At 44.9% G+C, this 57,494-nt stretch carries 56 protein-coding genes and 4 pseudogenes (1 of these 60 cut by a window edge); 33 read left to right on the plus strand and 27 right to left on the minus strand.

The window, feature by feature from the left end; all coding sequences use genetic code 11:
- Window positions 1-169: 169 nt before the first annotated feature.
- A complete protein-coding gene (locus QZ918_RS06105) occupies window positions 170-808 on the minus strand; it encodes a peroxiredoxin (protein ID WP_293152832.1) in 639 nt (212 codons plus the stop codon).
- 165 nt (window positions 809-973) lie between these two features.
- Between QZ918_RS06105 and QZ918_RS06110 the strand changes: the two genes are divergently transcribed.
- The 4 genes from QZ918_RS06110 to QZ918_RS06125 all read left to right on the plus strand — a co-directional run bounded on the left by QZ918_RS06110 (window position 974) and on the right by QZ918_RS06125 (window position 3,898).
- Window positions 974-1,249, plus strand: coding sequence for a hypothetical protein (locus tag QZ918_RS06110; protein WP_293152835.1), 276 nt, complete (start codon window positions 974-976; stop codon window positions 1,247-1,249).
- 101 nt (window positions 1,250-1,350) lie between these two features.
- Window positions 1,351-1,713: a cupin domain-containing protein gene (locus QZ918_RS06115; protein WP_293332406.1), complete on the plus strand. Its 363-nt coding sequence runs from the start codon at window positions 1,351-1,353 to the stop codon at window positions 1,711-1,713.
- Between the two features lie 684 nt (window positions 1,714-2,397).
- Window positions 2,398-3,279, plus strand: coding sequence for a ChaN family lipoprotein (locus QZ918_RS06120; RefSeq protein ID WP_293332409.1), 882 nt, complete (start codon window positions 2,398-2,400; stop codon window positions 3,277-3,279).
- 37 nt (window positions 3,280-3,316) lie between these two features.
- Window positions 3,317-3,898 (plus strand): NADPH-dependent FMN reductase, encoded by a 582-nt coding sequence (locus tag QZ918_RS06125; RefSeq protein ID WP_293332413.1) that lies wholly within the window; start codon window positions 3,317-3,319, stop codon window positions 3,896-3,898.
- Between the two features lie 297 nt (window positions 3,899-4,195).
- Here the strand turns inward: QZ918_RS06125 and QZ918_RS06130 are convergent, their stop codons facing one another.
- Window positions 4,196-4,819: a hypothetical protein gene (locus tag QZ918_RS06130; RefSeq protein ID WP_293332416.1), complete on the minus strand. Its 624-nt coding sequence runs from the start codon at window positions 4,817-4,819 to the stop codon at window positions 4,196-4,198.
- Window positions 4,820-4,909: 90 nt separating this feature from the next.
- On the opposite strand from QZ918_RS06130, the gene QZ918_RS06135 reads away from it, so the two are divergent.
- Entirely contained in the window at window positions 4,910-5,380 is a 471-nt protein-coding gene (locus QZ918_RS06135; protein WP_293332419.1) for a helix-turn-helix domain-containing protein, read from the plus strand.
- 132 nt (window positions 5,381-5,512) lie between these two features.
- The gene (locus tag QZ918_RS06140; protein WP_293332422.1) at window positions 5,513-5,953 is read left to right on the plus strand and encodes a VapC50 family PIN domain-containing toxin; all 441 of its coding nucleotides are present in this window, start codon (window positions 5,513-5,515) and stop codon (window positions 5,951-5,953) included.
- A 663-nt stretch (window positions 5,954-6,616) separates the two neighbouring features.
- On the opposite strand, the gene QZ918_RS06145 is transcribed toward QZ918_RS06140, so the two are convergent.
- Window positions 6,617-6,748: a hypothetical protein gene (locus QZ918_RS06145; RefSeq protein ID WP_293332425.1), complete on the minus strand. Its 132-nt coding sequence runs from the start codon at window positions 6,746-6,748 to the stop codon at window positions 6,617-6,619.
- Window positions 6,749-7,187: 439 nt separating this feature from the next.
- On the opposite strand from QZ918_RS06145, the gene QZ918_RS06150 reads away from it, so the two are divergent.
- Window positions 7,188-8,582, plus strand: a complete 1,395-nt coding sequence (locus QZ918_RS06150; RefSeq protein ID WP_293332428.1) for a hypothetical protein — start codon at window positions 7,188-7,190, stop codon at window positions 8,580-8,582.
- A 346-nt stretch (window positions 8,583-8,928) separates the two neighbouring features.
- On the opposite strand, the gene rimI is transcribed toward QZ918_RS06150, so the two are convergent.
- Window positions 8,929-9,582 (minus strand): ribosomal protein S18-alanine N-acetyltransferase, encoded by a 654-nt coding sequence (gene rimI / locus QZ918_RS06155; protein ID WP_293332431.1) that lies wholly within the window; start codon window positions 9,580-9,582, stop codon window positions 8,929-8,931.
- 111 nt (window positions 9,583-9,693) lie between these two features.
- Here rimI and lysA point away from each other — a divergent pair, with 111 nt between their 5' ends.
- From lysA to uppS, 3 genes are all read left to right on the plus strand, one after another.
- Window positions 9,694-11,118 (plus strand): diaminopimelate decarboxylase, encoded by a 1,425-nt coding sequence (gene lysA, locus QZ918_RS06160; protein ID WP_293332434.1) that lies wholly within the window; start codon window positions 9,694-9,696, stop codon window positions 11,116-11,118.
- Between the two features lie 176 nt (window positions 11,119-11,294).
- On the plus strand, window positions 11,295-12,188 hold the full coding sequence (cdaA, locus tag QZ918_RS06165) for a diadenylate cyclase CdaA (RefSeq protein ID WP_293123166.1): 894 nt from the start codon (window positions 11,295-11,297) through the stop codon (window positions 12,186-12,188).
- A 20-nt stretch (window positions 12,189-12,208) separates the two neighbouring features.
- Window positions 12,209-12,955, plus strand: coding sequence for an undecaprenyl pyrophosphate synthase (gene uppS / locus QZ918_RS06170; RefSeq protein ID WP_293332437.1), 747 nt, complete (start codon window positions 12,209-12,211; stop codon window positions 12,953-12,955).
- A 204-nt stretch (window positions 12,956-13,159) separates the two neighbouring features.
- On the opposite strand, the gene QZ918_RS06175 is transcribed toward uppS, so the two are convergent.
- The 6 genes from QZ918_RS06175 to QZ918_RS06200 form a co-directional block, all read right to left on the minus strand.
- The gene (locus QZ918_RS06175) at window positions 13,160-13,432 is read right to left on the minus strand and encodes a DUF3143 domain-containing protein (RefSeq protein WP_293332440.1); all 273 of its coding nucleotides are present in this window, start codon (window positions 13,430-13,432) and stop codon (window positions 13,160-13,162) included.
- A gap of 64 nt (window positions 13,433-13,496) precedes the next feature.
- On the minus strand, window positions 13,497-13,976 hold the full coding sequence (locus tag QZ918_RS06180) for a J domain-containing protein (RefSeq protein WP_293229821.1): 480 nt from the start codon (window positions 13,974-13,976) through the stop codon (window positions 13,497-13,499).
- A gap of 142 nt (window positions 13,977-14,118) precedes the next feature.
- Window positions 14,119-14,982 (minus strand): Rpn family recombination-promoting nuclease/putative transposase, encoded by an 864-nt coding sequence (locus QZ918_RS06185; protein WP_293332443.1) that lies wholly within the window; start codon window positions 14,980-14,982, stop codon window positions 14,119-14,121.
- 52 nt (window positions 14,983-15,034) lie between these two features.
- Complete coding sequence (locus tag QZ918_RS06190) at window positions 15,035-15,934, minus strand: Rpn family recombination-promoting nuclease/putative transposase (protein ID WP_293332446.1); 900 nt, start codon at window positions 15,932-15,934, stop codon at window positions 15,035-15,037.
- Window positions 15,935-15,996: 62 nt separating this feature from the next.
- The gene (locus tag QZ918_RS06195; RefSeq protein WP_293332449.1) at window positions 15,997-17,580 is read right to left on the minus strand and encodes a chloride channel protein; all 1,584 of its coding nucleotides are present in this window, start codon (window positions 17,578-17,580) and stop codon (window positions 15,997-15,999) included.
- A gap of 628 nt (window positions 17,581-18,208) precedes the next feature.
- A complete protein-coding gene (locus QZ918_RS06200) occupies window positions 18,209-19,645 on the minus strand; it encodes a hypothetical protein (RefSeq protein ID WP_293332452.1) in 1,437 nt (478 codons plus the stop codon).
- 86 nt (window positions 19,646-19,731) lie between these two features.
- Here QZ918_RS06200 and QZ918_RS06205 point away from each other — a divergent pair, with 86 nt between their 5' ends.
- Entirely contained in the window at window positions 19,732-20,334 is a 603-nt protein-coding gene (locus QZ918_RS06205) for a pentapeptide repeat-containing protein (RefSeq protein WP_293152873.1), read from the plus strand.
- On the opposite strand, the gene QZ918_RS06210 is transcribed toward QZ918_RS06205, so the two are convergent.
- Both QZ918_RS06210 and QZ918_RS06215 read right to left on the minus strand, forming a co-directional pair.
- Window positions 20,293-20,526: a hypothetical protein gene (locus tag QZ918_RS06210; protein ID WP_293332455.1), complete on the minus strand. Its 234-nt coding sequence runs from the start codon at window positions 20,524-20,526 to the stop codon at window positions 20,293-20,295. The genes QZ918_RS06205 and QZ918_RS06210 overlap by 42 nt on opposite strands.
- 53 nt (window positions 20,527-20,579) lie before the next feature.
- A complete protein-coding gene (locus QZ918_RS06215; RefSeq protein WP_293152876.1) occupies window positions 20,580-21,368 on the minus strand; it encodes a thermonuclease family protein in 789 nt (262 codons plus the stop codon).
- Here QZ918_RS06215 and QZ918_RS06220 point away from each other — a divergent pair.
- Both QZ918_RS06220 and QZ918_RS06225 read left to right on the plus strand, forming a co-directional pair.
- Window positions 21,355-21,528 (plus strand): hypothetical protein, encoded by a 174-nt coding sequence (locus tag QZ918_RS06220; protein ID WP_293332458.1) that lies wholly within the window; start codon window positions 21,355-21,357, stop codon window positions 21,526-21,528. The two genes, QZ918_RS06215 and QZ918_RS06220, sit on opposite strands and share 14 nt — an antisense overlap.
- 143 nt (window positions 21,529-21,671) lie before the next feature.
- Window positions 21,672-21,794 (plus strand): hypothetical protein, encoded by a 123-nt coding sequence (locus QZ918_RS06225; protein WP_293152879.1) that lies wholly within the window; start codon window positions 21,672-21,674, stop codon window positions 21,792-21,794.
- A 10-nt stretch (window positions 21,795-21,804) separates the two neighbouring features.
- Here QZ918_RS06225 and QZ918_RS06230 read toward each other — a convergent pair whose 3' ends face one another.
- From QZ918_RS06230 to QZ918_RS06240, 3 genes are all read right to left on the minus strand, one after another.
- A complete protein-coding gene (locus tag QZ918_RS06230) occupies window positions 21,805-23,337 on the minus strand; it encodes a Dyp-type peroxidase (protein WP_293152882.1) in 1,533 nt (510 codons plus the stop codon).
- Window positions 23,337-24,551 (minus strand): DUF8225 domain-containing protein, encoded by a 1,215-nt coding sequence (locus tag QZ918_RS06235; RefSeq protein ID WP_293152885.1) that lies wholly within the window; start codon window positions 24,549-24,551, stop codon window positions 23,337-23,339. Before QZ918_RS06235 ends, QZ918_RS06230 begins: the two co-directional genes overlap by 1 nt.
- A 381-nt stretch (window positions 24,552-24,932) precedes the next feature.
- On the minus strand, window positions 24,933-26,225 hold the full coding sequence (locus QZ918_RS06240) for a glycoside hydrolase family protein (protein ID WP_293332461.1): 1,293 nt from the start codon (window positions 26,223-26,225) through the stop codon (window positions 24,933-24,935).
- Window positions 26,226-26,521: 296 nt separating this feature from the next.
- On the opposite strand from QZ918_RS06240, the gene QZ918_RS06245 reads away from it, so the two are divergent.
- A complete protein-coding gene (locus QZ918_RS06245) occupies window positions 26,522-27,844 on the plus strand; it encodes a helix-turn-helix domain-containing protein (RefSeq protein ID WP_293332464.1) in 1,323 nt (440 codons plus the stop codon).
- Here QZ918_RS06245 and QZ918_RS06250 read toward each other — a convergent pair.
- Together QZ918_RS06250 and QZ918_RS06255 are read right to left on the minus strand one after the other, a co-directional pair.
- Entirely contained in the window at window positions 27,824-28,342 is a 519-nt protein-coding gene (locus QZ918_RS06250) for a methyltransferase family protein (RefSeq protein WP_293332467.1), read from the minus strand. The two genes, QZ918_RS06245 and QZ918_RS06250, sit on opposite strands and share 21 nt — an antisense overlap.
- Before the next feature lie 252 nt (window positions 28,343-28,594).
- Entirely contained in the window at window positions 28,595-29,539 is a 945-nt protein-coding gene (locus QZ918_RS06255; protein WP_293332677.1) for an aldo/keto reductase, read from the minus strand.
- Window positions 29,540-29,810: 271 nt separating this feature from the next.
- Here QZ918_RS06255 and QZ918_RS06260 point away from each other — a divergent pair, with 271 nt between their 5' ends.
- The 7 genes and pseudogenes from QZ918_RS06260 (at window position 29,811) to QZ918_RS06290 (ending at window position 36,422) form a co-directional block, all read left to right on the plus strand.
- The gene (locus QZ918_RS06260) at window positions 29,811-31,244 is read left to right on the plus strand and encodes a BCD family MFS transporter (RefSeq protein ID WP_293332470.1); all 1,434 of its coding nucleotides are present in this window, start codon (window positions 29,811-29,813) and stop codon (window positions 31,242-31,244) included.
- A 268-nt stretch (window positions 31,245-31,512) separates the two neighbouring features.
- Complete coding sequence (locus tag QZ918_RS06265) at window positions 31,513-32,346, plus strand: inositol monophosphatase family protein (RefSeq protein WP_293332473.1); 834 nt, start codon at window positions 31,513-31,515, stop codon at window positions 32,344-32,346.
- Between the two features lie 281 nt (window positions 32,347-32,627).
- Window positions 32,628-33,247, plus strand: a pseudogene (locus QZ918_RS06270) (transposase family protein); the annotation flags it as partial.
- A gap of 82 nt (window positions 33,248-33,329) precedes the next feature.
- Window positions 33,330-34,350 (plus strand): annotated as a pseudogene (locus QZ918_RS06275) (IS4 family transposase).
- A gap of 410 nt (window positions 34,351-34,760) precedes the next feature.
- Window positions 34,761-35,288: a hypothetical protein gene (locus QZ918_RS06280; protein WP_293332476.1), complete on the plus strand. Its 528-nt coding sequence runs from the start codon at window positions 34,761-34,763 to the stop codon at window positions 35,286-35,288.
- Between the two features lie 49 nt (window positions 35,289-35,337).
- Window positions 35,338-35,532, plus strand: a complete 195-nt coding sequence (locus tag QZ918_RS06285) for a hypothetical protein (RefSeq protein ID WP_293332479.1) — start codon at window positions 35,338-35,340, stop codon at window positions 35,530-35,532.
- Window positions 35,484-36,422, plus strand: a complete 939-nt coding sequence (locus QZ918_RS06290; protein WP_293332482.1) for a calcium-binding protein — start codon at window positions 35,484-35,486, stop codon at window positions 36,420-36,422. The genes QZ918_RS06285 and QZ918_RS06290 overlap by 49 nt, the downstream gene beginning before the upstream one ends.
- A 169-nt stretch (window positions 36,423-36,591) precedes the next feature.
- On the opposite strand, the gene QZ918_RS06295 is transcribed toward QZ918_RS06290, so the two are convergent.
- The 3 genes and pseudogenes from QZ918_RS06295 to QZ918_RS33235 all read right to left on the minus strand — a co-directional run.
- Window positions 36,592-38,070 (minus strand): mechanosensitive ion channel family protein, encoded by a 1,479-nt coding sequence (locus tag QZ918_RS06295; protein ID WP_293332485.1) that lies wholly within the window; start codon window positions 38,068-38,070, stop codon window positions 36,592-36,594.
- On the minus strand, window positions 38,063-40,210 hold the full coding sequence (locus QZ918_RS06300) for an adenylate/guanylate cyclase domain-containing protein (RefSeq protein ID WP_293152915.1): 2,148 nt from the start codon (window positions 40,208-40,210) through the stop codon (window positions 38,063-38,065). The genes QZ918_RS06295 and QZ918_RS06300 overlap by 8 nt, the downstream gene beginning before the upstream one ends.
- A 444-nt stretch (window positions 40,211-40,654) precedes the next feature.
- Window positions 40,655-40,897, minus strand: a pseudogene (locus tag QZ918_RS33235) (IS4 family transposase); the annotation flags it as partial.
- Between the two features lie 718 nt (window positions 40,898-41,615).
- Between QZ918_RS33235 and QZ918_RS06305 the strand changes: the two are divergent.
- From QZ918_RS06305 to QZ918_RS06315, 3 genes are all read left to right on the plus strand, one after another.
- Complete coding sequence (locus tag QZ918_RS06305) at window positions 41,616-44,093, plus strand: ATP-dependent Clp protease ATP-binding subunit (protein WP_293332489.1); 2,478 nt, start codon at window positions 41,616-41,618, stop codon at window positions 44,091-44,093.
- Between the two features lie 504 nt (window positions 44,094-44,597).
- Window positions 44,598-45,191, plus strand: coding sequence for a signal peptidase I (gene lepB, locus QZ918_RS06310; protein WP_293332492.1), 594 nt, complete (start codon window positions 44,598-44,600; stop codon window positions 45,189-45,191).
- Window positions 45,192-45,453: 262 nt separating this feature from the next.
- The gene (locus tag QZ918_RS06315; protein WP_293152924.1) at window positions 45,454-45,777 is read left to right on the plus strand and encodes a DUF1825 family protein; all 324 of its coding nucleotides are present in this window, start codon (window positions 45,454-45,456) and stop codon (window positions 45,775-45,777) included.
- 191 nt (window positions 45,778-45,968) lie between these two features.
- Here QZ918_RS06315 and QZ918_RS06320 read toward each other — a convergent pair.
- Window positions 45,969-46,112, minus strand: a pseudogene (locus QZ918_RS06320) (transposase); the annotation flags it as partial.
- 16 nt (window positions 46,113-46,128) lie between these two features.
- On the opposite strand from QZ918_RS06320, the gene QZ918_RS06325 reads away from it, so the two are divergent.
- On the plus strand, window positions 46,129-47,562 hold the full coding sequence (locus QZ918_RS06325) for an RNA-guided endonuclease InsQ/TnpB family protein (protein ID WP_293332495.1): 1,434 nt from the start codon (window positions 46,129-46,131) through the stop codon (window positions 47,560-47,562).
- Between the two features lie 13 nt (window positions 47,563-47,575).
- Here QZ918_RS06325 and QZ918_RS06330 read toward each other — a convergent pair whose 3' ends face one another.
- The gene (locus tag QZ918_RS06330) at window positions 47,576-49,495 is read right to left on the minus strand and encodes a transglycosylase domain-containing protein (RefSeq protein ID WP_293332498.1); all 1,920 of its coding nucleotides are present in this window, start codon (window positions 49,493-49,495) and stop codon (window positions 47,576-47,578) included.
- 320 nt (window positions 49,496-49,815) lie between these two features.
- On the opposite strand from QZ918_RS06330, the gene tyrS reads away from it, so the two are divergent.
- Together tyrS and pyrF are read left to right on the plus strand one after the other, a co-directional pair.
- Window positions 49,816-51,048 (plus strand): tyrosine--tRNA ligase, encoded by a 1,233-nt coding sequence (gene tyrS, locus QZ918_RS06335; RefSeq protein ID WP_293332680.1) that lies wholly within the window; start codon window positions 49,816-49,818, stop codon window positions 51,046-51,048.
- Between the two features lie 230 nt (window positions 51,049-51,278).
- On the plus strand, window positions 51,279-51,992 hold the full coding sequence (gene pyrF, locus QZ918_RS06340) for an orotidine-5'-phosphate decarboxylase (protein WP_293332500.1): 714 nt from the start codon (window positions 51,279-51,281) through the stop codon (window positions 51,990-51,992).
- 84 nt (window positions 51,993-52,076) lie between these two features.
- On the opposite strand, the gene QZ918_RS06345 is transcribed toward pyrF, so the two are convergent.
- Window positions 52,077-52,472 (minus strand): ACP S-malonyltransferase, encoded by a 396-nt coding sequence (locus QZ918_RS06345; RefSeq protein WP_293332503.1) that lies wholly within the window; start codon window positions 52,470-52,472, stop codon window positions 52,077-52,079.
- Entirely contained in the window at window positions 52,469-52,849 is a 381-nt protein-coding gene (locus QZ918_RS06350; protein WP_367275265.1) for a DUF433 domain-containing protein, read from the minus strand. Before QZ918_RS06350 ends, QZ918_RS06345 begins: the two co-directional genes overlap by 4 nt.
- 56 nt (window positions 52,850-52,905) lie before the next feature.
- Here QZ918_RS06350 and QZ918_RS06355 point away from each other — a divergent pair, with 56 nt between their 5' ends.
- Entirely contained in the window at window positions 52,906-53,463 is a 558-nt protein-coding gene (locus QZ918_RS06355) for a hypothetical protein (RefSeq protein ID WP_293332506.1), read from the plus strand.
- A 204-nt stretch (window positions 53,464-53,667) separates the two neighbouring features.
- Here QZ918_RS06355 and QZ918_RS06360 read toward each other — a convergent pair whose 3' ends face one another.
- Window positions 53,668-54,354 (minus strand): uracil-DNA glycosylase, encoded by a 687-nt coding sequence (locus tag QZ918_RS06360; RefSeq protein ID WP_293332509.1) that lies wholly within the window; start codon window positions 54,352-54,354, stop codon window positions 53,668-53,670.
- Window positions 54,355-54,539: 185 nt separating this feature from the next.
- Between QZ918_RS06360 and QZ918_RS06365 the strand changes: the two genes are divergently transcribed.
- Window positions 54,540-55,211 carry a phosphoribosyltransferase gene (locus QZ918_RS06365; protein WP_293332512.1) on the plus strand — a complete coding sequence of 224 codons (672 nt, stop codon included), beginning with the start codon at window positions 54,540-54,542 and terminating at the stop codon, window positions 55,209-55,211.
- A 72-nt stretch (window positions 55,212-55,283) separates the two neighbouring features.
- Entirely contained in the window at window positions 55,284-55,544 is a 261-nt protein-coding gene (locus QZ918_RS06370) for a hypothetical protein (RefSeq protein WP_367275267.1), read from the plus strand.
- Window positions 55,545-55,737: 193 nt separating this feature from the next.
- Here QZ918_RS06370 and QZ918_RS06375 read toward each other — a convergent pair whose 3' ends face one another.
- Entirely contained in the window at window positions 55,738-56,112 is a 375-nt protein-coding gene (locus tag QZ918_RS06375; RefSeq protein WP_293149520.1) for a VOC family protein, read from the minus strand.
- A 115-nt stretch (window positions 56,113-56,227) separates the two neighbouring features.
- Here QZ918_RS06375 and QZ918_RS06380 point away from each other — a divergent pair, with 115 nt between their 5' ends.
- Window positions 56,228-56,683 (plus strand): tetratricopeptide repeat protein, encoded by a 456-nt coding sequence (locus tag QZ918_RS06380; protein ID WP_293332518.1) that lies wholly within the window; start codon window positions 56,228-56,230, stop codon window positions 56,681-56,683.
- A 109-nt stretch (window positions 56,684-56,792) separates the two neighbouring features.
- On the opposite strand, the gene QZ918_RS06385 is transcribed toward QZ918_RS06380, so the two are convergent.
- Complete coding sequence (locus QZ918_RS06385) at window positions 56,793-57,137, minus strand: hypothetical protein (RefSeq protein ID WP_293332521.1); 345 nt, start codon at window positions 57,135-57,137, stop codon at window positions 56,793-56,795.
- 63 nt (window positions 57,138-57,200) lie between these two features.
- Between QZ918_RS06385 and QZ918_RS06390 the strand changes: the two genes are divergently transcribed.
- Both QZ918_RS06390 and QZ918_RS06395 read left to right on the plus strand, forming a co-directional pair.
- Entirely contained in the window at window positions 57,201-57,371 is a 171-nt protein-coding gene (locus QZ918_RS06390; RefSeq protein WP_293149526.1) for a hypothetical protein, read from the plus strand.
- A gap of 83 nt (window positions 57,372-57,454) precedes the next feature.
- On the plus strand, window positions 57,455-57,494 hold the 5' portion of the coding sequence (locus QZ918_RS06395; protein ID WP_293332524.1) for a PHP domain-containing protein. It continues 797 nt past the right edge of the window; only the first 40 of its 837 coding nucleotides appear in the window; its start codon is at window positions 57,455-57,457; the stop codon falls past the right edge of the window.

Here is a 57,494-nt window from a genome sequence, read left to right on the forward strand (position 1 = left end):
CTCACTACGAACCTGAAGGACTAAAGTCCTCACTACGAACCTGAAGGACTAAAGTCCTCACTACGAACCTGAAGGACTAAAGTCCTCACTACGAACCTGAAGGACTAAAGTCCTCACTACGAACCTGAAGGACTAAAGTCCTCACTACGAACCTGTCGGTAAATTTAACTTATTTATTCGGTTGAGGAGTCATCCGCAAATAAGGCTTAACTGGCGTGTAGCCTTTAGGAAATTTCTCGGCCAACTCTTTCGGGTCGGTAATCGAAGGTACGATGACGCAATCGTCGCCGTCTTTCCAGTCAACTGGAGTCGCAACGCTGTATTTGTCAGTAAGTTGCAGAGAATCAATTACCCGCAAAATTTCGCCAAAATTCCGACCGGTGCTCGCTGGATAAGTAATGCTCAAACGCAATTTCTTCTCCGGGTCAATCACGAATACTGTGCGAATTGTTAAGTTGTTCAGCGAGTTAGGATGAATCATGTCGTAAATGTCGGAGACTTTACGATCGCCATCTGCTAAAATTGGATAGTTGAGAGTAACTTTTTGAGTTTCCTCAATATCTTTAATCCAGCCCATGTGAGAATCCACATCATCCACACTCAGGGCGATGGTTTTCACGCCCCGCTTGTCAAATTCAGATTTGAGACGGGCGACTGCGCCGAGTTCGGTGGTACAGACTGGAGTATAGTCCTTCGGGTGGGAAAACAACACGACCCAGCTATCGCCGGCCCAGTCGTAGAAATTGATTTCGCCTTCAGACGAGGCTTGGGTAAAGTTGGGAACTGTATCGCCTAATCGCAGTGACATAACTGGTTTCCTCTAATTTTATTTAACGACGGTTCTCTATCATCCCATAATTGCCCGGTTTCTCGATCGCACTGTAAATGATTTTAAACTTTTTGGTCGATCGCCGAGCAATTCCACTACTGTAATCTATATGCGACTTTGTTCCTACCGCTAAATTTTGTTGCTATGCTTTACTTTTTGCTGAAGACAATACAGCCTGTTTTAGTTCCCGTGTGTTTTGTCTGTGCCTGGGGTTTAGTTTTGTTGCTGTGCTCTAGTATCGCGCGTGCTGTCGGCGACTCAATGCACAGAGCTCAGCGGATGCACCAAATTCCTTGTGCTAACTGCGTGTTTTTCACTGGCGACTACCACCTCAAGTGTCCCGTTCAACCTAGAATAGCTCTATCTGAAGATGCGATCGACTGTTGTGATTATCGATCGCATTCGGGAATTTACGGTTAAAAAATCCGGCCGAGGCTTGACATATTTCTTAACATTTCTCGCTGTTTCGATTAAACTTAAACTTAAGTTGCGATCGAGAAAATTTCAGGAGTGTACAAAGAATGCTAGTTCAAAAGCTAAACGGCTGCGAAGAGTTTATAGCGGGTGACGGTACTCAACTGCGAGAATTGCTGCATCCAGACAAACAAGCTGTCGAGTTGCGTTACAGTTTAGCCCACGCCACCTTGCCACCGGGAGAAACTTCCGCGCTGCACTCCCTGACCACTTCTGAAGTTTACTACATCATTAGTGGGGTTGGGGAGATGCACATCGACGATGAGGTTCAATTAGTGCAAGTCTCAGATGCAGTTTACATTCCGCCAAATGCCAAGCAGTTTATTTACAACTGCGGAACAGAACCGCTAATATTTATTTGTATCGTCGATCCGGCGTGGCGAAAGGAAGACGAGACAATTTTTCAGTAATTTTTTTTTCAGTGATTTTACTGTTTATAGTTACCAGGCTGTGCCTGGTAATGACTGTCTAGAAGCTTTGTCTCCACCTCCCAAAACACCGTCAACAGCCATAAATTACTGTTAACAACAACAGCACCCAGCCATATGTACCGAGTGATTTCCTCTTTTTTCAACTTCGATGCGGAGTTGCAATAAATCTTCAGATTCACTTGCATTGCTCCCCTCTTATTAGTTGGGGAAGTATCAGTTTTGTTGGTGGGTGCTGCTATTGTTTTTTGATGGGACAGATGTGAGATTAAACAGCGTTTTTACTCCTTAAATTGTATTTTGAATTTCGCTGCGATATCTAGAATTGGTATCTGTCAGAGAAGCTGTTTGTTTGCTTCATATTATTAATGTACCACCTTCTTTTGGAAGCGCAAGTACCTGCAACTAAACTTTACAAAGGTGGGAAGTTCGGCAACGGATTTTGTAACGGATGTAACGGATAGAATTCCCGATTACCCATGATTGACTACCGATTACCCATTAATTTTGCCGTCATTAGGAAGACGGAAGACAATCCTCTATGGGTAGAGATATTGGCGATGAATTATGAAGTTAAATTAAGGAGCGAGCTTTCTGGATGCTCAGTAAAAATAGTAGAGTTCGGCTGTGGCTGCTACTGCTGCGAGAAACAGGGATAATATCGGTATGAAAAAAACCAAACTCATCAAACTGTGCGCCTTATCGCTGAGCATTTTCCTGCTGTGTAGCAGTATCGTAACAGCGGAACCGATTGCGAAGCCTCAACCGCAGCAGACTTATACTAATCAAGAGATTCTGCAAGAATTGCTAAAGGCGAAAGTCGTGTATCTGGGAGAAACCCACGATAGCGTGGCAGACCACCAAGCTCAACTAAAGATTATCCGAGAAATGCAGCGGCAAAATCGTAAAATTGCGATCGCGATGGAGATGTTTCAGCGTCCGTTCCAAAGTGCGATCGACAACTACTTAGCTGGTAAACTGACAGAAGAGCAATTAGTCGAGCAAACAGAGTACGATCGCAGGTGGCGATTTCCCTGGGAATATTACGCCCCATTTTTGCGGTTTGCCAAAGAAAACAAGTTGCCAGTGCTCGCTTTAAATACACCATCGGAAGTAACGAGAAAAGTTGCCTCTCAAGGGTTAGAAAGCCTCACAGCAGAGGACAAAAAATATATTCCGCCAATTTCCGAAATTCGCACCGACAACGCCGAATACCGACAAATGCTGCTCGAAGTTTTCCAAGAGCACCAAAAGGCAGCACAGGGAAATAGTACGGCCTTTGAAAGATTTTTGCAAGCTCAAGCTTTGTGGGATGAAACTATGGCCCAAAAAATCGCTGAATTTGTCAAAGCTAACCCCGATTATCAAGTTGTGGTGTTGGCGGGGAAAGGACATATTATGTTCGGTTACGGAATTCCCAGCCGCGTCGAGAGGCGTTTGGGAGTCGGGAAGGTAAAAATGCGATCCGTTTTATTTGTTTCACCTACAGATAGTCCTTTGTCTGCAAGCAAACCCATGGCTGACTTTGTTTGGCAGCACTTGGAATAGTACAATTATACTCGCAAGCAATAATCGGGAACAGTCAATGACAAACACACCAAAAATACTTGCATTTGCCGGAAGTACCCGCGAAGCATCTTACAACAAACTGCTGGTAAAAGTTGCGGCTGCTGGGGCTAGGGCTGCGGGCGCAGAAGTTACTTATGTGGATTTGCGCGATTTACCGCTGCCGCTATTTGATGAAGATTTGGAAGCAAAGGAAGGAATGCCAGAAAATGCCCGGAAGTTGAAGGAATTGATGGTAGCACATCACGGGTTTTTGATAGCTTCCCCCGAGTATAACAGTTCGATTACGGCTGTGTTGAAAAATGCGATCGACTGGGTATCGCGCCCAGCCCCGGGAGAACCGGGATTGGTGGCATTTACTGACAAAGTAGCGGTAATTATGAGCGCTTCCCCTGGCGGATTGGGCGGTATGCGGGGATTGGTGCATTTGCGATCGATCCTGGGTAATATTAATGTGTTCGTGCTCCCGGATCAGAAAGCCATTCCCCAAGCTTTTCAAGCATTTAATGCTGACGGTACGATGAAAGATCCGAAACAGCAGGAGTCTGTGGAAAATCTCGGTGCTAAGTTGTCTAATGTGCTGTCGAAATTGATCGCGTGAGGTGATTAATTAATTTTGCAGTAGGGACACAATATTGTTGTGTCCCAATCTCAGTATAGCCTTTCTCAAAAAGATGAGGTATAACTGACAGCTTACATAACGCCTTAAACCTATAGGGCAATACGGTTGACTTAAGATAGTCCGAAGAGAGGAACGAAGCAATCGCAGTATCTATTTCTCATCGGATTTTACCTCCAGGGCACTATACCAGTAAACGGTATTGACCTATAGGGCTAAAGCCCAACAACGTACCTTATCTTTCTGATAACCGCTATATCTGTGATTTTGCTAGCTGCATCAAGTGCGATTCAGAGAATAAAACCCTTGAAATGGCATCGTCAAAATTCCCAATATCCGACTAATTTCATTAATAAAAAAGTCTCGCTTGTCAATATAAATTGTACTGCCATTCAATTTAAGAAACTTCCAATCAGTACCTGTAGTCACAGCCCCATAAATACTGGAAATTTGCTCTCCGCTGCGCTGATTAAATAATTGGGAGGCTACCATTTCTGCAATACACTGGCCCAAGCCAGATTTAATACTTTCATTCTTAGCCTCTGTGAGAGTAATGACAGGGGCGCGAATTTCATAGGAATCCTTTGATGCAGTGAGAATATAATCGCAATAGCCGTTCAAACCTGCTTCTACATCTACATTGAATTCTGAACCAGAGAAAAAACCAACTTGAAAATTAAATTGCCGCCTGACTTCCAATAATATTGGGGCAATAATTAACTCAGCGCGAGCCTTTTCAGTATTAATTGCCGTAGCTAAGGACAGGTTTTCAGTTAAAGTAGTTTGCAAATAGGAACTTGGCTGTACCTCCGGGATATCGCCAAACAAATCTAAAGGTTCTTCTACGGTTAAATTAAAAGATTCTCTAACTTTCGCTAAAGTTGTAAAATCGCTGTATGCCACAGGTTGACCTCCTTGCTCGATTTTGGCGATCGCATTCTCAAATTGCTACAATCATAGTTGATTGCCTGTTATCCTCACCCCTAAATTAACATGACATTCACCGGAGATCCAGAGTCAGCACCTGTTTTACCAACAGCCGAAGAAGCAGCGGTTGCCAAAACCAGCAGCCGCGCCTTAGAATCGCACTTAGAAAATCATCCGTCTGGCGAATATCTCAAATTGATATTAGATGAAAAAGAGGGAAAAACAATTGACATACCGGCCGCCGCGTTGCCGCTGTTATTGGCAATTTTGCAACAAACCAGCAGCGGCAATACTGTTAAGCTGATTTCACTTACTAAAGAACTTCATATTTATCAAGCAGCGGACATTCTGGGAGTTTCCGATAAATATATGCGGGAGTTGCTGGATGCTGGAAAAATCCCTTACAAGACAGTCAGGAACAGTCGCCGGATACGTTACGAAGATTTAATGGACTATAAAAAACAAAGTTACGAAGAAAGCAGTAAAATTATGGATATGCTTGTAGCTGAATCAGAAGCACTCGGTTTGTACCATTAAAACATGGCAACTTTAACTGTTATTTACGATGCCAATGTTTTGTATTCGGCATCTCTTCGTGATTTGTTTGTAGAGTTGGCAACTACCGACATAATTGAGGCACGTTGGACTGAATAAATTCACGAGGAGTGGATGAGAAATGTACTTATAAACCGTCCCGATCTAAAGTTTGAACAAGTTTCCCAAACCAAAAAGTTGATGAATGCAAATGTTGAAAATTGCTTGGTACAAGACTATGAGAGAATTATACCAGAATTAGAACTTCCCGATCCGGGCGATCGCCATGTCCTGGCTGCGGCAATTCACTCTCGTTCTAAGTTTATTATTACTTTCAATATCCGAGATTTTTCTGAAGAAGTTCTTGCACCTTACGATATTTTAGCGCAGCATCCAGATGATTTTATTTTACACTTGCTTGACCTCAACTGGCAAACAGTATGCAAAGCGGCAGAAAAGCAAAGAATCAGGCTCAAGAATCCGCCAAAAACGCCGGATGAGTATTTGGAAACGCTGGTAGAATTGGGACTGCCGCTGTCAGCAACTCGGATGCGAGAATTGTGTTATGCTGATTAGCCCGATCGCCTAGTAAAATTTTATTTCATAGAGATAATAGCTACTTAAAGCGCTACCACCAATTGTACCAGTATCGCATCACCCGATCGACCTAAAAGAAAACCACCCGATCGCACATTGGCACACATAGGCTAGAACAAGCATAATTTAACCATCGGTCATCGGTCGGTTATACTTGTCACAAACAGTATGGCAGGCGTGGGAGACTCCTCCGTCACACCTGCCATGCAGTTTTATTTAATATTAGACCTATTGCAAAATAATTTTATGCTATAATGAAGGGTTTGGCTTAAGTGGAGCAGATTGCAGGTTAGATCGGCACTTTAAAATTATGAGTTAGCTCTGGGGTCTAACACTCAAAACCTTTAATTGTAACTCGTGATTTTTTTTTCAACAGGTCTAATATGTTCCAGGATAGCGGTCAGTCCATATTTTATGTTCATTAAGATATTCCTGATTTGAAAGGCTTCTCCCGCAACAGTGAGTTTTTTTTCGTTTGTAGCAGCAATTAACGAAAACAACATCTTGAGATACAAATTAAAGCTTGCTCGCGGTCTTGTAAACCCGTAAATTTACTAGATTTCTTTGCCCAAATAACTCAATATTTTAAAAGTCTAAGTAATTCTATTTACGCCCCGCTTAAAGTTAGGTTGGTAAAGGTTATTATTTGTTTTCCTTTCTCGACTTGCTCCACAAGTGGACTGCTCCCAATCCCAAAAAGGCCAAAAATGAGGCGAAGGGAGAGGAGTTCTCCGGTACGGGAGTAGGAGGAGATTCGTTAATTTCTAAGGTCACAAGCCCCTCTCCTGAAATAGTTCCATTTCGGGCTTCGGTTATATTGTCAGTTGGGCGAGCATCGGGTATACTGGGCGGGGGTTGCAGGGGCGAAAAAGCAACTAGATCTGATTCTATCAATCGCTCCGACGATCTATCAATACTCCGGACAGTTTTTTGAGCAGCGATCCAAAGCCTCATTCTACCGTTAATATTTCATACAGCCGGGAACCCATAAACCGCATTATACCGTTGGTGATTGAAAACTGTCCGGACTATTGATCTATGAAACGTCGAAATATAGAGCCTGTATTTTTGGCGATCGCCAAAATTAGTTGACGTGCCATCAGATCGGATGCCTTTTAATATTGTATCTTCATTTTATGCAACTTCATGTAAAATTGGTATTATGGACGATGTATTTTCAGTTTAATGAACCAATACCAGAGGTAAAATCAACATGGTTGAATCTGTCAAATTGAGCAAAAATCAAACCACCACAGCCGACTGGCGATTAACTCCGGGCTACTTGCATGAAGGTAGGTTAGATTTTGAATCAGCACATATTTTGTTAGGGTATTTCTTGGCAGATAGAACTTCTCTAAATCCACCGGGAGAAAAAGAACTATTTGCTGAAGATGGTATTTTTGAATGGGGACACGCCCAGCCGCTAGAAAAAGTCATAAATTCACGGGAAGATGTGGAGTTTCTGCTCAAAAATCCCAATTTGTTACGCAACTGTATAACCATTATCGAACCTTGGGAACACGTAGGTGTTAACACTCTCGGAGAAGATGTTCGGGCTTCCAAAAACGTTGCCTACATTGCTCAAAAAGTTGCCGACATCGACTCAGTATTATTGCCAGTTTGGTCAACGGGAATCATCGATCCAGAAATAATTGTTCCGGCAATTAGCTGCGGTTATGCCGTAGTAGTAGAAGGAGGCGATCCATCGACATACGATGAATCGACTTGGACAAGTCCAGCCTGTCCGCGAGAGGATATGTTTGCATTAGTGGAAAAATTGCTGATTTCGCGATCGCCCACGAGTGCCCCGGCAATATTCATCTGTGTAGGCCACCAACTGGCTGCTGAAGGTAACATAGGACTGATTCGTCGTGCAGTCAAAGAAGTCCTGGGCATGACATCTTTGGATGGCGATCGCTCCGGCATTGCTCTGAGAACGTTGCAAGAGGTTGCAGGGCGCATCGAAGCAATGGGTAAGACTCTTCAAGTTAAAAAACGTGATGGGCGGGTTGTTGCCCAGGGCTGGAACGATCGGCATTTTGCGGTGACGCGCAATGAATCCAAGGAAGTTGGCGATCGCGTGTTGTTGCCCTATCAGTCTCCAGACGGCGATGCCTTAGATATTCCTTGGGAACTCATCCATGCCCACTCTGTAACAGCAGATGCACATGAAGGTGTCATTGACACGACGATTCAATACGAGCATGAAGTATCAATTTCGATGTTTCACTCAGATGAAGTCAACGAAGAAGCTGTACTGTTTGCTAACTGGGCTTACCGAAGTATTCATGACGCCCTTATTCCTTATCGGCATTTGATAGCTGGAAGTCCTCTGTCATGGCTGATACAACTGCCTGATTCCGTGGAAATTCTTTGTTCGACAGCAGCTAATGGCGAAGTAGTTACAGAATGTTCGGCTACGTGCATTAACTACAAAGACTTTGAAACCAAAAAAATTCGACGTTCTTTTACTTGCCAGTTCCATCCAGAATTGCTGTCAGATTTGCGTGCGATCGGTAACAGCGAAGCTCCATCATATGCAACTTTGAAGAATGATGATGGTGTCCGCTTATTTGTACGACTACTGTATGCAGGTATGCAAGAGTAATGCTGTTAGCTTGCTGTCTTTTGGGAGATGAAGATGACAATTGAACTGAAACTATAGCCTTTCAAGCGAAAGATGAGGTATGCTGAGTTATGCTACAACCCTTACAACACCAACCTTTTCAGGTCAAGATTCGTCCGCGAATCAATGTGAGAAAGGCTATACAGCGCTTATCAGAAAGATTCGCGGACGTTGTTGGGATGCGAGCCCTCTTTGTCTGGGTGGTTTTGTAAGCTGTCAGTCATACCTCATCTTTTTGAGAAAGGCTATATCACAGCAACAGATCATCTTTTGAGCGTTCAATCACTTATTTTGAATTTAGCGCTCATCAGATACACTAGATGTTCGCTCACAATTGAAAACTATCGATCGACCCCTGCCAGTTTTTCTGCTGGAGCCGATCGCAAATTTTCAGTTTTTGATTCGCCAAATATTGCTGAAATTCGGGTTTTTCAATGTCGCTGCGCCACAGGATCGCAGCATCTTCTCCTGTATCTGCGTAGTATCGCTTTCGCCGTCCTGCTTCCTTAAAGCCAAATTTGTGGTATAGAGACAGTGCGACTAAATTAGAGGCTCGCACTTCTAAAGTTGCCCTTTCTAACTGTCTGCGGTTGGCCGATTTTAGCAAAGCCCAAAGCAGAGCTTGTCCCAAACCCTGACCTTGAAAGCGCGGATCGATCGCCAAAATGGTAATGTGAGCTTCTTCTAAAATTACCCACAGACAACCGATACCGATGAGCATTGGGGGAACTTGTAGGGGCGGTGGATGGTGCGTGCGGGCCCGAATCTGTAGGAGCGGTGGATGGTGCGTACCCGCCTGGTTGTGAGCTGATTCAGAACCCTCAGTTTCCCATGTCCACAAACCCAGTAAATCGCTATTAGGACTGTCTAACTCGCGCCTGTAGCCTTCGATCGTCCAAAGTCCGCCAAAACAGAGGCGATCGAGCTCTACTGCACTGTTGAGGTGTTCGGCGGCGAGATGTTTGATTCCGAGAAAAGGCACAGGGGATTTTAGATTTAATAATTACTCAAAAGCATCAATCTGGGCGCTGATGACCCAATTGCTTGCCGTCAATTGTACACTGGAGAACACAGTAAGGATAGTTATTGCGCGATGGTATTAACTCAATCTATCGAAAAAGTGGAATCTGGACTTCAGTATCTGTCTAAGTCTCAAGAACCCAGGGAAAGTCGATCGCCCAATCAAGAGCTTTTACCGCTGACAGCCAGCGTCAACAGTAAGAATCATTTGGAAATAGGAGGCTGCGACGTAACAGACTTGGTAGAGCAATTTGGCTCACCACTGTACATCTTAGATGAAGAAACGCTGCGGGCGACCAGCCGCCAGTACCGAGAGGCTTTTAAGCGGTACTATCCGGGCGAAACTCAAGTGCTCTATGCTTCTAAGGCTTGGAGTTGTTTGGCTGTTTGCGCGATCGCCGCGGACGAAGGTTTAGGTATAGATGTAGTATCTGCCGGAGAAATTAAGACAGCACTAAAAGCTGGCGTGAATCCCGACAAAATCTATTTTCACGGGAATAACAAATCCCGCGAGGAAATCAAACTAGCTGTCACCAGTGGCTGCACGATCATCGCAGATAATTGGTGGGATTTAGAGAATCTAGCAGAGTTGGCAAAATTGGGTGTCAGTCACAAAGCTGGTGAGCGGATACGAGTTATGGTCAGGTTTACGCCTGGAATTGAGTGTCACACTCACGACTACATTAAAACTGGTCAAATCGACAGTAAATTTGGATTCGATCCCAACTCGCTCAAGGATGTTTTCATTTACCTCAACAAGCAGCCGTCTTTATCCTGCGTCGGATTACACGCTCACATTGGCTCTCAGATTTTTGAAGTGAAACCCCACCACGATTTAGCAGATGCGATCGTTAAGGCTTTCAAAGCAGCAATTGGGCAAGGGTTGAAGCCGACAGAAATTAATATTGGCGGTGGGTTGGGTATTCGCTATACTGAATCCGACGATCCTCCAAGCATAGATGATTGGGCTAAGACAGTCTGCGACGCAATGGTAGCAGCTTGCAACAATAATGAGAAGTTGCCATTACCGAAATTGCTTTGCGAACCGGGTAGATCGCTCGTGGGTTCAGCCTGCGTCACCGCTTATACGGTGGGCGCTAAAAAAGTCATTCCAGGAATCCGGACGTATTTATCGGTGGATGGCGGTATGTCGGACAATCCCCGTCCAATTACCTACCAATCAGTTTATCGAGTCCTCGCAGCCAACAAAATGTCTGCTGAGTTAACGGAAACAGTGACAGTTGCTGGCAAACACTGCGAATCAGGCGATATTCTGATAAAAGATGCTAAGTTGCCAGAGTGTCAGTCGGGAGATATTCTCGTCGTTACGGCTACAGGAGCATACAATTACAGCATGGCTTCTAACTACAACCGAGTCCCCAGACCGGCGGCGGTTTTGGTGAAAGATGGGAAAGTTGACACGATCGTAGAGCGGGAAACTGACGAGGATTTGCTGAGGTTCGATCGCCTTCCTGAAAGACTCGGAACTAAAAAGTAAGAAGTAAAACATAAAAAGTAAAAAGTAAGATGATTCATTGGGATTTCTTGATGATTGTTTTTAAACTTTTTACTTTTGGCTTGTTCAGTCACGCGATTGGAATAACAACTGTTCATGGTTCACGGGTTCGAGTGCATCATAGTTCGCGGTTCACAGGCGGTAAGGTTCGATGAACCATGAACAATCAACAATCTGGCTATGACTTTGGCCTCATTCAGTCCTTATTGATTCAGGCGATCGATATTGGACTGGTATTTGCCCTTGCGTATTTGGTGCTCGTCATTGTCGGGGAGCGCCGGACGCTTTGGATGGTACGGGGATTTATTATTTTGATGCTGGCGGCGGCGGTGAGTAACTGGGCTGGATTGAGGCTGTTGCACGTGGCGCTCAACAGCTTGGTAACGGGTTCTGCTGTGGCAATGGCGGTAATATTACAGTCGGAGTTTCGCCGATTTCTGGAACAATTGGGTCGGGGGGAAATTATACAACTGTTTGGACGCGATCGCCGACCAACTCCCGAACCAGACAGCGTAATAGATGAAATTGTGGACGCAGTAAAAGAACTTTCGCAAAACCGCACGGGCGCTTTATTAATTGTAGAAACAGATTCTCCGATCGACGATCGGGATTTTTCAGTTCCGGGAGTGAAGCTAAATGCGGAAGTCTCTAAGGAATTGTTGCAAACTATCTTTCAGCCGCAAACTTTGCTGCACGATGGGGCTGTTTTGATTCGGGCTTCGCGGATCGTGTCGGCTGGGGTAATTTTGCCTTTGTCGGATCGCAGCGCCTCGCGGCAGTTGGGAACCCGCCACCGGGCAGCGATGGGGATTACGGAACGGGTGCAAGCTTGCGTGTGCGTCGTGGTGTCGGAGGAAACGGGTTCGATTTCTCTGGCGCAGATGGGAACTTTAAATCGACCTTTGACTAGCAGCAAACTTAAGGAATTGCTGGAAGCAAAGCTGTTTCCGTCGGATGGAGAAAGAGTGGTGACTCCAATTCCCATCGGCAGTCTCGGACGGCAGATAGGATTGAAGGGAGTGACACTGTTAAAACGGATACTGCGCCGTTAGTCGGGTAATCGGGAGAAACCATGAGTCAAGGAATTTGCTTGGAAAAGTTGCCTGCGGATCTAAAACTAGAACTACTGCCTAAGCACATAGCAGTGATTATGGACGGAAACGGGCGCTGGGCTAAGAATCAGGGGTTGCCGCGGATTGCGGGACACCGCCGGGGGGCTAGCGCTCTCAAGGATCTGCTGCGCTGCTGCAAAGATTGGGGAATTCCAGCTTTAACAGCCTATGCTTTTTCGACGGAGAATTGGGGGCGGCCGGCCGGGGAGGTGGATTTTTTGATGAGTTTGTTTGAGGGCAAGCTGCGGCAAGAATTGCGCGAGATGGTGGACGAGGACGTGCAAATTCAATTTATGGGGAATTTGCAGGCTTTGCCGAAGTCTTTGCAGGCGGAAATCGAGCGCTCTGTGACGGCTACTCAGCACAATCGGGGGATTTTGTTTCGGGTGGCGACGAATTACGGCGGCCGCCAGGAGATTGTACAGGCTTGTCGGGCGATCGCCACTCAAGTACAAGAGGGCAAGTTGCAGCCAGAGGAGATTGATGAGGTTTTATTTAAACGCTATTTGTATACTGCTGATGTTTGCGATCCGGATTTGCTGATTCGGACGAGCGGGGAAATGCGGCTGAGCAATTTTCTGCTGTGGCAAATGGCTTATTCGGAAATTTACATTACTGAGACGCTGTGGCCGGATTTCGATCGATCGGAATTTCACCGCGCTTTGTCTGATTATCAGCAGCGCAGCCGCCGATTTGGCAAAGTCTAACGATTTTGGATTTTGGATTTTAGATTAATTTTTCAGTTTGCAATTAGGTATTGATTCTGAAGTATATTCATCAATCTAAAATCTAAAAACGATTTTGGAATTTTGGATTTTGGATTTTAGATTAATTTTTCAGTTTGCAATTAGGTATTGATTCTGAAGTATATTCATCAATCTAAAATCTAAAATCGCAAATCTAAAATCTAATTAGGGGCCTGAGAAAACGGCATCTTCAATGTCGTGACGCGAGAGGGAGTATTTGAAGGCTCGCTGAATGTCTTGGCCGTCGGCTCCGGCGTCAATATAGCGGACAGTGAGTTGGTCGATATCGAGGGAGAGTTCTGCTTTCCAGGTAGGTCGATCGATCTGCCAGCAATGGAGTTCTCGCCGATCTTGCTGGCAGCCGCGGCCCCTTAGCCACTGTTCGATTTCTGGCAGTGGATGGCTGTACAAAGGAGTTTCAGCGGAAGGAAGAGTCATAGGATTTTAGATTTTAGATTTTAGATTTTAGATTGGGGGATTCGGGGATTGGGCATTTGAGGGTTTAATTGCCACGAATTAGCCCGATCGCGATCGCCAGTACCAAGCATCCGACTAAAGTAGCCCCCATGATAAATAGAGCGAATATTTCGCCTGGTGACAGAGGGCGATCCGTGGGATCTAGGTAAGCCGAGTTAGAAGTTTTTTTACTCGATCCCGAAACCGGAGTGTTGAAGCCCGGGGGCGACTGAATCACGTTCAGGCGAGAATAACCTATTTTGAGGTCGTAGGCGAGGCGGCGTTCTGGATTGCTGAGGGTAGCGTAGGCGTTGTTAAGCTGTTGAAATTTGGCGGTAGCGACTGCTGGTGGCAAGTCGGTAGTATCGGGATGGTAGAGTTTGCTCAGTTCCCGGTACGATCGCCGAATTTCGATCGCGGAGGCTGAAGGATGCAGCCCTAACAAGCCGTAATGACTGGAACCCAAGGGGGTTTTTCCTGGTGTTTTCTGACTTTTGTTTTTCGCAGTTGCCTCGTTTCCTGCCACCGAAGCCCCTCTCTGCCGATTGTTGATAATATTTGATTATTTTACCCCAGAGTTGAGTGTAGTGCCACTGTCTGCCAGATCGAGGGGTTGAGTGCGGGCGATGATTGGTGGGTAAAGTGCGATCGACCCCAATTACTTGAAACTATGAATCGCGCGATCGTAAATTCCGTACATCCTCCAGGCTCAGCCCTGTGGTTTGGCTGATGGTTTCGTCATCTAGGCGTGAAAGTAATTGTCGGGCGATCGTCAGCTTTTCTTCTCGCTTTCCTTCTTCTTTTCCTTCGTCTCGTGCTTCCAGAGTAGCTTTCAGAAGCGCTCCCTGTTGGTCATAAATAAACTGTTCTACTTTTTCCAAATTCGTTACTTCTTCCGGGCTTAAATTTGCTTGATTTGCAATATTAAATGCTTTATGGATTTCGGGTATAATATCCATCGTTTCTGGCACTGATGTTAGACTTCTGGCATATTTCATGAAATAAATCCATTTGTCAGCCAACGTCTCTAGTTCCTGCTCTTTTTTTGCAAACTTCGGCAATTCTACAAATACTAACTCCACATCATTTTCGGGATAAATTAAGTTGGTTTTTACTTCTTTATACACAAACCTAGAAATTAAATTCTCACTCTTGGGAAACATTTCAAAATCAGTTATTGTTAAAGCAATCACTGGCTTGAGCATTCGATATCCTTCTCCTGCTTGTAATTGAAAGGCGTAAGTTTTGGCTGCATTGTACAATACTCGCTTCCCGAAAGATTGCACGTTGATTACTTGCATTTCGATGATTACTAAAGTGCCATCCCTGAGTTTGGCTTTGACATCGAGATAAGTATCTTTTAAGCCTTCAACTTTTGGGGGGAGATTTGGGTTGATGATTTCTAAATCTTCAATGGTGGGATTTCCTTCGTACACTAGGGCGTTCAGAAAGCTGATTAGGATGTCTGTGCTTTCTGATGAACCGAAGATTTTTTTGAAGGCGTAATCGGTTTTTGGGTTGATAAATGTCATAGTTGTAATGTAGTAGGGTAAGAATTAAATTAGTTTATCCTCGCAGGAAGTTTTAGGAATCGTCCGATCGCAAATTCTGCACGTCATCAATGCTAAGCCCGGTAACTTGGGCGATCGTGGCATTATCTAGCTGGGAAAGTAATTGTCTGGCGATCGCCAGCTTTTCTTCTCGCTTTCCTTGTTCTATGCCTTGTTCTATGCCTTGTTCTATGCCTTGTTTTATGCCTTGTTTTATGCCTTCGTTAAGCGACTTAATAATTGCTCCCTGTTGGTCATAAATAAACTGTTCTCTTTTGTCCAAATCTTCCACTTCCTCTCGGCTCAACTTGGCTTGATTCGCAATATTAAAAGCTTCTTTTATTTCTGGTATGGTATCCATTGTTTCTGGAACCGATGTCAGACTTCTCGCATTTTTCATGAAATAAATCCATTTATCTGCTAAAGTTTCAAGTTGCTCTTCTTGTTTGGTAAACTTCGGCAACTCTACAAACACTAAATCTAGATTATTTTCGGGATAAACAAAGTTTTTCTTGACTTCTTTGAAGACAAATCTTGAAATAAATTCTTCACTTTCGGGAAACATTTCAAAATCCGTAATTGTTAGAGCAATCACTGGTCTCAACAGTCGATAGCCTTGGGCTGCTTCCAATTGAAAAGCATAGGTTTTAGCTGCATTGTACAACACTCGCTTCCCAAAAGACTGGACGTTGAGCACTTGCATTTCAATAATTACTAAAGTGCCATCGATCAGTTTGGCTTTCACATCGAGATAACTATCTTTTAAGCCTTCTAGTTTGGGAGGCAGATTCGGGTTAATAATTTCTAAGTCTTCGATGGTGGAATTGCCTTCATAAATTAAGGCGTTGAGAAAGCTGATTAGAATCTCTTTGCTTTCTGAGGAACCGAAGATTTTTTTGAAGGCGTAATCTGTTTTCGGGTTGATAAATATCATAGTAGTCAGATTTAGTTTTAAGGTTATCGGTTTGGTGGCGAAACAACGGGATTTGAGATCCGTCAAACGGCTGATTTTGTTTCAGGTAATGGCTTGACATTTTCTGGCAAATGTGAGTTGCCGATCGCCAGCACGGGCTCATCGTCCCTGTGTTCGTTATCGATCGGCAGTTGGCAAGAAATCAATTCTGTGACGATCCGATCGCCCAAAACATCTTCCCAATCCTGCAACTGTTCCCTGGCTTTGATCGGCTCGTTGACAGCTACATCTACGCCCATTTGTTGGAGGTTGAGGCTGTGGGCTGTCGATCGACGATTGACAAACTCCACCAGCCAAACGCTCAATCCGACTGCGGCCATCAAAGGCAACACAATCCGGTAATCGCGGGTTAATTCAAACATCAATAGAATGGCTGTCAGCGGTGCTCTAGCGCTACCTGCGAGGACGGCGGCCATACCCACCATTGCGTAGGCGGCAGGGCCTGCGACTCGATCGCTCAATGCCGGGATCATTTCCAAAAAGATGCCGTAAGCCGAACCCAAGGAAGCTCCCAAAAACATCGCCGGAGCGAAGATACCACCCACTAAACCGCTACCAAGGCTGATAGCTGTCACCGCCAGTTTGACGAATAGCAGCAACAGCAGCAAAGACAAGGAAAATTTGACATCTTGGAGCATTGCTTGGACTGTTTCGTAGCCCACACCCAAAACTTGAGGCAATTGCAGGGCGACTAAACCGACGATCGCACCGCCGATGACGGGATGAAGCGGCCGGGGCAGTCGTCCGAGCCAAGTAAATCCTCGGGTTTTTCCTTGAAAACAGCGATCGGCCAATTGAATTGCTTCTGTATAAGCTAGGGAAACTCCGCTCGCCAAAAGTCCCAATCCTATGTACAGCGGCAGTTCTAGCGGGCTGCGGACATCATAGACAGGCAAAGCAAAGGCAGGCTGAGCGCCCAAACAAATTTGAGCGATCAGGGCCGAAACTACGGCGGAGAGCAAGACAACGCTGACTGACGAAGTGGCAAAAGTGCTGCCGAGCACGACTTCTAAGGCAAAAAAGACTCCGGCGATGGGAGAGTTAAACCCCGCGGATAAACCTGCTGCTGCTCCCGCGCCGAGGAGCAAGCGCTGCCGTTCTGGGGAAAGCTGCAAGATTTGAGCTAGCAGCATTCCGAAGTTGGCGCCGATTTCCACGCTGGGGGCTTCCGGGCCGAGGGAGGCGCCGGTGCCCAGGGATACTGAGGCGGCTACCATTTTGGTGATGGGTTTGAGCGGGGAGAGTTCTTGCAGCCCCCGCGTCGCGGCAATTAAGGATGACATATTCGGGCCAAAATCGCGAAACCGCCACCGCATCAGCCCGATGATGACTCCGCCGAGGGTGGGAATGCACGCTAGAGTCCAAGATCCCGAAGAGGCGATCGCCCCCATAAAGTCTTCCAGCATCAGGCTGTGGATCAAGTGGATCAGGTAGTGAAATGTGACGACGCCTGCGCCAGTAACTCCCCCGATCACTAGGGAGAGGACGAGCAGGAGGGTTTCTGGGTTCGGATGCAGGCGGCTGAACAGCGGGCTGAGGCGGGAGGAATGGGGAGTTTCTGCGGTTGGGCCGGGCGGCAGCAGCTCCACAGGATGGGTGGCTTTCATTTAGCGGTTCATTCTTCTGTGAGAAGTTAGATAAATATTACATTTTATTTCTTATTTTCATTTTGAGTGATTTCAGAGGAATTGACAAGTTAATTAAGGCGTATTTTATGGCAGATTTTTGGGGCTGGCGGCTGGGATGGAATGACCGCTTCTGAGGGTGAGTGAATTTTAGCTGATAATTGTATGCTCAGTTACATTGAAACTTAGATAAACTGAGTGATAATCCTAACTAACTATATCTATAGTCTTATAGTTTCGGGCGAAAGTTTGTAGTGAGGACTTCAGCCCTCGGGGAATAGGACTAAAGTCCTCACTACAAACCTAATTTGAGATTTGAGATTAAACAAAAAATCTCAAATCGAAAGTTTGTAGTGAGGACTTCAGTCCTCAGGGAATAGGACTAAAGTCCTCACTACAAACCTGTTTGATGGTGGCTGTTCGATCGCAACTATAGCAATTGCCACAACGGTGAGGACATAAATAACCTCATGAATAGAACCGATATCCGTCAAGGATAAATGGTTTAATTGCCGTACTGTGCAACTTTCAACTATCAACTCTATAGGGCCCGCACTCTTGGCAGGGCCCCTACAACTGTCAACTGTCAACTGTCAACTGTCAACTGCTATCATATCGGTTGTTGCGCGGCCGGGATTCTGGGTTTGGGTTTGGCGATCGACATTAGCGGATCGCCGATGGTGGCGACTTTCCAGGGCGGGGATTCTAGCTGGCGGGCTGCGATCAAAAAGGGTGCCCCTCGTTTTAGGCGATCGACCATTATTTTAGGTGGAATAAATGCAGATAACAAAGGTTCGTTGACGCTGCCGACATAGGCGTAAGCACCATTTTGCAACCACCGGCCAGCAACGGTATTTGCATCATCTGGATCTGCTGCTGACCAACTGTGAATCATGTGGATTGCTGCGGGAAATTTCAGTTTTGGTATATCCTCAACCACGGCGTCACCGTTACCGACTTGGAATGATTTGGGATAGCCTTTGGAATTAATTAATATTAAGTCAAATGTCCACGGTTTGGATGCTACTAAACTCCGCCACAATTGAAGGGTAGACTCGGGTTTTTGCACTAATTCGACATTCAAACCTATGCTTTTTAGTCCGCTAGCTGCTGACTCCATTTCATATTTTCCCCAATTTCCTTCTTTTGGGTAACTGTCATACAGCATAGCTGTTTCGCTGTCGAGAAATATGGCGCACATGGCTTGATAGATCGATCGCACTTCCGATCCGTAAATCCAGCCAGCCGCGGCCCAACGTTCGCCATTGGGATGCCGTCCCAAACCGTCGGTAACAGCTAATTGTTCATCTTGCTTTTGCGGAGATTGATATTTTACTGCTAGTTGGCGTACAATCGCGATCGAGTCGATCGCATCTCCGAGTTGAGAGTAAAAATATCCGGTAGATTCGACAGCTTTAGTAACTGCTGTTTGCAGAGTTTTCCACTGTGCAGTATTAAGGTTATCATTGGGTTTTCCGAAGTTGCCTTCGAGAAATACTAAAGGTTGGCCGCGGGCCGCTGCTAAGGCAACTGCGGCTAAACGTGCTGAGTCATTTTCTGATGTGATTACTACTCCTGGCGGTTCCCAGCCGAGTTCCGTCCATTTTGCTTTTAAGGTTTCACGATCCGTGGCATTCCAGGCTGCTGCCGTTGCCTTCAGCATTAATTGTTGGAGTTTTTGACCTTTTGGCATCTCCTGTTTGATGCTTGGTAAACGGAGGATTTCGGCGGGTTGGAAGCGCTGCAAAAACATCGGCGCATATTTCTTATCTTCCATCAGAATTGGCCAGCGTCCCTTGAGATTCCACTTTTGGATTGCGGCTAAGAATGTGGCTTCGTCGGGGACTAAAACTATGCGGTTGACTGTTGGGATGTTCTCGCGGATCAGGCCGACTCGCAGGCCTATTTGCACTGGCCAGGGTTCTTGTTTGGCTGAGGCGGGGAGTTGAAAAGGTTTTTTGAGAAGGCGATCGCACCCGATGCCGATTGTTGCTAGGATGGAAATAAGGGCGATCGCTAGCAATTGAAGTTTTAACTGTTTTTTCATGAGGGAAGGGAAGAGCAGTAAAAAACTCTATCGCCAACACTATAATTTATAAGTATATTTTTATACTAATACCGGATTTTCGAGGCATGACACAAAGAAAGATTGTAAGTGCGATCGGGATGGCGACTGTTTGGGCGATCGGCTTAGCAACTACAGGTTTAATAATTTTCGCAGCCAATGGTTCGTCAGTCAAGCATCAAATCCGACAATTGCTTGTAGCGAGGGAATGCCGGGGGTGCAATCTTTCCGGGGCCAATTTGAGTGCAGTTTTTCTCGAAGGCGTCAATTTAGAAAAAGCCAACCTAAAAGATGCCAATTTGTGGAGTTCCCATTTAGTAAATGCTAACTTGAAACAAGCAAATTTGGCTGGTGTTTACCTGATAAGCAGCAATTTGGTAGGGGCTAATCTGGAAGCAACCAATCTGGAAAGTGCTTGGTTGGAGGATGCTTATTTGGGAGGTGGTAAGTTAAAAAATGCTAATTTTAAAGGTGCTTTTATGAAAGGTATTTTTCTAGTTAATGCTGACTTGGAAGGAGCGAATTTGGAGGGGGCAAATCTGTGGATGGCGAATCTGGAAGGTGCTAATTTGCAGGGTGCTAATTTGAGAAATGCTTTGCTGTTGGAGACAAATTTGACCGGGGCGAATTTAAAGGGCGCGGTGATGCCTGACGGCACGCCGCACGAATGAAAGTCTGTTGTAGGGTGCCTCGCCACCAACCGTTCCAAAGAGCGATCGACCATCTATGAGCGACGCACCAGAGTGGTAAAGTTGTAGGGTGCGTCGCCGCCAACCATTCCCAAGAGCGATCGACCATCTATGAGCGACGCACCAGAAAGTCGATCGATTGAGAGGCGATAATTGACACTTGTCAGTTACCAATTACAATCTAATATTGCATTCTTTACCTTTACTTCCCTTTTTTGATAAAGGCATCACGGACGGAATAGCATATCTTCTGGTTTGTACTTGAGTTTGAGTTTGTCTCCACTTACTTCTATAGCTGTAGAGAACTTAATGTATCTGCGATCGGGGATTGTGAATAGGCGATCGCTACCTCCTGCTAGAGATTTAACAAATTCTTGAACAGTTTGATTTTTATTAGATGGGCGGCGGTAGAAAGTTTCCAGCCGCCGCCACAGTTTAGGAAAAATTGGCGGTAATTCGGCAAGATTCACGGGCGGTTTGATGGTAACTCCTTTGTTAGAAACATCGTTTGACCAAATTCCTTTATCTGCTTTTCTAGCAGCCTTCACAGCTTCAGTCATGACATCCCGCAGTTCTTGATAGAGGGTTTCATAGAACATGGGATAAACCCATCCTTCTGCAAGGAGTTGGTAATTGATACTTTGCTGGAGTAAATCGGACTCCAAGAAAATAGGCGTACCATCTGCTTCAGGAGAATCGCCCGCAAACGCAAAACAAACAGGCCTGCCATTTTTGTCAGCCTGGCCGGACAAGATATATCCCGGCAATCCGTTTTTATTGCCACCCAATAGTTCAATATTGCGGGCGGTAGCATCCGATGAAAAAGGTTTTTTTGCTGCTTTTTCCAGGGCGTCAACTGCTTCATATCGAAGTTGGACTTCTCCTCCTGGTTTAATATCCACTCGTCCTTCGAGTTGGTCAAATAGGGTATCATCATCTGCGAGAAATCTTACAGAGTCACCATCTGGGAAACCGCTGGTAGGATTGAAGACACCTTTAATAGTGATAAATGACACGATTCAAACCTCCCGATCGCTACTTGTATTGCAGGGACTTTACTATGATACACCAGAGGCAGCTTCGATTAATGCACGTTCGATCGCGATCGCTCCGAAATTCGGGTTAAATATTTATTCGTTCGATCGGCGATCGAAATCGCTTTGTAATCCGCCTTAACTCAAAGAATACACCACCCCGATCGCCCTGCCGGTGAGAAAAAGTGACCAGCTTTTGTTAAGGTTTGTAAATGCGTAAATTGTTGAATTAGGGGAAAGGGCGATCGCACTTGCAACCTTGAATACAGATCCGATCGATTTGGAATGCGAATAAACTTAATCGAGCTGATGTCGGAAATAGACTTGAACTCAAAATCAGATATCTCGGCTGTTCGCTCCAACGCAGTGTTCGATCGCTTGTTAGGCGATGCTTCTTGTTTAGGGTAGCTTGTGAAAGTTAAAGGACATTTGAAAAAAAACGGATTCCTGGAGCAAACATATACTCGCCCCCCCTTGCCACTACCCACCCACCTGGATTTGGCAGGTCAAATTTGTTAGTGCCATTTACCAAAGGAATTTTAGTATTACGTGCAGCACTGAGGATCGGATCTACGCCTCCATTAGCATGGGGCTTATTTGCCTCATTTACCCAGTCATTCATTAAAAACTCGAACTGGTTAACAATTGATGTTTGGAACGCCACGAACAAAAGACCTCTCTCATCTTGAGGTTTATCTCCTATTTCTTGACCAAAGGTAATACCGCGTCGAAGGAGTAACTTCTGAAAAGTTCGCTCCTTTATACCAAGATCTCTTACATCATCATCCCTCGGATTTACCTTGCGAATGTGTGCTGCGAAAGGACAGATTAGTCCACTTGGATCGGGTAGGTTGAGCGGATATGGATCGTTCGGTAGCGATACAGTTGTTGCTTCAGTAAAGGTGAAATAGTTCTCACCTAATTCTTGTTCTCCACGGTCAACATTGGGATCGCGCATTATCGGCCATCCAGATGCCCATCGACCGACAAGCAACGCACCAAGTCGCTCTGGAGAAAGGTCTGGATCGAAACCATTTTGACGTAGAGTTTCAGATGCTTCAGCAAGGAATGTATGAAACCCCTGCACGTTCTGAGATAATCTCCGATAGACTAAGAACGAGCCATTTACTGCCCAAGCAGGTCCAGGAGGATCAGAATTTGGACGACTCGATTCTGGTTTATCTTTAAGCTGTCTCAAGTAGCCAAACAAAAAATGACCTGGCCATACTAGAGGACGACCAGGTGCAGCAAATCTACTACGGTAGATATCGAATGCTGAATCTTCTGGCCATGTTCGTGGTTCGATAAAATCATCTGGTGCAATGGATTTGCGCCCTCTAATTGCTGGATGCGAAATGCCATCCTTGAAACCGAAGTGTTCATGCCCAGCCAGTGCACCAGGTCGAACTCGACCTCGATCGACATGAATTCGCTGTAGTCCCTGCTGTTGTGCTGAAGTGATGAGTTCCTCTTCAGCTCTCACCGCCCAATCAAGATTATCAGTTGCGATAATAAGAAGTACATCTGGACGACGAGAACCAGCCCCAAACATCCAAGTTTCTGGTGCTCCTGGTTTACCACTGCCCCGAGGCGGGTCGCCAATGGAGGCTGCTCTCTCTTCAAGTCCTAGTTTAAAAGCTTTATCGTCGAAATCCTCAATATCTGGTACGCCGAGTTTCGCAAGTCCTTGTGCTGAAATTGCACAGTTGAGAAACAAGAAGTCAAGATTGTCGGGTTCGTACCCTAACTTCAAGCGCATCGCCTTCCACATACTGTGAGCAGCAAGAACCTCTCTGGCAGTCCACAGTCGTGGAGCGAGTGACTTGAGCCACAGTCGTGCTGGCTCTGGATCGACAATTTGAAGGAACAAGAAGTGTTGGCTATCCTTCTTGAAGCCTGGCAGGACATTGCCTTGGATGTCATCAAGATCTAAGACTGGCTCTTCCAACATTACATCTCTCCTCGTGTTCTATTTGTGGTCATGCGGCTAGACATACTACTAAGCGCAGTTACTACACTTGAAGGAGTTACAGCCACAGGAGTTGGTAATGGAAATGGGCGTATACCAGTGCAACCGATCGCTCGGGGCAACGGAATTGGTTGGGGGTCACTTACCAAAACTCCGACACGCACATTGATACGAGCTGCAATCTGGGCACCAAATTCGATTTGCTCGCCACCAATCTTGATATCTGAAACTGTGTAGCCCTTGCTCTCAGGTACTGAGTACACAGCACGAACTATATAGGATTTATTTGGATCGGCATCCTGTGAACCTCGTAACACTTTCCAGAATGCATCGGCTGGAGTTGCATCAGGAGTTTCCCAACCGCTCCAATCAACATCACTCATATACAATCCAACTGGATTCTCAATGGTAATGAAGCGGTTTTCCCCCGAAAACTGATTGATGGCATCTCCAATACTCGGATCGCTCTGACGTGCTTCATCACCGTACCGGGCACATTTAATCAGTCCTTGTGCATCTGTAATGGGATTACCAAGACCATTAATTCGCAAAATACAAGACCGCGACACAATGTTCACCTGGGCACCAAGCGTGTTGTTCGGTTGCTGCATATGTACAGCAAATTCGTTGTTGTAACGGTTGTACCAGTCGTATTTACCACGGCTGTCAACTAAATCATCAATCGAGATTGATTGAATTCCAGTAATCTCCCGATAGACATCTACTAATAGATCGCGTGATTCCTCTGAAGTATAGAACATGAAATTGTAATATTCTGGAGGCTCACTCGTGAAGATAACTTCTGTAATCTTGTTGTCGCTGTTACGTTTGACACCCCATTCGCAATATTCATCTTGAATTCGGGTAATAACGGATGAACCATCCTGGAGATTCAAACGTTGCCGTCGATCTAGATAGGTAAATTTCTCATTTGTGTTGTTGAATTGCTCATCAAAGCTTGTCGGGAGTGCTGACCAAATAACATTCTTCAGTTCCGAAGAGGACAGGATAGGCATTGATGCTGGATTATATACGCGTAAATCACTGTCGGAACGCCCCCATCCTTGCAATTCTTCTAGCGCATCACCATAGAGATTGCTTTCATACTGCTCATTGATAAAGGCACTCCATAAGTCTTTTAGTCCAGAAACACGCTCAAAATCAGTCAATTTTGCGGTTGGCTCAAATACCCACATTTTCAATGCTCCTTTAGATACCTTAAACAAGACAAATTACACTTTTTACTCTGCCTTAACTCAAAGAATAAACCAGCTCGATCGCCCTGTCGGTGAGAAAAAGTGACAACCTTTTGTAAACTTGCGTAAATTCCCCGATCGCCCTGCCGGTGAGAAAAAGTGACCATTGTAAAATTCTGTAAATGGGTAAATTGTTGAATTAGGGAAAGGGCGATCGCACTCTTCACCTTCATTTCCCGTTATTTGATGAGGAGATGAAGGAGTGACGAAGTGCGATCGGCTTACTATTCAAACACTTTTAAAACTTTAGACAACCCCTAAGATATCTTGTAGAACAGGATTTCCAGATCGCCCTAGATAGTTTTAACAGGTGGTGTCTACTTACAGCAGACCCCAGTCTACAAAAAGGTCGCGAGGATCGTAAAGACGCAAAAGTCTGACCAATTCTTTCAAATCCTCCATTGTGGTTGGGCAAACACATCCAGCACTACCTGGTGAATGTCTTTCGTTCCAATCAACATGAAAGCCGAAGGCATCGCGATCGTCAATCTGGGTGAAATGTTTAATTAGAGGAACAAAGACTGGGCCAATCCCATCATTTTGATGAAAGTGAGCAACATCGTAATTGTCCTTGCCACTCGCCCAATCAATATCCCCGATGACGTAGCGTCCTTGAGGAATTGGCTCTAAACTGCCTGCATCACTATCTTCAGGAAGATTAAAATTCTGTTGTGTGTCACTAATACCTGAAACAACAGAAAGCGAGTTAAGAATGTTTCCCTGAGAACTGATAAAGTCTAGTGACAACCACTCCAGCCCGTCGGAATTTACGTCATTGGTGCGAGTCAGACGGCAATAAATCCGTTCTAACATTGGTTCAGGCAAACGTTTGCGTGACTTAGCAAGTGCAGCAGCAAGTGTTGCTTTTGTTTTGGGACCGAAAATCCCGTCAAGCTTGAGATTATTCTCACCTTGGAACCGTGCAACAACTTCTTTAGTGACAGCAGTATAGCTATTCGGCTGACTGTCAAGTTTGAGAAAACCGCGTTCTGCTAATGCACAATTAAGGATGTAGCAATCTTCGCCGGCAAATCCTTCCTTTAGGGTACGGGTAATCTTCAGGGGAAGTTCTGGTGGCTGATAGGGTTTTTGCAGAGGGGTAACAGCATTATCGGACGGAGTAATTTCGATATCATCACCTGGCCATCCATCCCGTCGGAATAAGGCTTCTTCTTTATTGCGACGAATTACCAATCCTGGTAGCACTTTCCCAGCGCCATGAATCCAGCGATCGAATTCACGGGCGGCTCCCTCGTAGTCTTTCCCGTTGAGCTTACGCAGAAGTGTTGATTTTTTTAAGGCTCCCGATCCGAAATTAAACGTGAACGAAACGAGTGCATCAAACATACCTTGTTTGAGAGAAACTTTGCACAGGTCATTCACTGCTGCTGCCTTCTGTTCCACTTCCAAATTTAACCAGCGTGAAGCGTCAGCCTCAGTAATGACATCACCTTGTTTTACAGCCCTATTTTTATCAATGTGATGAATTGATCCATAACCAATTGTCCATACCCCGACTGGATCAATATAAGCTCCAATTCTTCCATCAGCCAGTTTGCGATGTAGACCTTCTGACTCTTTGATGAGGTTTAAGCAGTCTTGACTTGGTTGCATATTTATAATTATTTCTCCTTTTTATCTTTCCCAATCAAAACCCAAACCATATCGCCCTGCCGGTGAGAAAAAGTGACAACCTTTTGTAAACTTACGTAAATTTCCTTAAAGACTGCTAGCAGTCAATCGATTTTAGATGTTAAATTTTAGATAATGGAATTAGCCTCACCGCCCGTACCGGGGGCTTGTAACCCTATTGCTTTCGGTCAATTGTGTAAATTTGTTTAGATTTCCTGAAAAGCAACTCGCACTTATGAAACATCAGTAATTTACTGAATAGGTCAAAATGGCAAGCTATGAAAGGACAAGAGGCGATCGCCCTAATCGATAATCTGTTACAATCTCTTAACAAAAAGCAAAAACTCACTGACATTCAATCCCGCGTCTTTCTGGAAACTTGGGAAGGAGATTCTTATCAAGAAATAGCCGATCGCCACAAATACGAACACGACTATATCAAACAAGTCGGTTCGCATTTGTGGCGCAATCTCTCTCAAATTCTTGGCGAAAAAGTCTCAAAGCAAAATCTGCAAGCAGTCTTGCGCCACTACCAGGATTGCAGTGCGGGCATCCAAGATTGGGGAGAAGCGATCGATGTTTCCTATTTTTACAACCGCTTGCAGGAATTAGAAACATTAGAAACTTGGATTAGCAGCAATTCTACTCGTGCGATCGGTATTTTTGGACTTGGCGGCATTGGCAAAACTTCTCTGTCTGTCAAACTCGCCCAGCAAATTCAATCTCAATTTGAATTTGTTATCTGGCGGAGTTTGCAGCAAGCACCGACATTAGATGTTATCGTCAGCAATATTTTACCAATTTTAACTAATTCATCAGCAACAAATAATTCTATTCTCGCTCTCATGGAACAGTTGCGCCACAAACGCTGCTTGTTAATTTTCGACAATCTGGAATCGATTTTACAAGGGGGAAATCGCAGCGGACAATATCAACAAGGTTATGAAGATTACCGACAGTTATTTGCGCGCATTGCTGACGAAACTCACCAAAGTTGTCTGATTTTAACCGGACGAGAACAACCCGGCGGGTTTGCCGCGCGATCGGGCGAAAATTCACCCGTGCGATCGCTCAAACTCTTCGGACTTTCACCGCCTGTATGCCAGAAAATCCTCGCCGATAAAGGATTAAAAGCAACGCTATTGCAGTGTCAAGCTCTTGTCAACTACTTTGGCGGCAATCCCCTTGCTCTGAAACTTGCTGCAACGACTATTCAAACACTTTTTGGCGGTGACATTCACGTATTTTTACTGCAAGGAAATACTGTTTTTAGCGATTTGTGGGATTTGCTCGATCGCCAATTCGATCGCTTGTCTCCCCTGCAACAACAAATCATGTACTGGATCGCCATTAATCAAGAAGGAGCGACCCCTGCGAAGTTAAAATCGGAAATTTTGCCCCAAGTTTCGGGACGGCAACTGATGGAAGCGTTAGAGGCGCTGGCTGAACGATCGCTAATTTTCGATGAGCGATCGCTTAATTATACCGCATCCAGCAGTTTAATGCTACAACCTGCGATCGGCGAGTATGTTAGAGAACGATTCCTCGAACGAAACTGTCGATCGAGCAATATCGAACTTTTAATAAATGCCCGGAATTAGTTTTTTTACTCGCTGGCGGTATTCTGAATAGTCGGGATATTTATTGCTCAACCAGGTTTCTTCGCGGCTGGATTTGATGTCAAAAAATATGACTAAAATGGCAGTGGCAATTAAATGAGATAAACTGAATTGAAAGATTGTCCACGCGAAGGCTGCGAAGATGCCGCCGCTGTACAAGGGATGCCGCACTATTCCGTAAATGCCTGTTTGGACTAATTCTCCGTCTTCTCTGGGATATGGTAAAGGTGTGAGGTTTTTCCCCAAATCTATCAGTCCTTTGATGATGAAAGTTAATCCGATAGAGCTGAGAATACTTGCTAAAAACCAGGTAAGATAAAGTAATTGAGTTGATTGAATTTTGAATCCCGGCAGTTGATAAACAGGTAAGATGGCAAATCCTGCGAGCAAGGCTCCTTGAAGCAATACTAAATATTCGCCGCGGCTGTTGTTGCGCCAGCCTTCGCGCGTGAAACCCCAGTCAGTTAATAGTTGTTTCATAGGAAGAGGAAAGTTCGGCTAGGGATTGTGGAACTGACATTTTTGGGCGCATCTGGTAGATTGTTTGTAGTTGCGCGATCGCGTTTAAAGAGCGCTAAAGCGCAACTACGTACCTCGGATAAAGCGCTAAAGCGCAACTGCGTACCTCGGATAAAGCGCTAAAGCGCAACTACGTACCTCGGATAGAGCGCTAAAGCGCAACTACATACCTAAGATAAAGCGCTAAAGCGCAACTACATACCTATTAGAGATTTATTCTCGCCAAGGACGTGTCATTAGTTCTAGTTGGTTGACTTCATCTTGGCTTAAAGTCCAGCCTAGGGCGCCTGCGTTTTCTTCGGCTTGTTTTGCGGTTTTGGCGCCGGGAATTGGGATAACTCCGTTTTGGGCTATTAGCCAGTTTAGGGCAACTTGCGCGGGCGTTCGATCGCGCTTTCTCCCCATTTTCCGCAAGGTAGACATGACTAATTCGATTTTTTCAAGGCCCACTTTGCTGAATCGGGAGTCCATTTTGCGGGCTCCTGTAGGTGGTTCTTGGGCTGTGTATTTGTCGGTGAGCAATCCTTGGGCTAGGGGACTGTAAGCTAAAATTGTGACTCCCAATTCCCGGGCTGCACGCACAATTCCTTGTTTTTCTACTTGCCGCGATAGCAATGAGTAACGGACTTGATTTGTTGCTAGGGGAACGCCTCTGGCTGCTAGTATTTTGTGAGCTTCGCGCATCTGTTCTTCGGAATAGTTGCTGACTCCTACTGCTTGAATTCTGCCTTGTTTTACTTCGTCTGCTAAGGCATTCATCAAGGTTTCTTGACTCAGTAAAAAACTAAAGGGCCAGTGTACTTGGTAAAGGGTTATTTGTTCTACTTGCAACCGTTTTAAGCTGGCACTCAAGGCTTCGGAAACAGATTTTCCGGTAATCCGCCAGGGTACGGGGCCGAATTTGGTGGCTATTTGCACGGGTTGGCTAGTTTTTTTGATAAACTGTCCCAGCAATTCTTCTGACAAGCCGTTGCCGTAGACTTCGGCTGTGTCGAAAAAGTTGACTCCGGCATCTAGGGATGTGTTGAATGCTGCTTCTACTTCGGCGGCGCCGTAGTTGCTGCCGTAGTTCCAAAATAGTTTGTCGCCCCAAGCCCAAGTTCCGACGCACAGGGGAATGACGGCTGGGCCGTTTTGTCCTAGGGTGATAGTTGTCACGGTTGGTAAATCCACAATTATAGCAGTTGACAGTTGACAGTTGACAGTTGACAGTTACATAGTACGGGAATCAAACCGTTTATTAAGCGCGGACTAGGGAATTTATTCATGAGGTTATTTATGTCCGCGCTTTCAGGTGGTGGTTGGTATATTGATTCTCTTTAGTTTTATATGAATAATCGCATTTGAGCTTCTAGCTGTGGGTATAATGGCTGCCGGTTGCAATATCTCAGTTACTATAAATTCAAATGTTGTGTTTATTTGAATAGTTATGCCGATCGACGATTTGCCAGATTCTACATTAACAGATTCTACGACTGCTGCTATTAAAAGAGTTAACCTGCTGACTATGTTCCGCCTGGGCTTGTTTCAGATGGGGCTGGGCATGATGTCGATTTTAACGCTGGGGGTACTCAATCGCGTGATGATTAAGGAGTTGGCGATTCCGGCTACTGTGGTGGCTGGTACTCTGGCGATGCACCAGTTTGTCGCCCCGGCTAGGGTATGGTTCGGGCAAATGTCGGATGCTAAGCCTTTGTTTGGCCATCACCGCACGGGTTACGTGTGGATGGGAAGCGTTTTGTTTGTAATTTCGGCTTTTTTGGCGGTGCAGGTGATGTGGCGCTTGGGCGCTAGTTTGGACGCTGTGGGGTGGACGACTCCGACTTACGGCTGGGTGGGTTTGCTGGGTTTGATTTTTGCACTTTACGGTATCGCGATTTGTTCGAGCTCGACTCCTTTTGCTGCTTTGTTAGTGGATGTTTCGGATGAGGAGGATCGATCGAAGTTGATCGGTGTGGTGTGGTCGATGCTGATGGTTGGTATTATTATCGGGGCGATTGTCAGCAGCGGTTTGTTGAAGCAGATTGATGGGGATGTGCCGCGGGAAGTGTTGCAGGCTTCGATTAACGGTTTGTTTGTGAAAGTGCCGGCGGTGGTTTTGCTGTTGGTGGGGATTGCGACTTTTGGGGTTGAGAAGAAGTATTCTCGTTACGGGGCGCGATCGATCGCAGTTAATCGCGAAGATAAGATTACTCTGGGAAGTGCCCTGCGGATTTTGACTGCTAGCCGCCAAACCGGTTTGTTTTTTACTTTCCTGCTGGTGATGACGATTTGTTTGTTTATGCAGGATGCGGTTTTGGAACCCTACGGCGGGGAAATTTTTAAGATGCCGATTTCTGAAAGTACGCAGTTGAATGCTATCTACGGTACTGGTGTTCTCATCGGTTTGAGCGCAACTGGTTTTTTAATTGTGCCGCGGATTGGCAAGCAAAATACGATTAGATTGGGTTGTTTGTCAGTGGCGGCTTGTTTTGGCTTGATTATTTTATCGGGATTTACTGGTAATCCCATTGTGTTTAAGTCGGCTTTGATGTGTTTCGGGTTAGCTTCGGGAATTACCACGACGGGGGCGCTGAGTTTGATGTTGGATCTGACGGCTGCGGAAACTGCGGGGACTTTTATTGGCGCTTGGGGTTTGTCGCAGGCGATGGCGCGGGGTTTTGCTACGGTTAGCGGCGGTGCTATTTTGGATTTTGGCAGGACTTTGTTTGGAGTGCCGATGTTGGCTTACGGGTTAGTTTTTACTGTGCCCGCGGTGGGTATGATTTTCGCTGTGTATCTGTTGAGTCGGGTGGATGTTGCGGAATTTCAGGATAATGCTAAAAGTGCGATCGCAACTATCCTCGAAAATGAACTAGACTAAGGTTCGTAGTGAGGACTTCAGTCCGCATTATCTACGACAAAAACAAAGGTTTGTAGTGAGGACTTCAGTCCGCATGATATCGTGAAGAAAAAAACAAAGGTTCGTAGTGAAGACTTCAGTCCGCATTATCTACGACAAAAACAAAGGTTCGTAGTGAGGACTTCAGTCCGCATTATCTAGAACAAAAAACAAAGGTTCGTAGTGAAGACTTCAGTCCGCATGATATCGTGGAGAAAGGACTAAAGTCCTTACTACGAACAAAATACAAATGCAAGATTTTTGGCAGTCTATTTTAAATTTTTCTCAAACTACTGTCAAGACAATCGGACAGCAGTTTTTGAAAGATTTTGGTTATGCACAAGCGGATGAGAAATCTGATGGCAGTTTAGTAACGAAGTCTGACAATTGGGCGGATGCAGAGATTAGAAATGCGATCGCACTTGCGTTTCCCAGTCACGGGATTTTGAGCGAGGAAGGAGAACACGTTTTACCCGATACTGAATGGTGTTGGGTTGTCGATCCTCTCGATGCTACCACTAATTTTGCTCGGGGCATTCCGATTTGGGGAATTTCTTTGGGTTTATTGTATCGCGGAACTCCCGTTTTTGGCTGCGTGTATTTGCCACCTCTGAATCAAACTTTCCACGGTTTTTATGCAGAGAATTTGGCCGACGATCCTGTATTGACAAATATGCCTCAAGGTGCGTTTTTAAACGATCGCCCGATTCGCCCGAGTGATGATAAACTGAGTGGAAATCATATTTTTAATTTGTGTTCGCGGAGTGTGGGAATTGGGCCTCATCTTCCGAGTAAAATTCGGATGTTGGGGATGGCTAGTTACAATTTTGTGATGGTGGCTTCCGGTGTGGCGATGGGAGGAGTAGAAGCGACTCCCAAAATTTGGGATATTGCTGGGAGTTGGGTAATTGTCAAGGCTGCGGGTGCGGTTTGGCTACCGCTGGAATCCCAAGCGATTTTTCCGCTGGAAGTGGGTAAGAATTATGCGAGGGTTTCTTTTCCAACTTTGGTGATGAGTCGCCAGGAATTGGTGTCGGTGTTTTTGCCGTTTGTTGAAGCTTGGAAGAAGAAAAAAATGGGCTAATCTTAAAGTCGCCTCGAACCCAATAGGTTCGTAGTGAGGACTTCAGTCCTTCTTTCTTGCGGACTAAAGTCCTCACTACGAACCTGTTTTATTTTAATGGAGCGATCGCACAAATCCCACAAATCGTACAATAGACCTCTTGCAAAAGAGTTTTATGATATAATGAAAGATTTTTCTGAGAGTTGATTGAATCCATACTCTTAACTTATTTTCACTTTGGTCTTGTTATAAATAGGATAAAATGCTATAAAGTTCTGTTGTCGTTACAAAACGAGTAAATCATGAAAAATCAATCTTATCTAAATTTAAAACCTTCTCAATTTCAACGTAGATTTGGTATCAAAATTCAAACTCTCAAAGCAATGGTTAATGCCCTCGAAAACTTCCGGCTAGAAAATCATAAATACAGGACGCCGCACCATCTTAACTCTCGAAGAACAGGTCTTAGTCGCCTTGGAATATTGGAGAGAATATCGAACATATTTTCATATTGGGACAAATTGGGGAGTATCTGAATCAACAATTTGCCGAATTGTAACTGATATTGAATCAACTTTAATGAAAACAGGAAAGTTCCGTATTCCGGGGGAAAAAGCATTACTCAAAGACTCTGATTATCCAGAATTCGTGGTGATGGATGTCACAGAAACAACAATTGAACGACCCCCAAAAAAACAGAAAAGATATTACTCAGGTAAGAAAAGTGTCATACTCTAAAAACTCAATTGGTAATCAATCAAGAGACAAAAGAAATTATTTGCACTGCTTTTGAACCAGGGCATTGCCACGACTTTAACTTGTTTAAAAAAGTGAAATTTATTTTTATCCGGAAACAAATAGCTTACAAGATAGTGGCTATCAAGGGATAAAAGACTATCACACTAATAGTTATATCCAGAAGTGTTGAATGATAGGAAAAGATTGCTAAAATTGACAGACAAATGTATAATAGGAGAGTTATAAATTATCAATAATCAACTAAAATGTTATTTTCTAACTTCCCCAAAATTGTCAAACGGTATCTCGCCCATTTACCCAAAGATGATTATCCTGTTTTAGATAGCTTCACATTTGTTTCCTGCTGGCTAGGGTTTAGTTTTGACCAAAGTCTCGATACTATGCGTTCCCTATTTTCCCGTTTAAACAGTCGAGATATTTCCCTAGATATATCAACTTTTTTTCAAAGCTAGTAAGCATAGAAATATTGATGTTTTTGTAAAAATTTTTGAAAGATTCCAAGCCGATATAAAACGTCAATCAATCAACAAAGATTGTCTCAGCTTATTCCCTTTAGATTCAACGATAGTTACCTTGACAAGTAAATTACTATGGCAACAGGAATACCATCAAGTAAAGTTATTTGCTGGAACAGACAATGAACGGGGAATAATTGATGGAGTACACATTCATTTTGGTCAAGGTCATGACAGTGAGCATGGAGATGAAACCATATCAGCGACACCTCAAAATGGAGTCGCTGTAATGGATAGAGGTTTTTCTAGTTCTGAACGTGTTCAAGCATTGCTAAAAAGAGAAAATCAATATTTTGTACTACGAATTAAGAATAATTCTACTATCAACATGAAGGAAGATGGAACTTATGAAGTGTGGAGTGACAAACGAAAAGTTCAAGTAAGATTAGTGACTTTTTCAGATTTAGAAACACGGACTGAATTTAGGTTTGTTACTAATTTACCTGAATCAGGAAAATTAGCATACACTAAGGTCGAAATTGGAGAAATTTATCGAAGACGATGGCAGATTGAATTGCTGTGGAAATTCTTAAAAATGTATTTAAAATTAGCTCGTCTAATCACTAAAAATACTAATGGAATTAAGATACAAATCTATGCTTGTTTGATTTGTTATTTGTTGCTTCAGTTAGTTGAAGTTCCTAATGAAATTGGAAATAAATTATTAGACAAGTTGCGATATTTACAGGCTTTTATGTGTGTGAAAATCAGCTATATTCACTGGTTTAAGGAACTTGTTTTCAATTGCTGAAATCAGCAGTTGATAGGATTCGTATGTCTATTTTCAGAATCCTATTAATAAGCATTCAACACTTCTGGGGATTGGGTGGAGTTCACCTGTGGAGAAAGTCGAGAAAAGGAAACAATTAATCATCTTTAGCAACCTAACTCGAAGCTGGATCTAGAGAAAATAACCTACATTTAAAAAATATTTCATGATTTTAGCAAAAAACTCTAGTAAATTTACGGATTTACAATACCGATAAGAAGCTTTAATTTGTATCTCAAGATGTTGTTTTCGTTAATTGCTGCTACAGACGAAAACAAACTCACGGTTGTGGGTGAAGCCTTTCAAATCAGGAATATCCAATGAACATAAAATATGGACTGACCGCTATCCTTGGGACATATTTAATATCCACATTTGGAGGAGCGACCGCTATGGCAGCCACAATAGGAGGCACAATCAGGGTTGATATAACTAGGGGCGACTTTGCAGGTATCTATACAGGTGACTTTGCCTACGACGATACCCATCTGACCAAAGTCGGCGAGGAGTTCCTGGTCATGAATGATGGTGACTATCAAGCTCGACCAGGACTGCTATCTCTGAACTTTAGATTTCTGGACTTTGCTACAGGTTTAACTCCTGTTACCTATACGGCTAGTGATGTGGACGGATTTCCAGACGCTCCTGTTTTGGCTTTCTTGAACGGAATTCCAATTCAATTTGGCTTACAAATTTTTTCTGCATCTGGAAAAGACGGACTTATGTTCGGAGATCCCAGGTCATTTAATTTCGCCTTGCGAAATGGAACTATTGGAGGTGATGGGAGTGTGAGCTTAGAAATTACTGAACCTACTACTGAATCTACTCCTGTACCGGAGAACTCCTCCCCCGTCGCCTCATTGTTGGCCTTTTTGGGCTTGGGTGGAGTTCACCTGTGGAGAAAGTCGAGAAAGGGTTAGTCAACAGAAACAAATAATCTTTAACAACCTAACTTGAGAGGAATTTCCCATGACAGTAATCGATACTCCGTTTTTGGTGACAGGTGGCGAAACTAAGAACCCACCTAGCAATGCTTTTAGTCCAAGTCAGCGCCAAATAAATATTCGCGCGCCCTTCGGCACTCCCTCTGCCGATCGATGGAGCGGTCAAAAAGTATGGCTGCTGCTTCCGGGTTTCACAAATCCCGCCGATTATTACGATTAGCCACAAATATTCTGGGTCTGAGTGACACGCGGGCCGATCATCAATTTCGACCAAACTTTTATAAAGGGGATTTTAATGTCTCTGCTCAAGTGCATGAAGGAGTGATTCCCGTTGATGCTCAATATAATCCTTTGTTTCTGGTTGCTGCTAAGCTTGATGGCGAGATAAATGACCGAATTATCTATGGGACTAACAGAAACGACGTATTAACAGGGACTGGGATTTTTGGGAAATATTACAACAACAACGGCAACCATACTTATTATTTTGGGGATGGGGACGATATTGTCTCTGCTGGCACTGGCAATGATATCATCTTCGGCGGGAATGGAGTTGACGCCCTTGGTGGCGGAGATGGAAATAATCTGATCTTTGGTGAGGCGGGTGGTGATTTTATCACTGCTGGCACTGGGAATGACACCATCTCTGGCGGGGCTGGAAATGACAACATCAATGGCGGAAATGGCAGGAATACCATTCGCGGTGATGAGGGTAATGATTATCTCACTGGTGGAAACGGCATCAATATCTTGTTTGGTGGTTTGGGGAACGACACTCTCGCAGGTGGTACCGGTCAGAACATATTAAGAGGTTCAGAAAACAACAGTTTGTCTAGTGCTGAGGTAGATACTTTAATTGGCAACAGCGGTCAATCTCTTAACACATTTTATATTGGTGATGGTACAAGAAATTGGTACTCAGTCGCTGGTGGAAATGATTACGCCTATATTCAGAGGTTTAATCCAGACAGTGACATAATTTTAGGTGGCGTGAATATTGAGGCGCAAAACCTCATCACTCAAACCTTTCTCTGGTCTGGAAGTGAATTGATTGCAAAAATTGACGGTCTCTGGGCTTCGCAAATGCAGTTCCCTGTAAGGATATTTTAGGCTTGACTTCTCCGGGTTTTGCAGAGGCGGCTGTGATTCGTTATACTTTGCAGGGTCATAGACCGTGCTTTTTCACCAGCCCCAAGAATGGTAAAATTGTCACAACCCGAACAGAAAATTAGTCCCGAGCCCTTAATTGGTTACTCGATATCAATTTACTTCAAAATCCTCATAGGGAATCAACCTTAGCTCTTGACGAAACGTCTGCCTTTTGAGCCATACTTACGGCTTTGCTTCGCGATTCTATAATTTGACCTATCTCGCGCCCCAAGCTTGGTTGGCGTTCAATCATCGTATTTACAGCATCTGAGTAGATGACAAGAACTTGCAAATCGTCAACGGCGGCGATTGATACCGGACTCGGTTCCCCACTAAATAGTGCCATTTCCCCAAAAAACTCACCACGCAAGATAGTCATTACCTCCAACTCCATGCCAAACTGGTTCCTGACTGTGACCTTAGCCTGACCCGCAATGATAATGTACAAAGCATTACCAGGCTCGCCTTGCCGGATGACCTTCTCTCCCGCACCAAACTTCTGTAAAATAGTTCCCTTAGCTAAGTCATCCAAATTTTTGGGTTCTCTAGCTAAAGGCATAAATCCAGGAATTGAGTGCAGGCTTTGGGCTAACTTAGTTGAAGCGCTATCTGCCTTATCAGCAGCTTCCACAGGATATGAGTATCGGTAACGATATAACGTTAAGTTGTTTCGCTGTGCTGCGTACCAAATTCGTGTCATAAATCGATCGACTATCTGGTCTACATCCTCAAAGTTTTTGATAAAGAACTCCACCTCATACATAATTGCAGTCTCATCATAGGATTTGGTTTTGATATTTGGTTGGGGTTCGGCTAATACTCCTTGGGTAGCCAAGGCTGTACTTGTTAGTACCTGCTTCACGAGGTTAGGCGGGCTATCGTAGGAAAAACCAATATTGAAGCGTTGGTTATAAATGCGTTCTGGTTGGCTGTAATTATGGATGATTCCTTTTCCAATGAACTGATGAGGAACGATTATCATCTGGCGCTGGAGAGTGAGCAGGCGAACCGATCGCCAATTGATATCAACTACCTCACCTTCGATATCTCCAATCCGCAACCAATCACCAACACTAAAGGGACGTTCTAGAAGCAGCGCCATGCCAGACATGACGCTACCTAGTGTATCCTGAAGCGCCAAACCGATCACAATTGAGCTAACGCCCAATCCAGTAGCAAGACCGGCCAAATCAGCACCCCACACTGCCGCTAGCACGATCGCACTTCCTACAAGCACCAAAAAAAACTTAGAAAGATCGATCAGCAATTTGGGCATCCGTGCCCGCCATGTATTAGCCTCAGCTTCTTCAAACAAAATCACATTAAGCAGCGAGAGAGATGCGTAGATGGCAGATATCCAGAACAGTGTTGCTACGAGCTTGGGAAAATTCCCATTAACGTCAAGCTTCAGGACATTCCTGATTAAAATCATCACCATTAAGACCGGCAGGACAAGGTTTTTTATAACCAGCAGGGTAGTCGCCAGCGGTCTAGCGTGCCTTTGTAGGTGATAAATAACCTCTCCTAATAAAACGACGAGGAGTGGGAACCCTAATCCGACAATTACTGCCCACATCTCCCAGTCGTTTGAAGAGCTTAAATTATTCATGGACTTCCTCCGATCCAACATTTACTGGAAGCTTATAACTTGTGATTTGCCAAGCTATTAACTTTTCTTTTCCAGATTCTTGAATTTCACCAACCAACTCAAAATCGTAGAGATCGTGCAGGCGATCGTAGATATCTTGAGACACAAAGATTGCACCGGGGGGACAAGCCGACTTCAATCTATTGGCAATATTTACGGTCTCACCCCAAACGTCATAGAGCAATTTATTTTTACCAATGACACCTGCAACTACATCTCCTGAATTGATACCGATTTCTACGTCTAGATCCAAGCCTTTTTCATAATTAAATCGGTGGACAAATGCCAGCATTTCCAAGGCAAAATCTACCGTGCGTTTGTCATGATCCAAACGTGGCACACTCAGCCCGCATACAGCCATATAACCATCACCAATAGTTTTAATCTTCTCCAAACCGTATTTTTCGGTCATTTCATCGAAGGCTGTTACCAGTTCATCAAGCAGATCGATAACTTCGGGAGCTGACATGGTTTGAGAGAGCTTAGTAAATCGATGGAGGTCGGAAAACAAAACCGAGACATGAGAAATCTGATCGGCAATTGCTCGATCGCCCTGTTTGAGGCGTTTGGCTATTGCGGGACTAAATATATTTAAGACTAATGCTTCATTTTCGCGATTTTTCTGTTGAATTAGTTGAGTTTCGGCACGAAGGCGGCCTATCGTTTGGTTAAATGATTTAGCTAAGTCTCCAAATTCATCTTCTGAACCCGATTTCACTACCGCGTCAAATTCCCCAGCCCCCACCAGGCGGGTGCTAGCGATTAACTTCTTGATGGGTCTGACAAAGATTGCGGTCAGCCACATGGCAACAACCGTGATTAGCGCGATGATTGCAGTAGCTGCGATCGCAATTGTTTTTTCAAAGGAGTGAATTGACGCATAGGCTTCCGAAACATCCATCTCCGCCAATATCACCCACCTCAATCCATCAATATCTAGTGGAGAATAAGAACTCAAAACAGGAATACGACGATAATCCTCGATCACCTGCGTGCCCTGTTTCCCAAACAACGCTTCCTTCACTGCTGTTGTTTGCGCTGGCTGTAGGAGGATTGTAGTATTGAACTCTTTGATTTTCTTGATGGTCTTTTCATCAGTACCGATAGAGGCTAAAATTTTTGCATGACCTTCTGGGTCTTCAATCTGGAAACGAGATGCAGAGCGCATTAGATAATCCGACCCAACCAGATAAGTTTCTCCTGAATCGCCCAGACCGCTTTGTTTCCAATTTTTGTTACCAGTCATCACATTGTTAATTTTGTCAACGGGAAACTGGAACGCCAAAATACCAATAAATTCCGAGCCGTTAAAGATTGGGGCAGCGATAAAAGCCGCAGGCGCACCGTAGGAAGGGCTGTAGGGCTTAAAATCTACTATTTTCACATACCCCTTTCCCTTTGCCTGTCGTGCCGCGGCGATCGCGTTCGCTAGGTTACTCTCTTTGTAGGGGCCGTCGATCAAGCTTGTGGTAAAGTCGGCTTCTTTAAAAACCGTGTAGACAACAGTTCCTTCGCGATCGATCAAAAACATATCGTAGTAACCATATTTTTCAACTATATTGCGAAAAAGAGGGTGGTAGCGGGCGTGAACGCGGCTGTAAGCGCTGGCGTCGCCTGGAGTATCAAGGAGAAGTTTCTTGCCAGCGGGGTTGGGATTAGCAGCGATGTAGTGGTACTGTAGGTAACGAGCAGCGGGTGTTTTTGGCCTGTATGCTGCCAGAACAGGCGAACCCTCGTTAGTTCGCGTTAGTTTGGTTAAAAATTCTTTCTGGTAGTAGGTATCAATTTTTGCGTCAAAATTCGCTGGAATTTTAGATTTTTCAAGTTCGCTGTAAGCTGTCTTAAATTCCTGTAGGGCGGCGACTACTGTCAAGTCTTCGCTGAGGGTTTGGGTGTGGTTTTTAAGGGTTTCAAAATAATCTTGGATTTGATAAGCTTTCACAGCCCTAAGGCTGGTTAATTGATTGAAGACTTTTTCGGTCAGAATAGCTTTCCCACTGCTAGAGCATATAAACGTGCTCGCGAGCATAGCGCAAAGGCTGACTACCAGCAACATGACTATGAGTTTTGTTTTTATACTTAAATGATTCACTAATTGCATAGGATTTTTCCTGAGAGTCTGGGTATTATTTCTTTCATCTCTAAGAAGTTAAAGAGTAATCTTTCACCATTGGTAGCGATCGCTTTTGATTTATAGAACCCATTTGACATTTTTTAGCGATCGCCTCACAACAGTCGCTCTACTGCCCAACAGGACAAAAAGAGAAATCCTGGATAGCAGATTCTAAGCTGCTGTGCATCTATATTGTAGAATATCAACATATCATAGGCCAATACGGATTACTTAAGGCTTGGGAGGCTTTCAGATATTAAAGATTCTTTGTTATTCCAGTACCTCTGTGTTTAACTTTTTTGGATTTAAATCTTGAAACATTTTTTTTAACAACTCTTGGTTTTTTTCTCTTGACTCTTGGCGGTAAACTTGCATCAAGTATCTCCAAATTTAACCAAGTTTTAAAAAGCAAATTTCTTGTGGTTATAACCGCTAAATTTTTGGAACAGCACGACGAATAACTCGTAATGTAACCGTGAAAGAAAGACTTAATTGGGAAATTTATGCACTATGCGCTGTTGACGAATTAATGACCGCACAGGTGTGTCATAATAATAGACCATAAATTTATTGCACTACTTTTCTTTGTCTTTGATAACGAACATGAGTTTTTCGTTATAACAGATGTACTTTGAATTCATGAATTGTATTTTCAACTTCCCAGCTTTGATGATATAGCCTTTCTCAAAAAGGTGAGGTATAATTGACAGCTTACATAACCTCCCAGACAAAGAGGGCTGAAGCCCAACAACGTCCGCGAATCTTTCTGAGAACCGCTATATTCGGCAGCCAATAATTTAGTACGAAATTTTTGAGTATCCCATAAACTTGTAATTAAACGATATCTAATTTCTGCTGTTGGGTCGTTTAAATTTTAAATTGTGTACTCGATTACTCTGATTTGTATGGGTTCAAATCGCATAACTTTGCAACAAAAACTAACAGGAATTACGAAGGCACGCTATATGTAGCGTGTCTGTGTTTCGACAATAGCGATCGATCGCGCAGCGCTCTAAAAGTTGTTCGGGAGAAAATGAGAATAGAGTTTAAAGCAAGCTCAAGTTAACAAAAAATAGCGCATCCGAGCGGATTCATAGACTTCACATGATAAACATTGTGCTAGAATCCATCAATACGTAGTCGTAGGTTGGGCACAGGCCGAGAAGAGCAATCTTCTTGCAGTCTAGGGGAGGTTGTAGGTCAGCCACCATTTGGGTCTTCCCAGTTGAAAGCCACCCTGCAACATGAGCCTGGAATCTGCAACCGCAGCCGAGTGCGGCTTTTGCGGTGGGAGTGTCGCGCTAGAATTGGCATTACGAGTTAACACTCGAACAAAAGCGCTCGTTGTGCGAGCGTGACCTCAAAACGGGCACATAGCAGGTGGGAATAAACCATGTTTGAACGCTTCACAGAAAAAGCAATAAAAGTAATCATGTTGGCCCAGGAAGAAGCTCGCCGCCTGGGTCACAACTTCGTAGGGACAGAACAGATCCTCCTGGGTCTGATCGGGGAAGGAACCGGAGTTGCGGCTAAAGTCCTCAAATCTATGGGGGTTAACCTCAAAGATGCTCGGATTGAGGTCGAAAAAATCATCGGGCGCGGTTCGGGCTTCGTAGCAGTCGAAATTCCGTTCACCCCGCGCGCTAAGCGGGTTCTAGAACTGTCCCTCGAAGAAGCTCGCCAACTCGGACACAATTATATCGGCACTGAGCACCTGCTGCTGGGCCTGATTCGCGAAGGTGAGGGAGTCGCGGCCAGAGTTCTGGAAAATCTGGGAGTAGATTTGTCGAAAGTCCGCACCCAAGTGATTCGGATGCTGGGAGAAACGGCAGAAGTCGCAGCCACCGGCGGCGGAGCTCGCACTAAAACCCCAACCCTGGACGAATTTGGTGCCAACCTGACTCAAATGGCGGTCGATGGTAAGCTTGACCCCGTAGTCGGACGGCAAAAAGAAATCGAACGGGTAATTCAAATCCTCGGTCGCCGTACTAAAAATAACCCGGTACTCATTGGCGAACCCGGAGTCGGCAAAACTGCGATCGCCGAAGGTCTGGCCCAACGCATCGCTAACAACGATATCCCAGATATCCTCGAAGACAAGCGCGTCGTCACCCTCGACATCGGCCTCCTGGTCGCCGGTACGAAATACCGGGGGGAATTTGAAGAACGCCTCAAAAAAATCATGGACGAAATCCGCACGGCGGGTAACGTGATTTTGGTGATTGACGAAGTGCACACTTTGATCGGTGCTGGTGCGGCTGAAGGCGCGATCGACGCAGCCAACATCCTCAAGCCGGCTTTGGCGAGGGGCGAACTCCAGTGTATCGGCGCTACAACCCTCGACGAGTACCGCAAGCACATCGAACGCGATGCCGCCCTAGAACGGCGCTTCCAGCCCGTGATGGTCGGCGAACCGACAGTAGACGAGACGATCGAGATTCTGTTCGGCCTGCGGGAACGCTACGAACAGCACCACAAGCTGAAAATCTTGGATACAGCCCTGGAAGCCGCAGCCAAACTGTCTCACCGCTATATTTCTGACCGCTTCCTCCCAGACAAAGCAATTGACTTGGTAGACGAAGCAGGTTCGAGAGTCCGCCTGATCAACTCCCAACTGCCGCCCGCAGCTAAGGAACTTGATAAAGAACTCCGCCAAGTCCTGAAGGATAAAGACGAAGCGGTGCGTTCTCAAGACTTTGACAAAGCAGGTGAATTGCGCGATCGTGAAATGACGATCAAAGCCGAAATCCGCGCTATTTCCCAAGCCAAAAAAACCGACTCGGCGGCCCGCGGCGAAACAGATCCATCGCCAGTAGTTACCGAAGAAGATATCGCTCAAATTGTGGCAAGTTGGACGGGCGTACCGGTCAACAAACTGACTGAATCGGAATCCGAAAAACTGCTGCACATGGAAGATACCTTGCACCAGCGCTTGATCGGCCAAGAAGAAGCAGTGAAAGCCGTTTCCCGCGCCATCCGCCGCGCTCGCGTGGGCTTGAAAAATCCCAATCGCCCGATCGCCAGTTTCATCTTCTCCGGGCCCACAGGCGTCGGCAAAACCGAATTGACGAAAGCTTTAGCCGGCTACTTCTTCGGTTCCGAAGACGCCATGATTCGGTTGGATATGTCCGAATACATGGAACGTCACACCGTCTCCAAACTTATCGGTTCTCCACCAGGGTACGTCGGTTACAACGAAGGCGGCCAACTCACAGAAGCAGTCCGCCGCCGTCCTTATACCGTCGTACTGTTCGACGAAATCGAAAAAGCCCACCCCGATGTCTTCAATATGCTCTTGCAAATATTGGAAGACGGCCGCTTAACAGATGCCAAAGGTCGCACCGTGGACTTCAAAAACACGCTGCTGATTATGACCTCCAACATCGGTTCTAAGGTCATTGAAAAAGGTGGCGGCGGCCTCGGTTTCGAGTTCGGCGACAACCAAGCTGATGCTAATTACAACCGCATTCGCTCCTTGGTTAACGAAGAACTGAAGAACTACTTCCGTCCAGAATTCCTCAACCGACTTGACGAAATTATCGTCTTCCGTCAGTTGAACAGGGAAGAAGTCAAGGAAATTGCCGTTATCATGCTCAAAGAAGTGTTCGGCCGCTTGACAGAACAGGGAATCACTCTGGAAGTAACCGAAAAATTCAAGGAACGGCTAGTAGAAGAAGGCTATAACCCCAGCTACGGAGCCAGGCCCCTGCGCCGCGCGATCATGCGGTTGTTGGAAGACAGCTTGGCTGAGGAAATCCTTTCTGGCCGCATCAAAGATGGCGATATCGCTGTTGTAGATGTGGGCGACGACGGAGTTGTCAAGGTGCTGCAAGGTCAAAAACGGGAATTGCTGCCCCAAGGCGCTGAGTAAGTGCGTTGAGTAAAGTTGCGAAATAACCCATCTGGCGATCGCAAATAACTCGAAAGCCTTACATAAAAAAGGTAGAGAATATTAATTCTCTGCCTTTTTCATGAGTTAATATCAAGAGTAGACTTATTAAACAATACGGTTTACTTAAAATGGTCATTGCGAGGAACGTTAGCGAAGCGATCCGCAGGAAAGCAATCTCCGTATCTATTTCTCATAGGGTTTTACCCTCAGGGTGATCTTAAGTAAACCGTATTGACTTATTAAATCTATTTTTGATTAATAGGGAAACCGCAGATAATTGTAAGATAGTTTGCAATTTGTGCAGTTCAAATCTAATAATCAACAGCGATATATTTCAAAGGTAAGCTGTAGAGAATTTAAATTGAATCTGCGGAGGGCTGCTCAAAATCTAACAACTTATGGTTTGATTGTTGCTGGACAGACAATTTGAAAGTCGCAACAGCTTATTAGATAATTTGTGGCAATTATTATAGAGAGGACTCAATGACATCTGAAGAAAAGAATTTAGGTACAGAAGTAGCAGAAATGCAGCCTGAAACATGGTGGCAAAAAGCCTGGAAGTCGCAGCGAGAAAATCTTCAGATCATAATTATTGCTTTGGGTTTAGCAATAGCGATTCGAGCGTTGGTGGCGGAACCGCGCTTCATACCCTCAGATTCTATGGTACCAACTCTGCGCGTGGGCGATCGCGTCGTAGTCGAAAAAATATCCTACTACCTGGAACCTCCAAAAACTGGTGACATCGTAGTATTTGTGCCGCCGGAACAGTTGCAAGAACAAGGCTTTACCCAAGATCAAGCATTTATCAAGCGGGTAATTGGCTTACCCGGGCAAAAAGTAGCTGTGAAAAAAGGTCTAGTTTACCTCAACGACAAACCCCTCGTCGAAAAATATATTGCCGAACCTCCTAAATACCAGTGGGGGCCTTATGTCGTCCCGGAAAATCAATACTTCGTGATGGGAGACAACCGCAACAACAGTAACGACTCTAGCAGGTGGGGATTTTTACCTAAAAAGAATATCATCGGCCGGGCCGTATTGAGGTTTTGGCCGCTTGAACGCATCGGGCAAGTTTGAAGAAGTCAGTTGACAGTTGACAGTTGACAGTTGTCAGTTGTCAGTTGTCAGTTGTCAGTTGTCAGTTGTTATCGCCAGCCCAATGCTTTTCGGCCCCATGCCCCATGCCCATGCCCATGCCTTATGCTGTACGGACATTGCTACTAATTGTTACGCCTTGAAGGGTAGGGACTTCCTCCACCAACTGATAAAATAGTGTAATAAGCAGCGGGAGTTCCCGCTTACATGAAAATTAGTTCAAAATTAAAAAATTAGGAAAGCTATGGGATTTTTTGACTCAGAAATTGTTCAGCAAGAAGCTAAGCTGTTGTTTGAAGATTATCAATCTCTCGTCGCACTAGGCGGGAATTACGGCAAATTCGATCGCGAAGGCAAGAAAATGTTCATCGCTCAGATGGAATCAATGATGGAGCGCTACCGTATTTTTATGAAGCGCTTCGAGCTGTCTGAAGACTTCATGGCTCAGATGACTGTAGAGCAGTTAAAAACACAGCTCAATCAATTTGGGATTACGCCCCAGCAGATGTTTGAGCAAATGAACTCAACGCTGGAGAGGATGAAATCTGAACTGGAAAAACAATCATAAGTTGACAGTTGACAACTATCAACTGTCAACTGTCAACTGATAATTAACTAGCAGCCGGGAAGTCCCTCGGTGTATTTAGAGGGGATGAATCTCAATTGCTACGCTCCGTACCCCGACTAAATTACCGTAGGGATGAAAGGCTCGTCGGTCGGAGGAACACCAGCCCGACAATTAGACTCAGTTACCGCAAATCAATCTTTGGGAGAGTCTTGATTCTCAATATACTTCCTAAGTATGGAGACGGTAACACCTCGGCAAGAAGCAATAAAATACGAACTGCTCCACAAAACATCTTTACGATAAAACTCATTCACTCTATACTGTGGGAAGGTCGAAAAAAAGGAAGTTTTCATGCAACTGACGTACAAATACCGCCTCAAATCTACGAAAGCCCAACTAGCAACAATTTCGACTCATCTAGAGCTTTGTCGCCGGCAGTACAACTACCGATTGAGTGAAAGATTCAGATGGTGGGAGTCCACAAGAACGCCTGTCAATGCCTGCCCTTTAATTGCTTCCATAGTGCCTGTTGAGGAAATTTACCAAAATATTCCTCTGACTAGAGTGCAAACTAGAGATGGCAGAAAGAAAGATGAATCAGGCAATCCTTTGACCAGGAAAGGTGATGTTTTCTCGAATATTGAAGGCGGATACGTGCAGTGGCAAACCATCCAGTTAGCCGATCTAAAAAATACTAAAAAGCTATTTCCTGATTACAAAACTTTGAATTCTCAAGTTTTGCAGGATGTGATTAACCGAGTGGAAACTTCCTTTTCAAATTTCACCACACCCGACAAAAATGGCAATCGTAGAGGCAAGCCCCGATTTAAAGGATTTCACTACTACAAATCTTTTACTTATCCTCAATTAGATAATTTAGATATCGCCAAGGATGAGCAAAATAGGATTTGCATTAACCTTGCCAAAATAGGTCAAATACCGATGGCATTCCATCATCCGATACCAACAGGATTAAAGGTTAAGACGGGGACAGTTATTAGAGAAGCGGACGGGTGGTATATTTCCCTGACGCTAGAAGATAAGACGGTTCCCGTGCCGGTTGCAGAAATTCAACCGACTGATGAAAACACTCTTGGTATTGACTTGGGAATTACTAATTACGCTTACCTTTATAATGGCGAAAGAATTGAAAATCCTAGATTCTTGAGGAAATCTGCCGAGAAATTAGCAAAACTTCAGGCGAAGCTAGCTAGTAGAGTCAAGGGTTCTAAACCTTGGCAAGTTATAAAAAGCAAGATTTCTAGACTGCATCAATTTGTAGCTAGAGCGAGACTTGATTTTCAATTCAAGACGGCACATGAATTGTTTCGTAAATGCGATGTTTTGGTGGCTGAAGATTTGAGTATCAAGAATTTGACAAGACGCGCTAAAACTAAAACCGAGATCGACAATGGTAATTTAGTTTATTTGCCAAACGGTCAATCTGCCAAAAGCGGCTTGAATAAATCAATGCTTGATGCTGCTCACGGTCAGTTTGCTAATGTTCTCAAGTATGTTGCCTGGAAATTGGGTAAAAATCTTTTGTTTGTCGAGCCGAAGGGAACTTCTCAGTATTGTTGGAATTGCCTCAATAAAGTACCAAAAGAGTTATCGAAAAGATGGCATTCTTGTCAGTGCGGTGAGTCTTTGGATCGAGATGAAAATTCAGCCAAACTTATCAAGAAAATTGGTCTGAGCTATCAAAGTGGCGGGGGAACTCCGTCACTCAAAAAAGCCTTTGCAAAAAAGGAAAAAGAAGCCTGCGGTCTAACTGTACTCAGTTGACCGTCAGGTTCGTTCACGGTCGTTCAAAAGATGAAGCAGGTTTGAAATCTTCTTCAGGAACGCCCTGCAAAGCTTGGCTCATAAAATCGCGCCAAACAGGGGCAACGATAGTACCGCCAGTAGCACCGTAGCTCATCGGTGTGTAATCGTCATTGCCTATCCAAACAGCCACCGACAACTGCGGCACGTAACCCACAAACCAGATATCCCTTTCTGAGGAGGTTGTGCCAGTTTTCCCAGCAGCGGGCCTCCCAATTTGGGCAGCTTTGGCAGTACCGTTGTAAATTACTCCTTCTAGGGCGCTGTTGACAGATGCCGCAGCCCAGGGGTTGAGAACTAATTTGGGTTTGGGCGTGTTGTCAAGCAAGACGTTGCCGCTGCTGTCGGTGACTTGCACAATAAATGTGGTATCAGAATGCCAGCCGTTGTTGGCGAAGGTAGCAAAAGCTCCGGCCATTTCTAAAGGAGTGAGGTCAACTGCACCCAATGGTAAAGAAATTACGGGTTCCATGGGACTTCTGATGCCGAGGACGCGACAAATCTCGATTACTTTATTTAATCCGATTTCTTGGCCGAGCTTGACGACGGGAATGTTTAGCGATACTTCTAATGCTCTGCGGATGCTGACGGCACCGGAGAAGCCGCCGCCGTAGTTTTGAGGGTAGTAGTAGCCGTCGCCGTCTCGATAGCCAACGGGGGAGTCGTAGACAACCGAATCGGCGCCGTATTTGCCTGTAGCAAAAGCAGCGTAGTAGACGAAAGGCTTAAAGGCAGATCCGGGCTGGCGGCGTGCTTGAATGGCGCGGTTGAACTCGCTCTTTTGGTAATCGACGCCACCAACCATGGCTTTGACGAAGTGGGTGCGGGGATCGACGGCTGCTAGGGCAATTTGACCTTGGTCGCGATCGTAAAAAAGTCCTTGATAGTAAAGTCGATCGTGCCATCCTTTGACGGTTTCTTCGGCGATGCGCTGTAGTTTGAGGTCGATCGTAGTTTGAACGCGCATTCCACCCTTAACCACGGCATCTCGCCCAAAACGCCGTGTCAACTCCTGGACTACGGCTTGTGTGACGTAAGGAACTTGAGATCCGCCAAAAGAAGTGATTTTGCCTAGCTTAATTTTTTGCGCTCGGGCGCTTGCTTCTTCTGCTATGGTAATCCATTTGAGTTCCCTCATCCGGGTTAAAACGATTTCCTGCCGTTCTTTTGCCAACTTGTAGTTGACGAAAGGACTGTATTCTTCGGGGGCGGAAATTAAGCCGGCCAGCATCGCTGATTCTGCAAGGCTCAAATTCTCGGCTGACTTGTTGAAATAGCTTCGAGAAGCTGTCTCTACGCCGTACAAGTTGTGACCTAAATAGATTTGATTTAGGTACAGTTGCATAATCTGGTCTTTGTTGAGAATTTGCTCCAAGCGGATAGACATTACCGCTTCAGCTACTTTGCGACTGAGTTTAGATTGGGGAGATAGAAACAGGTTTTTGACTAATTGCATAGTCATAGTCGAACCTCCTTCAACGGTTCTACCTTTTTCTAGGTTTGCCATGAAGGCTCTTGCTATCCCGCCGGGGTTGATGCCTTTGTGGGTGAAAAAGCTACTATCTTCGATCGCCAGAACAGCCCGTTTCAGGTTCGGGGAGATTTTGTCAAGGGGTACGACATCCCGGTTAGCTTCGTCGTGGATGCTGGCTAGGGGCCGGCCGTTGATGTCGTAAATGTGGGTGGTTTCTGTAGGAGAGTAGGTTTGCAAGATGCGAACATCTGGCAAATTGCGGAAGCTGATTGCTAAGCCAACCAGTCCGCCGGCGACTACGGAACTGGCAAGCATGGTCATGCTGAGTATGGTTCCGGCGGTCACTTTGCTGACTGACTGAACAAACTCGAATACAGGGGCTGGGTTTTCCGTATTTTTGCGGACTGCGTTGGTTGACACGTGGATTTCACTTCCTCACTCGATTTGGGGTTGAAGACTTTTAATTTTAGATGGCAAGGCTGGAGGCTGTCAGTAGATCGATATTTAGATTTTAGATTTTAGATTTTAGATTTTAGATCTACTCCAAAGATAAATTTAGGAGTTTGAACCTTAGTCTAAAATTGTGGGATGTCCGCGACTCTTGTCGGGGCTGGTATCCGTTTCTGGATGGGTTTGCTAATAAAAGCTGGTCAGCTTTGGGATTATAGTAGCTTGATAGTTGTGTGTTTATGTGTCAATCAGTGAGTGTAACTAATTCTGCTGCACTTTTGCAAAATATAATGATGGACGATCGCTCTTTTATGATTTCTCCTAACTTTTCTGGAATTTACCGCGGCATCAGCGAGATTTTTCCCGATCGACCTGATTCTAGCAACCCTGACGAAAATCTGGCCCAACTGCTGGCAAAAGTCGATCGACCTTTGCGAGTCAAACTGGGAATCGACGCCACGGGGGCGGACATTCACTTGGGACACAGCATTTGCTTCCGCAAGCTGCGAGCTTTTCAGGATGCAGGCCACACGGCGGTACTGGTCATCGGAGATTTTACCGCAAGAATTGGCGATCCGACAGGGAAATCGGAGACGCGCGCTCAGTTGACTCCCGAACAAGTGGCGGAAAATGCTAAGACTTATTTAGACCAAGTGCGTCCGATTCTAGATTTTGACACGCCCGGACGTTTGGAAATTCGCTATAACTCCGAGTGGTTGTCAAAATTGGACATGGCGAAGATTTTGGAATTGCTAGGCACGATGACGGTGCAGCAGATGCTCGCTAAAGAGGGATTTGATAACAGGATGCAGCAGGAAAATGCGATTTTTCTGCACGAGTTTCTGTATCCAGTAATGCAGGGTTACGATTCAGTAGTCTTGGAAGCCGATGTGGAGTTGGGCGGAACCGACCAAAAGTTTAATATTGCGGTGGGAAGAGATTTGCAGCGGCATTTTGGGATGAAACCGCAGTTTGGTTTGCTGATGCCGATTTTGATCGGGACTGACGGCGTGCAGAAGATGTCGAAGTCTTTGAACAATTATGTCGGTTTGTCGGAAGATCCGCTGACGATGTATTCTAAGTTGGAGAAAATTGCCGATCGCTCGATCGCCCAGTATTTCGAGCTATTGACAGATTTGCCGCTGGATGCACTGCCAGAAAATCCGCGCGAAAAACAGAAACTTTTGGCTGTGGATGTGGTAAGTCAATATTATGGTTCGGAAGCAGGCGATCGGGCACAACAAGATGCAATGGCATTGGTGAAAGGTGCAGCGGGACAAGCTGATGCTGTAGCGGAGTTTTCTTTGGCAAGCGTGCAGTTTCCGGCCAAGTTGTTTTATATTCTGAGTGCTAGCGGGCTTTGTAAAAGCAGCGGCGACGCGCGGAAGTTGATGCAGGGCGGCGGAGTGAAGTTGGAGGGCGACAAAGTTTCTGATGTTAATCTAACTTTTGAATCTTCTGCTGAATTGGCCGGTAAGGTTTTGCAGGTTGGGAAAAATAAGTTTGTGCGTTTAGTGGATTGAGTTGGGATTTGTTAACCGCCATTGATGTCAACTTAAGTGTAGAACCCTTGATAAATCTCGCTTTTCTCCGAGGCCAGATCCCCCTAAATCCCCCTTAAAAAGGGGGACTTTGAGAATACTCTTGTCCCCCCCTTCTTAAGGGGGGTTAGGGGGGATCTAGACCCGAAAACCAAACAGCAGTCTGTGACTACATCTGACGTTTTGAAACCAATCTATATAAAGTTCTTACTATGAACAAGACTACGATCGCAGATAAAATTATTGTTGCTTTGGATGTTTCGAGTCAGGAAAGTGCGATCGCCCTGATCGACCAACTCCCCAATGTATCATTTTGGAAAGTCGGTTTAGAGCTATTCGTTAGCTGCGGGCCGGCAATTATCGAGATTCTCAAAGAGAGGGAAAAACGGATTTTTCTAGATTTGAAATTTCACGATATCCCGAATACTGTGGCGGGTGCTTGTCGGGCTGCTGCTAAGTATAATGTCGATTTATTGACCATCCATTCTACTTGTGGTAAAGATGCTTTGAAAGCGGCACAGTCAGCTTTAGTAGAAGGGGCGGCGACGGATAAACCAACTACTAAATTGATTGCAATTACTCTGTTAACGAGTTTGAATTCCAGACAGTTAGCTTTTGAGTTGAAAATACCTTTAGAGTTGCCGGAATATGCTTTGCACATGGCTCTTTTAGCGAAGGAAACAGGTTTAGCTGGTGCTGTTTGTTCTCCGCAAGAAGTCGAACAGTTGCGGATGAGTTGCGGCGATGATTTTTTATTAGTTTGTCCGGGGGTACGTCCAAAATGGGCCGAGGGGGGCGATCAAAAACGCTCGATGACTCCGAAGGCTGCTTTCAAAGCTGGTGCTGATTATTTGGTGATTGGGCGGCCGATTACGGCTTCCGACGATCCGGTGGCGGCTTTTGCGCGCATTTGTGAAGAGATTTGATAAGTTACACCTTGATAATTCGGCGGTTGAAACCGCTTCTAAACAAACGAAGTCGGCCTGCGCGGACTAAACGGAACAACAAGATTACGGAACAAAAAGACGACCAACACCCATCCAGGTTTCGATATCCAGCAAGATTTCGAGAATGCGGTCAACACAACGATTTCGATAGACTCGATCGGCTAAAAATCGATCGGCATCTCCAATCGTAATCACAGGTAGGGAATCCACTGTATTTTCTTCTCGGATTACCTGTTCTAAAGAGTCTTCACCCTTTATGCTGCGGTTAGCTGTAAGCAAAATCATCTGATTTTCTTGAGCAAGTCTCCAAACAACTCGATCGTTACTGTCGATCGACAAATTCATCTGCTTGAAAGTTACAAAACGAATTGATAGTAGATTTAACCAGCCTTGACTTGCTATATTGCCCAATAAAATCTCTGCATGACCTCCCAGATTGTGATCTATTAGAAAATTCATGCTTCTAGTTCGTGTTTGGCTTTTTGCTCTCGAAGTTTTGCCCAAAGAGCCTCTGTACCAGGTTTAGGTGGCATCGCTGCAACGCGGGCAGAATGTTCTCGATTGCGCTCTTCCCAGTAATGCTGAATTTCCTTAGCTTCCCTTAAAACAAGTTGATATTCTGTTTCAACTTCTGCACGATTTGCCTCAATGTATGATATGGCAATGTTAATCTGATCTTCTGTTAAGTCAAATAAGCCACGGATAAACTTTGGGGGATACTGAGCCCTCAAGTAGTCCATTACATCATAGAGGGTGATGCGCGTACCAGAAATTGTTAGTCCGCGCTCTGTACGGATGATATTTTGTTGATTGTTGGATACTGAAACTATATCCATAGTCTTTGAAACAATCTAAGAAATAATTCTATTATACCTCACAAATTTGTAATGTCGTGTTTCTAGCAATCTTTGAGCAAATTTACCATACGATCGCCCTGGTTTTGGCTGCGCCGACTCTTGCGGTTAATCCTGCCGCAAATTATGCAAGTCGGTACAGTTTGTTAGCCCGATCGCCCTGTCCGGCTGATTTGGAAGCTTTAGTCGATCGCCTGTTGCCAGATTTGCCGAGTTATGCTAACCGCGTAATTGTGCGATCGGGCTTTGCTCCTAACACTAACACACCGCCCGGTTACGTACCGCGTCAAATAATTTTAGCAGGTCGCCCGGAGTTTGAACCGCTACCTTTAAATTTTGAAGAACCACTTCCTGAAAATGCCAGTCAAGTTTTTATTACTACTTTGGAAACGCAGTATCGCGGAGGAAAACGAGTCGAGATTCAGCAATATCACTGGCTGTTTTTAACTAAAACTGAGAAGGGGTGGGAATTGGTAAAAATTGTTTCTCGGTTTGGTACAATGGCGGATGTTCGTCCGTTGTTGCAACTAGAGGACGAGAAAAGCGCAATTGCTGAGGCGATTCGTTTGTGGTTGCGAGATTGTCGTGCAAAATGAGAAGTGTAAATGGCTAAAACTTTAGGCAGGCGCACAGAAAACCCAAAAACACATGATACCTTTATTGTCTATCTAAAGAGAACGACCATAATAATATTAGTTCGTAATGAGGGGTGCGAGTCAAGAGTCATGGATGCGGACTAAAGTCCTCACTACGAACCGTTTTTATTGCGGGTAATTCAGCTAAGATAATATAGTTAACGATTAACTTACTGCTTTGAATTCATCCAATTTGGCTTTTACTGTCTGCATATCTTGCCACATAAACCATTTTGGTGTCTCGGGTTCGCGGGAGGGATTTCGCAACAAGTAGGATGGGTGAAAAATTGGCATACACAAACGTCCTTCCCATTCAATCCATTGACCTCGGATTTTACTAATTGGTCGCTTATCGCTTAACAAACCTTTCAGGGCTGTTGCACCAGTTAATAAAATGATTTTGGGGTCTAAGATGCGAATTTGTTCGAGCAAGTATGGTTTGCAAGCTTCGATTTCTTTGGCTGTGGGAGGGCGGTTGTTGGGTGGGCGACATTTGATGACGTTGGCTATGAATACGTCGGTTTCTGTGCTCAATTCTACGGATTCTAAAATCTTATCTAACAGTTGACCCGATCGCCCGACGAAGGGTAATCCGGTTTCATCTTCATTTTGTCCGGGCGCTTCTCCCACAATCAAAATCGAGGCTTGAGGATTGCCGCGCCCGATGACGGCGTGAGTGCGGGTATTTCCCAATTCGCAGCGGTGACAGCGGTTGCAGTGTTCGCCGATTTGTTCCATGTTTTGATAGGTGCCGGCGGGAATGGGAATTTTGGCATTTGCTGGGATTGAGTCGTTTTGGAAAGCGGCACTTTGATTGCTATCAAACAGGCTGAGTTGCAAGTCGCTGGACATATGTTTAAACAGTTGACAGTTGACAGTTGATAGTTGACAGTTGGCAGTTGACAGTTGATAGCGAAAATCAGATCTAGGTTTTGCTGTAATTGTCTGCTGTCAATTGTCAACTGCTAAAGATGAGGGAGATTTTTCGGAAGCTAGAGTTTATAGTTTAGATCGGGTTGGCTCTTACAGGCAGGAATATGTTGTCTATTCCGTTTTTTGACGATCGCGCCGATGCAGGCGAAAAACTGGCCGAGGCAGTTGCAGACGAGCTCTGCCAGTTGAATTTAACAACACAGGATACTATTAAACCGATTGTTTACGCCTTGCCGCGCGGGGGTTTGCCGGTTGCTGTACCGATTGCGCGCCGCCTGGGCTGTGCTTTGGATGTAGTAGTTGCAAAAAAAATTACTCGCCCAGATAATTTGGAATTGGCGATCGGGGCTGCAACTGCTGACGGCGAGGTTATCTGGCAAAAGCAAACTCAGCAAAATTTACGCTTGCAAAAATCAGCACTCCAGCAGGCTGAAAATAGCGCTCAATCTCTGTTGGCAGATTTGGCTTCGGGACGGCCCAATGTCAGCGCGGCGGGGTCATTGGCGATTTTGGTGGACGATGGGATTGCGACGGGGATGACGGTGGCTGTGGCGGCGCAGGCTTTGCATTTGCAGCAACCGGCTGCTTTGTGGATTTGCGCGCCCGTCGCCCCGCCAGAGTTGATGGGATTTTTGGCCGAAATCGCCGATAAGTCGATTATTCTGGAGACTCCTCATCCTTTTTACAGTGTCAGCCGATTTTACGCCCAGTTTCCGCAGGTGGAGACGGCGGAGGCTTTGCTGTGTTTGCAGCGACAGATTGAATGGCGATCGTAGGTTAAGCTAGAAGGCTACATCCAAAAGCTCGATCGTTAAAACATGAGAAGTTGGGAATATTGGTTGAACACTGTGATTCTGTCTAGCCAGCAAAATCCGCCTCGCTTTGTTGAGTTGGTGATGTTGACTTTGGCGATGATTTTTCTCGGGCTGTGGGGTGTAACGTTGCAGTGGCAGTATTTAACTCTGTCTTTGAGTTATATCATTGGTTCGTCTTTTTCGATTTTGGTGCGGGAATCTATGGGGCCGCGGCCTCAATTTCAGTTAACTCATTTGACTGCATTGTTGTTGTTAATTATCAGTTTTTATAGTTTTGCTGAATTGATTAGATAGTTGAGGGGTTTTGAACAAACCACAGGCTGGATGCTTGTTCCACTGAGGAAGAGGAACTCGATGGTTGATAGCAAATCCGGCTGTACCGGAATGATTGAACCGCAGAGGCCGCAGAGGACACAGAGGAAGAGAGTAGAGAGATGAATCATGCCGATGAGGAGGGGATTTGAGATTGCAAATCATTAACTCTTATCTACTGATTCGATTGATGTAAAATTAGGCGATTTCCGGCTGGATCGAAGGCATAGATTTCTAAGCCGTGAGAAGCTTTAATAATTTCTCCGGCGGGCGGATATCCTAAGGCCCAGATTCGGGCGATCGCAGTTTCGATGTCGCTGACTTCTAAACACAAACTCATGCCTGTTTTTGCCCGATTTGCAAATTCCGATTTGTGGGAGTCTTTGGGTTTGAATATGCCGAGTCTTAAGCCGGGGAGTTGAAATTCAGCATAGGTATTCGGAATATAGGGGTTTGGTTCTAGGTCGAGAAATTTTGTGTAAAATTTAACGAGAACTTCTTTGTCAATGTCTGCTAAAGTCACGAAGGCGGCGCTGTATTGGAAACTCATATAAATTTATAATGGGGAATTGGGGGAATTGTGTTCAATCATTGGTATGTGACTAATGGCTGTGGCGAAAATCCTAAACTAGATTATCATATTCTAATACAACAAATATTTCTCTATGGAACTCACCAATTTTATTGCTCTGTCTGTGATTGTTGTGGCTGCCCTGGGGATTGGCATGGGAACAATGACTTGGGCTTACTCTGGTAAGGGCAGTATTTCTGTACTGTTTAAAGAACCTATTTTAAACTCGCCAGAATTTCCCGATACAGACAGCGGTAGGAAAGCTGCCGCTTATTTCCAAGCTGGAATTGAGGCTTATCAGTCGGGAAAGTACCGCAAAGCTCAAGATAAATTTACTAGCGCTTTAGCACAAATTTCTGGCTTGGCTGAAGCTTACCACAATCGCGGTTTGATTTTTGCGAATTTGCGATCGGATGGCGAGGCTGTTGCAGATTTGATCCGTGCTAGCGAATTATACCAAGAGCAGGGTAATGGAAGTGCGATCGACAGCATCAAACAAAACCTGGCAGCGTTGAAGCAGCGCAAGTTAGAACGGGAGAAGCAAAAATAAATCAAAAAATAATAACGAAATTCCCGGCTTTTTTAAGAAGTCGGGAATCAGAGAAGGCAAGCTGAATTTACGTTTGGTGCCAATCAAATTTAAATATTAGTTATGATTTTTAAAATAGTCTTGTATCTTCGATTCTGTCAATTTGAGCAATCAACATTTCTCGGCTACAAGCAACGTGTCGATAATTAGTAATTGGATCGTAAGCTTCCCATTCTTGAGTTACTTCGCTGTCTTGCCACATAAACCATTCGCGATAAATTTCGCCTTCATCAATATCGCCGCATACAGCCAGCCAATCATCTCCTCCCAAACTGCTGTAATCTCCTCCTACTAAGTCGATCCAAGCAGCAGCGATACAATAGTCGATGTTACTGTGAGAATTCATCCCATGATTGTTGGAATTAATTTTTTGAGAGTGTACGGAAGTTTCGGGGAAGCAAAGAGTAGATTTCATATGTTTTTCCTGAATGTCATGTTGTTACTTTAGAAAAAATCCCTGAGTCAGGGTGCTCGCAAAATGCCACTATCCCTACCTACACACTTTTTCGCTCGATCGCGGATGACGGGCGATCGCACTCAACCTTTTGTGCTGTATAACTTAAGAGTCTGTTTCTGCGTACAAGCAACAGACGCTAAATTCAGCCAATTCGCCAAGTGGCACAAGGGCGAAGCTGGAACCCATAGTTAGGAATCCAGGACTAAGGTTATACTTGCTCAGGGGGTGAGTTTCAGTACAGTTTGCAAAGTCGATCGATAATTAATCAGGTCAATATGCTAGAGCTTCACTGCCATACAACTTACTCCGACGGTA

This window comes from Microcoleus sp. CAWBG58, assembly GCF_020883045.1.
Lineage (GTDB): Bacteria > Cyanobacteriota > Cyanobacteriia > Cyanobacteriales > Microcoleaceae > Microcoleus.

Bases quoted from the DNA above. Each gene is read 5' to 3' on its own strand.
- QZ918_RS06105 (WP_293152832.1), bottom strand. From the start codon at position 808: ATGTCACTGCGATTAGGCGATACAGTTCCCAACTTTACCCAAGCCTCG.
- QZ918_RS06110 (WP_293152835.1), top strand. From the start codon at position 974: ATGCTTTACTTTTTGCTGAAGACAATACAGCCTGTTTTAGTTCCCGTG.
- QZ918_RS06115 (WP_293332406.1), top strand. From the start codon at position 1,351: ATGCTAGTTCAAAAGCTAAACGGCTGCGAAGAGTTTATAGCGGGTGAC.
- QZ918_RS06120 (WP_293332409.1), top strand. From the start codon at position 2,398: ATGAAAAAAACCAAACTCATCAAACTGTGCGCCTTATCGCTGAGCATT.
- QZ918_RS06125 (WP_293332413.1), top strand. From the start codon at position 3,317: ATGACAAACACACCAAAAATACTTGCATTTGCCGGAAGTACCCGCGAA.
- QZ918_RS06135 (WP_293332419.1), top strand. From the start codon at position 4,910: ATGACATTCACCGGAGATCCAGAGTCAGCACCTGTTTTACCAACAGCC.
- QZ918_RS06140 (WP_293332422.1), top strand. From the start codon at position 5,513: ATGAGAAATGTACTTATAAACCGTCCCGATCTAAAGTTTGAACAAGTT.
- QZ918_RS06150 (WP_293332428.1), top strand. From the start codon at position 7,188: ATGGTTGAATCTGTCAAATTGAGCAAAAATCAAACCACCACAGCCGAC.
- lysA (WP_293332434.1), top strand. From the start codon at position 9,694: ATGGTATTAACTCAATCTATCGAAAAAGTGGAATCTGGACTTCAGTAT.
- cdaA (WP_293123166.1), top strand. From the start codon at position 11,295: ATGAACAATCAACAATCTGGCTATGACTTTGGCCTCATTCAGTCCTTA.
- uppS (WP_293332437.1), top strand. From the start codon at position 12,209: ATGAGTCAAGGAATTTGCTTGGAAAAGTTGCCTGCGGATCTAAAACTA.
- QZ918_RS06175 (WP_293332440.1), bottom strand. From the start codon at position 13,432: ATGACTCTTCCTTCCGCTGAAACTCCTTTGTACAGCCATCCACTGCCA.
- QZ918_RS06185 (WP_293332443.1), bottom strand. From the start codon at position 14,982: ATGACATTTATCAACCCAAAAACCGATTACGCCTTCAAAAAAATCTTC.
- QZ918_RS06190 (WP_293332446.1), bottom strand. From the start codon at position 15,934: ATGATATTTATCAACCCGAAAACAGATTACGCCTTCAAAAAAATCTTC.
- QZ918_RS06195 (WP_293332449.1), bottom strand. From the start codon at position 17,580: ATGAAAGCCACCCATCCTGTGGAGCTGCTGCCGCCCGGCCCAACCGCA.
- QZ918_RS06200 (WP_293332452.1), bottom strand. From the start codon at position 19,645: ATGAAAAAACAGTTAAAACTTCAATTGCTAGCGATCGCCCTTATTTCC.
- QZ918_RS06205 (WP_293152873.1), top strand. From the start codon at position 19,732: ATGACACAAAGAAAGATTGTAAGTGCGATCGGGATGGCGACTGTTTGG.
- QZ918_RS06225 (WP_293152879.1), top strand. From the start codon at position 21,672: ATGCGAATAAACTTAATCGAGCTGATGTCGGAAATAGACTTGAACTCA.
- QZ918_RS06230 (WP_293152882.1), bottom strand. From the start codon at position 23,337: ATGTTGGAAGAGCCAGTCTTAGATCTTGATGACATCCAAGGCAATGTC.
- QZ918_RS06235 (WP_293152885.1), bottom strand. From the start codon at position 24,551: ATGTGGGTATTTGAGCCAACCGCAAAATTGACTGATTTTGAGCGTGTT.
- QZ918_RS06240 (WP_293332461.1), bottom strand. From the start codon at position 26,225: ATGCAACCAAGTCAAGACTGCTTAAACCTCATCAAAGAGTCAGAAGGT.
- QZ918_RS06245 (WP_293332464.1), top strand. From the start codon at position 26,522: ATGAAAGGACAAGAGGCGATCGCCCTAATCGATAATCTGTTACAATCT.
- QZ918_RS06250 (WP_293332467.1), bottom strand. From the start codon at position 28,342: ATGAAACAACTATTAACTGACTGGGGTTTCACGCGCGAAGGCTGGCGC.
- QZ918_RS06260 (WP_293332470.1), top strand. From the start codon at position 29,811: ATGCCGATCGACGATTTGCCAGATTCTACATTAACAGATTCTACGACT.
- QZ918_RS06265 (WP_293332473.1), top strand. From the start codon at position 31,513: ATGCAAGATTTTTGGCAGTCTATTTTAAATTTTTCTCAAACTACTGTC.
- QZ918_RS06280 (WP_293332476.1), top strand. From the start codon at position 34,761: ATGGCAGCCACAATAGGAGGCACAATCAGGGTTGATATAACTAGGGGC.
- QZ918_RS06285 (WP_293332479.1), top strand. From the start codon at position 35,338: ATGACAGTAATCGATACTCCGTTTTTGGTGACAGGTGGCGAAACTAAG.
- QZ918_RS06290 (WP_293332482.1), top strand. From the start codon at position 35,484: ATGGCTGCTGCTTCCGGGTTTCACAAATCCCGCCGATTATTACGATTA.
- QZ918_RS06295 (WP_293332485.1), bottom strand. From the start codon at position 38,070: ATGAATAATTTAAGCTCTTCAAACGACTGGGAGATGTGGGCAGTAATT.
- QZ918_RS06300 (WP_293152915.1), bottom strand. From the start codon at position 40,210: ATGCAATTAGTGAATCATTTAAGTATAAAAACAAAACTCATAGTCATG.
- QZ918_RS06305 (WP_293332489.1), top strand. From the start codon at position 41,616: ATGTTTGAACGCTTCACAGAAAAAGCAATAAAAGTAATCATGTTGGCC.
- lepB (WP_293332492.1), top strand. From the start codon at position 44,598: ATGACATCTGAAGAAAAGAATTTAGGTACAGAAGTAGCAGAAATGCAG.
- QZ918_RS06315 (WP_293152924.1), top strand. From the start codon at position 45,454: ATGGGATTTTTTGACTCAGAAATTGTTCAGCAAGAAGCTAAGCTGTTG.
- QZ918_RS06325 (WP_293332495.1), top strand. From the start codon at position 46,129: ATGCAACTGACGTACAAATACCGCCTCAAATCTACGAAAGCCCAACTA.
- tyrS (WP_293332680.1), top strand. From the start codon at position 49,816: ATGATGGACGATCGCTCTTTTATGATTTCTCCTAACTTTTCTGGAATT.
- pyrF (WP_293332500.1), top strand. From the start codon at position 51,279: ATGAACAAGACTACGATCGCAGATAAAATTATTGTTGCTTTGGATGTT.
- QZ918_RS06345 (WP_293332503.1), bottom strand. From the start codon at position 52,472: ATGAATTTTCTAATAGATCACAATCTGGGAGGTCATGCAGAGATTTTA.
- QZ918_RS06350 (WP_367275265.1), bottom strand. From the start codon at position 52,849: ATGGATATAGTTTCAGTATCCAACAATCAACAAAATATCATCCGTACA.
- QZ918_RS06360 (WP_293332509.1), bottom strand. From the start codon at position 54,354: ATGTCCAGCGACTTGCAACTCAGCCTGTTTGATAGCAATCAAAGTGCC.
- QZ918_RS06365 (WP_293332512.1), top strand. From the start codon at position 54,540: ATGTTGTCTATTCCGTTTTTTGACGATCGCGCCGATGCAGGCGAAAAA.
- QZ918_RS06375 (WP_293149520.1), bottom strand. From the start codon at position 56,112: ATGAGTTTCCAATACAGCGCCGCCTTCGTGACTTTAGCAGACATTGAC.
- QZ918_RS06380 (WP_293332518.1), top strand. From the start codon at position 56,228: ATGGAACTCACCAATTTTATTGCTCTGTCTGTGATTGTTGTGGCTGCC.
- QZ918_RS06385 (WP_293332521.1), bottom strand. From the start codon at position 57,137: ATGAAATCTACTCTTTGCTTCCCCGAAACTTCCGTACACTCTCAAAAA.
- QZ918_RS06390 (WP_293149526.1), top strand. From the start codon at position 57,201: ATGCCACTATCCCTACCTACACACTTTTTCGCTCGATCGCGGATGACG.